49 protein-coding genes and 3 tRNA genes (2 of these 52 only partly in view) are annotated in these 56,952 nt (G+C 71.0%); 28 read left to right on the top strand and 24 right to left on the bottom strand.

Annotated features, from left to right (window positions below; translation table 11 throughout):
* From IEZ19_RS15235 to IEZ19_RS15195, 9 genes are all read left to right on the top strand, one after another.
* A protein-coding gene (locus tag IEZ19_RS15235) for a TIGR03364 family FAD-dependent oxidoreductase (protein ID WP_229840356.1) crosses the window boundary here: on the top strand, nt 1-977 show its 3' portion. Its footprint begins 109 nt before the window's first position; the window shows 977 of its 1,086 coding nt (coding positions 110-1,086); its start codon lies beyond the left edge, outside the window; its stop codon occupies nt 975-977.
* Between the two features lie 41 nt (nt 978-1,018).
* Nucleotides 1,019-1,708, top strand: a complete 690-nt coding sequence (locus IEZ19_RS15230) for a phosphonatase-like hydrolase (RefSeq protein WP_229840348.1) — start codon at nt 1,019-1,021, stop codon at nt 1,706-1,708.
* 1 nt (nt 1,709) lies between these two features.
* Complete coding sequence (locus tag IEZ19_RS15225; RefSeq protein WP_189311718.1) at nt 1,710-2,756, top strand: ABC transporter ATP-binding protein; 1,047 nt, start codon at nt 1,710-1,712, stop codon at nt 2,754-2,756.
* Nucleotides 2,749-3,567, top strand: coding sequence for a 2-aminoethylphosphonate ABC transporter permease subunit (locus IEZ19_RS15220; RefSeq protein WP_189311717.1), 819 nt, complete (start codon nt 2,749-2,751; stop codon nt 3,565-3,567). The genes IEZ19_RS15225 and IEZ19_RS15220 overlap by 8 nt, the downstream gene beginning before the upstream one ends.
* Nucleotides 3,554-4,351, top strand: coding sequence for an ABC transporter permease (locus IEZ19_RS15215; RefSeq protein WP_189311716.1), 798 nt, complete (start codon nt 3,554-3,556; stop codon nt 4,349-4,351). The genes IEZ19_RS15220 and IEZ19_RS15215 overlap by 14 nt, the downstream gene beginning before the upstream one ends.
* A gap of 37 nt (nt 4,352-4,388) precedes the next feature.
* On the top strand, nt 4,389-5,444 hold the full coding sequence (locus tag IEZ19_RS15210; protein WP_189311715.1) for a 2-aminoethylphosphonate ABC transporter substrate-binding protein: 1,056 nt from the start codon (nt 4,389-4,391) through the stop codon (nt 5,442-5,444).
* 85 nt (nt 5,445-5,529) lie between these two features.
* Nucleotides 5,530-6,309: an HAD-IIA family hydrolase gene (locus IEZ19_RS15205; protein WP_189311714.1), complete on the top strand. Its 780-nt coding sequence runs from the start codon at nt 5,530-5,532 to the stop codon at nt 6,307-6,309.
* Between the two features lie 137 nt (nt 6,310-6,446).
* On the top strand, nt 6,447-6,998 hold the full coding sequence (locus IEZ19_RS15200; protein ID WP_189311713.1) for a hypothetical protein: 552 nt from the start codon (nt 6,447-6,449) through the stop codon (nt 6,996-6,998).
* Between the two features lie 14 nt (nt 6,999-7,012).
* Nucleotides 7,013-7,675 carry a class F sortase gene (locus tag IEZ19_RS15195; RefSeq protein WP_189311712.1) on the top strand — a complete coding sequence of 221 codons (663 nt, stop codon included), beginning with the start codon at nt 7,013-7,015 and terminating at the stop codon, nt 7,673-7,675.
* Nucleotides 7,676-7,938: 263 nt separating this feature from the next.
* Here the strand turns inward: IEZ19_RS15195 and IEZ19_RS15190 are convergent, their stop codons facing one another.
* Nucleotides 7,939-8,760, bottom strand: coding sequence for a GAF and ANTAR domain-containing protein (locus IEZ19_RS15190; RefSeq protein ID WP_308428968.1), 822 nt, complete (start codon nt 8,758-8,760; stop codon nt 7,939-7,941).
* 116 nt (nt 8,761-8,876) lie between these two features.
* On the opposite strand from IEZ19_RS15190, the gene IEZ19_RS15185 reads away from it, so the two are divergent.
* The gene (locus tag IEZ19_RS15185) at nt 8,877-9,899 is read left to right on the top strand and encodes a glycoside hydrolase family 6 protein (protein WP_189311711.1); all 1,023 of its coding nucleotides are present in this window, start codon (nt 8,877-8,879) and stop codon (nt 9,897-9,899) included.
* Nucleotides 9,900-10,238: 339 nt separating this feature from the next.
* Nucleotides 10,239-14,009 (top strand): S8 family serine peptidase, encoded by a 3,771-nt coding sequence (locus IEZ19_RS15180; protein ID WP_229840346.1) that lies wholly within the window; start codon nt 10,239-10,241, stop codon nt 14,007-14,009.
* 70 nt (nt 14,010-14,079) lie between these two features.
* Here the strand turns inward: IEZ19_RS15180 and glxA are convergent, their stop codons facing one another.
* From glxA to IEZ19_RS15160, 4 genes are all read right to left on the bottom strand, one after another.
* Nucleotides 14,080-16,017, bottom strand: coding sequence for a radical copper oxidase GlxA (glxA, locus tag IEZ19_RS15175; protein WP_189311710.1), 1,938 nt, complete (start codon nt 16,015-16,017; stop codon nt 14,080-14,082).
* Nucleotides 16,014-17,966: a glycosyltransferase family 2 protein gene (locus IEZ19_RS15170; protein WP_189311709.1), complete on the bottom strand. Its 1,953-nt coding sequence runs from the start codon at nt 17,964-17,966 to the stop codon at nt 16,014-16,016. Before IEZ19_RS15170 ends, glxA begins: the two co-directional genes overlap by 4 nt.
* Nucleotides 17,967-18,278: 312 nt before the next feature.
* Complete coding sequence (locus IEZ19_RS15165) at nt 18,279-19,007, bottom strand: FadR/GntR family transcriptional regulator (RefSeq protein WP_189311708.1); 729 nt, start codon at nt 19,005-19,007, stop codon at nt 18,279-18,281.
* A gap of 399 nt (nt 19,008-19,406) precedes the next feature.
* Nucleotides 19,407-19,480: transfer RNA gene (locus tag IEZ19_RS15160), tRNA-Lys, on the bottom strand.
* 186 nt (nt 19,481-19,666) lie between these two features.
* Between IEZ19_RS15160 and IEZ19_RS15155 the strand changes: the two genes are divergently transcribed.
* The 4 genes from IEZ19_RS15155 (at nt 19,667) to IEZ19_RS15140 (ending at nt 23,489) form a co-directional block, all read left to right on the top strand.
* Nucleotides 19,667-20,953, top strand: a complete 1,287-nt coding sequence (locus IEZ19_RS15155) for a peptidoglycan-binding protein (RefSeq protein WP_189311707.1) — start codon at nt 19,667-19,669, stop codon at nt 20,951-20,953.
* A gap of 42 nt (nt 20,954-20,995) precedes the next feature.
* Complete coding sequence (locus tag IEZ19_RS15150; RefSeq protein ID WP_189311706.1) at nt 20,996-22,120, top strand: SPFH domain-containing protein; 1,125 nt, start codon at nt 20,996-20,998, stop codon at nt 22,118-22,120.
* A gap of 126 nt (nt 22,121-22,246) precedes the next feature.
* On the top strand, nt 22,247-22,852 hold the full coding sequence (locus IEZ19_RS15145) for a lytic polysaccharide monooxygenase auxiliary activity family 9 protein (RefSeq protein WP_189311705.1): 606 nt from the start codon (nt 22,247-22,249) through the stop codon (nt 22,850-22,852).
* 175 nt (nt 22,853-23,027) lie between these two features.
* Nucleotides 23,028-23,489: a DUF3592 domain-containing protein gene (locus IEZ19_RS15140; protein ID WP_189311704.1), complete on the top strand. Its 462-nt coding sequence runs from the start codon at nt 23,028-23,030 to the stop codon at nt 23,487-23,489.
* Between the two features lie 111 nt (nt 23,490-23,600).
* Here IEZ19_RS15140 and IEZ19_RS15135 read toward each other — a convergent pair.
* The 7 genes from IEZ19_RS15135 to IEZ19_RS15105 form a co-directional block, all read right to left on the bottom strand.
* A tRNA-Lys gene (locus IEZ19_RS15135) sits at nt 23,601-23,674 on the bottom strand.
* A gap of 94 nt (nt 23,675-23,768) precedes the next feature.
* Entirely contained in the window at nt 23,769-24,527 is a 759-nt protein-coding gene (locus tag IEZ19_RS15130) for an IclR family transcriptional regulator (protein WP_189311703.1), read from the bottom strand.
* Between the two features lie 197 nt (nt 24,528-24,724).
* Nucleotides 24,725-25,546 carry an ectoine/hydroxyectoine ABC transporter ATP-binding protein EhuA gene (gene ehuA, locus IEZ19_RS15125; protein WP_189311702.1) on the bottom strand — a complete coding sequence of 274 codons (822 nt, stop codon included), beginning with the start codon at nt 25,544-25,546 and terminating at the stop codon, nt 24,725-24,727.
* Nucleotides 25,536-26,180 carry an ectoine/hydroxyectoine ABC transporter permease subunit EhuD gene (gene ehuD / locus IEZ19_RS15120; protein ID WP_189311701.1) on the bottom strand — a complete coding sequence of 215 codons (645 nt, stop codon included), beginning with the start codon at nt 26,178-26,180 and terminating at the stop codon, nt 25,536-25,538. The genes ehuA and ehuD overlap by 11 nt, the downstream gene beginning before the upstream one ends.
* Entirely contained in the window at nt 26,177-26,923 is a 747-nt protein-coding gene (gene ehuC, locus IEZ19_RS15115) for an ectoine/hydroxyectoine ABC transporter permease subunit EhuC (protein ID WP_189311700.1), read from the bottom strand. Before ehuC ends, ehuD begins: the two co-directional genes overlap by 4 nt.
* 15 nt (nt 26,924-26,938) lie before the next feature.
* Nucleotides 26,939-27,838, bottom strand: coding sequence for an ectoine/hydroxyectoine ABC transporter substrate-binding protein EhuB (ehuB, locus tag IEZ19_RS15110; RefSeq protein WP_189311699.1), 900 nt, complete (start codon nt 27,836-27,838; stop codon nt 26,939-26,941).
* Nucleotides 27,839-28,020: 182 nt separating this feature from the next.
* Nucleotides 28,021-28,971: a D-2-hydroxyacid dehydrogenase gene (locus tag IEZ19_RS15105; RefSeq protein WP_189311698.1), complete on the bottom strand. Its 951-nt coding sequence runs from the start codon at nt 28,969-28,971 to the stop codon at nt 28,021-28,023.
* 240 nt (nt 28,972-29,211) lie between these two features.
* On the opposite strand from IEZ19_RS15105, the gene IEZ19_RS15100 reads away from it, so the two are divergent.
* Both IEZ19_RS15100 and IEZ19_RS15095 read left to right on the top strand, forming a co-directional pair.
* Nucleotides 29,212-29,925 carry a maleate cis-trans isomerase family protein gene (locus IEZ19_RS15100; RefSeq protein ID WP_189311697.1) on the top strand — a complete coding sequence of 238 codons (714 nt, stop codon included), beginning with the start codon at nt 29,212-29,214 and terminating at the stop codon, nt 29,923-29,925.
* A 260-nt stretch (nt 29,926-30,185) separates the two neighbouring features.
* On the top strand, nt 30,186-31,274 hold the full coding sequence (locus IEZ19_RS15095; protein ID WP_189311696.1) for an LLM class flavin-dependent oxidoreductase: 1,089 nt from the start codon (nt 30,186-30,188) through the stop codon (nt 31,272-31,274).
* Here IEZ19_RS15095 and IEZ19_RS15090 read toward each other — a convergent pair.
* Nucleotides 31,253-33,049, bottom strand: coding sequence for a putative bifunctional diguanylate cyclase/phosphodiesterase (locus tag IEZ19_RS15090; RefSeq protein WP_189311695.1), 1,797 nt, complete (start codon nt 33,047-33,049; stop codon nt 31,253-31,255). The two genes, IEZ19_RS15095 and IEZ19_RS15090, sit on opposite strands and share 22 nt — an antisense overlap.
* 361 nt (nt 33,050-33,410) lie before the next feature.
* Here IEZ19_RS15090 and IEZ19_RS15085 point away from each other — a divergent pair, with 361 nt between their 5' ends.
* Entirely contained in the window at nt 33,411-34,625 is a 1,215-nt protein-coding gene (locus IEZ19_RS15085) for a M6 family metalloprotease domain-containing protein (protein ID WP_229840355.1), read from the top strand.
* 243 nt (nt 34,626-34,868) lie between these two features.
* Here IEZ19_RS15085 and IEZ19_RS15080 read toward each other — a convergent pair.
* The 7 genes from IEZ19_RS15080 to IEZ19_RS15050 form a co-directional block, all read right to left on the bottom strand.
* Nucleotides 34,869-34,942 (bottom strand) — tRNA-Lys (locus tag IEZ19_RS15080).
* Nucleotides 34,933-35,487, bottom strand: coding sequence for a bifunctional DNA primase/polymerase (locus tag IEZ19_RS15075; RefSeq protein WP_189311693.1), 555 nt, complete (start codon nt 35,485-35,487; stop codon nt 34,933-34,935). The genes IEZ19_RS15080 and IEZ19_RS15075 overlap by 10 nt, the downstream gene beginning before the upstream one ends.
* Nucleotides 35,488-35,613: 126 nt before the next feature.
* Nucleotides 35,614-35,985 carry a DUF8844 domain-containing protein gene (locus tag IEZ19_RS15070; protein WP_189311692.1) on the bottom strand — a complete coding sequence of 124 codons (372 nt, stop codon included), beginning with the start codon at nt 35,983-35,985 and terminating at the stop codon, nt 35,614-35,616.
* Nucleotides 35,986-36,243: 258 nt separating this feature from the next.
* The gene (locus IEZ19_RS15065) at nt 36,244-37,581 is read right to left on the bottom strand and encodes an AAA domain-containing protein (protein WP_189311691.1); all 1,338 of its coding nucleotides are present in this window, start codon (nt 37,579-37,581) and stop codon (nt 36,244-36,246) included.
* Entirely contained in the window at nt 37,578-39,164 is a 1,587-nt protein-coding gene (locus IEZ19_RS15060) for a hypothetical protein (RefSeq protein ID WP_189311690.1), read from the bottom strand. The genes IEZ19_RS15065 and IEZ19_RS15060 overlap by 4 nt, the downstream gene beginning before the upstream one ends.
* Nucleotides 39,155-40,387 carry a hypothetical protein gene (locus tag IEZ19_RS15055; protein WP_373296976.1) on the bottom strand — a complete coding sequence of 411 codons (1,233 nt, stop codon included), beginning with the start codon at nt 40,385-40,387 and terminating at the stop codon, nt 39,155-39,157. The genes IEZ19_RS15060 and IEZ19_RS15055 overlap by 10 nt, the downstream gene beginning before the upstream one ends.
* Nucleotides 40,284-41,237, bottom strand: a complete 954-nt coding sequence (locus IEZ19_RS15050; protein ID WP_189311865.1) for a phosphatase PAP2 family protein — start codon at nt 41,235-41,237, stop codon at nt 40,284-40,286. Before IEZ19_RS15050 ends, IEZ19_RS15055 begins: the two co-directional genes overlap by 104 nt.
* 211 nt (nt 41,238-41,448) lie before the next feature.
* Between IEZ19_RS15050 and IEZ19_RS15045 the strand changes: the two genes are divergently transcribed.
* Nucleotides 41,449-42,051, top strand: a complete 603-nt coding sequence (locus tag IEZ19_RS15045) for a histidine phosphatase family protein (protein ID WP_189311689.1) — start codon at nt 41,449-41,451, stop codon at nt 42,049-42,051.
* Between the two features lie 53 nt (nt 42,052-42,104).
* Here IEZ19_RS15045 and IEZ19_RS15040 read toward each other — a convergent pair whose 3' ends face one another.
* The gene (locus tag IEZ19_RS15040) at nt 42,105-43,562 is read right to left on the bottom strand and encodes an NsdA family TPR-like regulatory protein (RefSeq protein WP_189311688.1); all 1,458 of its coding nucleotides are present in this window, start codon (nt 43,560-43,562) and stop codon (nt 42,105-42,107) included.
* Between the two features lie 271 nt (nt 43,563-43,833).
* Here IEZ19_RS15040 and IEZ19_RS15035 point away from each other — a divergent pair, with 271 nt between their 5' ends.
* Nucleotides 43,834-44,226, top strand: coding sequence for a hypothetical protein (locus tag IEZ19_RS15035; RefSeq protein WP_189311687.1), 393 nt, complete (start codon nt 43,834-43,836; stop codon nt 44,224-44,226).
* A gap of 85 nt (nt 44,227-44,311) precedes the next feature.
* Nucleotides 44,312-45,181, top strand: coding sequence for a spermidine synthase (locus tag IEZ19_RS15030; protein ID WP_189311686.1), 870 nt, complete (start codon nt 44,312-44,314; stop codon nt 45,179-45,181).
* A gap of 116 nt (nt 45,182-45,297) precedes the next feature.
* Here IEZ19_RS15030 and IEZ19_RS15025 read toward each other — a convergent pair whose 3' ends face one another.
* A complete protein-coding gene (locus tag IEZ19_RS15025; protein WP_189311685.1) occupies nt 45,298-45,816 on the bottom strand; it encodes a hypothetical protein in 519 nt (172 codons plus the stop codon).
* Nucleotides 45,817-45,915: 99 nt separating this feature from the next.
* On the opposite strand from IEZ19_RS15025, the gene IEZ19_RS15020 reads away from it, so the two are divergent.
* From IEZ19_RS15020 to IEZ19_RS15010, 3 genes are all read left to right on the top strand, one after another.
* Entirely contained in the window at nt 45,916-46,623 is a 708-nt protein-coding gene (locus tag IEZ19_RS15020; RefSeq protein WP_189311684.1) for a response regulator transcription factor, read from the top strand.
* Complete coding sequence (locus tag IEZ19_RS15015; RefSeq protein ID WP_189311683.1) at nt 46,620-48,023, top strand: sensor histidine kinase; 1,404 nt, start codon at nt 46,620-46,622, stop codon at nt 48,021-48,023. Before IEZ19_RS15020 ends, IEZ19_RS15015 begins: the two co-directional genes overlap by 4 nt.
* Nucleotides 48,024-48,133: 110 nt before the next feature.
* Complete coding sequence (locus tag IEZ19_RS15010) at nt 48,134-49,594, top strand: glycoside hydrolase family 18 protein (protein WP_189311682.1); 1,461 nt, start codon at nt 48,134-48,136, stop codon at nt 49,592-49,594.
* Nucleotides 49,595-49,729: 135 nt separating this feature from the next.
* Here the strand turns inward: IEZ19_RS15010 and IEZ19_RS15005 are convergent, their stop codons facing one another.
* Nucleotides 49,730-51,163, bottom strand: a complete 1,434-nt coding sequence (locus IEZ19_RS15005) for a beta-glucosidase (protein WP_189311681.1) — start codon at nt 51,161-51,163, stop codon at nt 49,730-49,732.
* Nucleotides 51,164-51,336: 173 nt separating this feature from the next.
* Nucleotides 51,337-52,377 (bottom strand): LacI family DNA-binding transcriptional regulator, encoded by a 1,041-nt coding sequence (locus tag IEZ19_RS15000; protein WP_189311680.1) that lies wholly within the window; start codon nt 52,375-52,377, stop codon nt 51,337-51,339.
* A 516-nt stretch (nt 52,378-52,893) separates the two neighbouring features.
* Here IEZ19_RS15000 and IEZ19_RS14995 point away from each other — a divergent pair.
* The 4 genes from IEZ19_RS14995 to IEZ19_RS14980 form a co-directional block, all read left to right on the top strand.
* On the top strand, nt 52,894-54,213 hold the full coding sequence (locus IEZ19_RS14995) for an ABC transporter substrate-binding protein (protein WP_189311679.1): 1,320 nt from the start codon (nt 52,894-52,896) through the stop codon (nt 54,211-54,213).
* A gap of 334 nt (nt 54,214-54,547) precedes the next feature.
* A complete protein-coding gene (locus IEZ19_RS14990) occupies nt 54,548-55,540 on the top strand; it encodes a carbohydrate ABC transporter permease (protein ID WP_189311678.1) in 993 nt (330 codons plus the stop codon).
* 14 nt (nt 55,541-55,554) lie between these two features.
* The gene (locus tag IEZ19_RS14985) at nt 55,555-56,472 is read left to right on the top strand and encodes a carbohydrate ABC transporter permease (RefSeq protein WP_189311677.1); all 918 of its coding nucleotides are present in this window, start codon (nt 55,555-55,557) and stop codon (nt 56,470-56,472) included.
* Nucleotides 56,473-56,630: 158 nt separating this feature from the next.
* A protein-coding gene (locus IEZ19_RS14980; RefSeq protein ID WP_189311676.1) for a GH1 family beta-glucosidase crosses the window boundary here: on the top strand, nt 56,631-56,952 show its 5' end (the start). 1,136 nt of this gene lie beyond the right edge of the window; only the first 322 of its 1,458 coding nucleotides appear in the window; its start codon is at nt 56,631-56,633; its stop codon lies beyond the right edge, outside the window.

Here is a 56,952-nt window from a genome sequence, read left to right as displayed (position 1 = left end):
GGCGCGCGGGCGGGGAGGAACTCGAAACCGCCCTGCGCGCACGAGAGTTGTGGGAGCGGATCGGGGAGCGGGTGCCCGCGCTGGGCTTCCGCGCCAACGGCTCGCTCACCCCCGTGCGCGGCGCCCTCGAACGTGCGGTCGCCGAGGCCGCCGTGGCCCGCCCGGACGCCGCCGCCCGCGGCTACAAACTGCTGACCCCCGGCGAGGCACGCGCCCTCAACCCCGCCCTCCGGGGCGACTTCGACGCGGCCCTGTACTGCGAGCGCGACGCCGCCGTCGAGCCCCGCACCGCCCAGCTCGCCCTGCGCGCCGAGCTGCTGAAGTCCCCGAACTACACCTTCCTGCCCGGCCGCGAGGTGCGTGAGGTGGTCGGCGCCGGGACCGTCCGCGACGACCACGGCGACGTGTACCACGCCGACGCCGTCGTCCTGTGCACCGGCGCCTGGCTCGGCGGGCTCGTGCGCGAACTCGCCGGACCCGAGTTGCCCGTGCGCCGCGTACGGCTGCAGATGATGCAGACCGACCCGCTGGGCGAACCGCTCACCACCTCGGTCGCCGACGCGGACAGCTTCCGCTACTACCCCGCGTACGCCTCCGAGGCCCTGGACGCGCTCAACTCCGGGCAGCCGCAGGCCGAGACGGCCGCCGCGCACCGCATGCAGCTGCTCATGGTGCAGCGCGCCGACGGCGGCCTGACGATCGGCGACACCCACGAGTACGAGCACCCCTTCGCCTTCGACACCCTCGAGGACCCCTACGACCACCTCACCGAGGTCGTCGAGTCCCTCCTGGGCCGCCCGCTGCCCAGGATCCGGCGCCGCTGGGCCGGGGTGTACGCGCAGTGCACCGACCCGGCCCGGGTGGTGCACCGGCAGCGGGTGGCCGACGGGGTGTGGCTGGTGACGGGACCCGGCGGGCGCGGAATGACCTGCTCGCCCGCCATCGCCGAGACGACCGCCGACGAACTGGGCTGGTGACCACCATGACCCCCACGACCCCCACGAATCCGGTGACCCCCATGACCTCCGACATCCGTCTCGTCGTCCTCGACATGGCCGGCACGACCGTCGCCGACGGCGGTCTCGTCGAGCGCGCCTTCGCCACCGCCGTGCAGACGCTGGGCGTGGAGCCCGGCTCGCCGCGGTTCGAGGAGCAACTCGCCTACGTCCGCGCCACCATGGGCGAGTCCAAGATCTCCGTCTTCCGGCATCTGTTCGGCGAGGAGGACCTGGCCCAGCGTGGCAACTCCGCCTTCGAGGAGGCGTACGGCGCGCTCGTCGACGGCGGTCTGATCGAGCCGATCCCGGGCGCCCGCGAGGCCGTCGAGAAGCTGCGGGGCAGCGGCCGTACCGTCGTCCTGACCACCGGATTCTCCCGCGTCACCCAGGACGCGATCCTCGACGCCCTCGGCTGGCGCGACCTCGCGGACCTCACCCTGTCCCCGGCCGACGCCGGCGGGCGCGGGCGGCCGTACCCGGACATGGCGCTCACGGCGTTCGTGCGCACCGGGGCGGCCGACGACGTACGGCAGGTCGCGGTCGTCGGTGACACCTCGTACGACATGCGCAGCGGCGTACGCGCCGGGGCCGGTGTGGTGGCCGGAGTGCTCACCGGGGCGCACGGCGACGCCGATCTGCGCGCGGCCGGCGCCACCCATGTCCTCGGTTCTGTCGCCGAACTGCCCGAGCTGCTCGAGGGAACCGGCTGAGATGGGCATCCGCTTCGACTCTGTCACGGTCGCCTACGGCAACACCGTCGTCCTCGACGCCCTCGACCTCACCGTCGAACCCGGCGAGGTGATGGCGCTGCTCGGGCCGTCCGGCTCCGGCAAGACCACCGCGCTGCGGGCGGTCGCCGGGTTCGTACGGCCCGCGTCGGGGCGGGTGTTCCTCGGCGACCGTGACGTGACCGACCTGCCGCCGTATCGGCGGGGCATCGGGATGGTCGTCCAGCAGTACGCCCTCTTCCCGCACATGCGGGTCGAGGACAACGTCGCCTTCGGACTCAAGGCGCGCAAGGTCGCGCGGGGCGAGATACGGCAGCGGGTCGCCGAGGCGCTGGATATGACCGGGATGGCGGCGTACGCGCGGCGGCATCCACGGGAGTTGTCCGGTGGGCAGCAGCAACGGGTCGCCATCGCACGGGCGCTCGCCGTACGCCCTGATGTGCTGCTCCTCGACGAGCCCCTGTCCGCGCTCGACGCCCGGCTGCGGTCCGGGATGCTCGCCGAACTCGCCCGGCTGCACCGGGAGCTGCCCGATGTCTCGATCCTCTACGTCACCCATGACCAGGTGGAGGCGCTGACCCTGGCGGACCGGATCGCCGTGATGGACCGTGCGCGACTGCAGGCCTGCGGCACGCCGCAGGAGCTGTACCGGGCCCCGGCCAATGAGTTCACCGCGTCCTTCGTCGGCAACGCCAACCTCCTTCCCGTGACCGTCGGTTCCGGCGGTGTCGTCTTCGGCGGCATCGAGCTGAAGATGGACACCGCCGGGGCGGTCGCGGGCGCGGGCGCCACCCTGTGCATACGCCCGCACCTCATCGGGCTCGGCGACGGCCCCAACCGGCTCACCGGCACGGTCGGCGACATCCAGTGGCGAGGCGCCACCCACCGGCTCTCCGTCGAGGTGGCCGGACATGTGGTGACGGCGGATGTGCGTGAACTGACGGACCCGCCGGCGAACGGGGCGGAGGTCACCCTGCACTTCGCACCCGGCGACGCAAGTCTGCTCCCCGCCGGAGTCGGCCATGACTAGGCGCCTGGCGTGGGCCCTGCCCCCAGTGGCCCTCCTCGCCCTCTTCTTCCTCTACCCCCTCGTCCTCGTCGGCCGGCAGTCCATCCACCCCGACACGGGTGGCACCTCCCTCCAGCCGTACGCCGACGTCTTCGCCTCGGCCGCCTTCCGTGAAGCCCTGTGGACCACCGTCTGGCTGGCCCTCGCCGCCACCGTCGGGTGTCTGGTGCTCGGGTTCGTGCTCGCGCTCGTCATCGCCTTCGTACCGTTTCCCGGGGCGAAGGCCGTCGCCCGGTTCGTGGACGTCTTCCTGTCCTTCCCGTCCTTCCTCATCACGCTCGCCCTCCTCTTCATCTACGGCACCGTCGGCATGGCCAACGGGCTGTGGACCGACGTCACCGGCGCCGCCGAGGGGCCCTTCCGGTTTCTCACCACGCCCTGGGGGGTGCTGCTGGCCGAGGTCACCTACTTCACGCCCTTCGTGATGCGGCCGCTGCTCGCCGCGTTCTCGCAGCTCGACACCGCGCAGCTGGAGGCGGCGAGTTCGCTCGGCGCCCGGGCCCCGCGCATCGTGCGGCAGGTGATCCTGCCGGAGGCGCTGCCCGCGCTGGCGGCCGGCGGCAGCCTCGTGCTGGTGCTGTGCCTCAACGAGTTCGGCATCGTGCTGTTCACCGGCGCCAAGGGGGTCACGACCCTGCCGATGCTCGTCTACAGCAAGGCGATCCTCGAGTCCGACTATCCGGGCGCCTGCGTGGTTGCCGTCGTCAACGTCCTGATCTCCGTGGGGCTGTACGGCCTCTACCGGGTGGTGAGCCGTCGTGCTGGTGCATAGCCGTACCGGGAAGTGGGCCGTCTGGCTGGTCTTCCTCGTCCTGTTCCTTCCCCTCTTCGCGCTGCCCCTCCTCGTCATCCTGGCCGCCTCCTTCGCCGGCCACTGGTCGAGCGTGCTGCCCTCCGGGTTCACCACCGCCCACTACACCGCCGCCACCCGCGGCGAGGCCCTCCAGGCGCTCACCACCAGCCTGGTCACCGCCGTCACGGCCAGCCTCCTCGCGCTCGCCGTCGGCACCTGGGCCGCGCTCGCCGCGCACGCCGCCCCGAAGCCGGTACGGCGTGTGCTCGACACCCTGTTCGTCCTGCCGGTCGCCGTGCCCTCGGTGGTCGTCGGCCTGGCCGTCCTGGTCGCCTTCTCGCAGCCGCCGCTGCTGCTCAACGGCACCCGGTGGATCGTGATCGTCGCCCACACGGTGCTGGTGACCGCCTTCGCCCATCAGTCGGTCTCAGCGGCGATCACCCGCCTCGACCCTGCCTACGAGCAGGCCGCCGCCTCCCTCGGCGCCCGGCCCTCGTACGTCCTGTGGCGGGTGCGGCTACCGCTCCTGCTGCCCTCCCTGTCCGCCGCAGCCGGCCTCTGCTTCGCCCTGTCCATGGGCGAGTTGAGCGCCACGATGATGCTCTATCCGCCCGACTGGACCCCGCTGCCCGTCCTGATCTACGCGGCCACCGACCGGGGCGCCTTGTTCGCGGGCTCCGCCGTCGCCGTGGTGCTGATGACGGCGACACTGATCGTCCTGCTCGCCGTCTCCCGCGTGCGCACCAAAGCCTCGTACCGCTGACCCCAAGCCCCGCCCCGTGCAAGGAGTTCACCCCGTCATGCCCAGAAACAGCCTGAAGATCGCCATCGCCGTCTGTCTCCTCGTGAGCCCGCTGGCCACCGCCTGCTCCAGCGGTTCCGCCGACTCCGACGCCAAGGAGGTCACCGTCTACAGCGCGGACGGCCTCAAGGGCGAGAACGGCGACGGCTGGTACGACCAGGTCTTCAAGGACTTCGAGAAGAAGACCGGTATCAAGGTCAAGTACGTCGAGGGCGGCTCCGGTGAGGTGGTGCAGCGCGCCCTGCGCGAGAAGAGCAACCCGCAGGCCGACGTGCTTGTCAGCCTCCCGCCGTTCATCCAGCAGGCCGACACCAAGGGGCTGCTGCAGAAGTACGCCCCCGAGGGCTCGGACCAGGTCAACGGCGCCGACAAGGCGGCCGACGGCACCTGGACCTCCGTCGTCAACAACTACTTCGGGTTCGTCTACAACAAGAAGGAGCTGAAGCAGGCCCCCACCACCTGGGACGAGCTGCTCGACGCCAAGTACAAGGAGAAGCTCCAGTACTCCACGCCCGGCGTCGCCGGCGACGGAACGGCCGTCCTCATCAAGGCGATCCACGACTTCGGCGGCAAGGACGCGGCCCTCGACTACCTGAAGAAGCTCCAGGCCAACAACGTCGGCCCGTCCTCCTCCACCGGCAAGCTCGCCCCCAAGGTCGACAAGGGCGAACTCCTCGTCGCCAACGGCGACGTCCAGATGAACTACGCCCAGTCCAAGGACATGCCCAACCTCGGCATCTGGTTCCCGGCGGCAAAGGGCGGCAAGCCCACCACCTTCGCCCTGCCGTACGCGGCCGGACTGGTCACCAAGGCCCCGCACAGCGAGAACGGCAAGAAGCTCCTCGACTACATGCTCTCGCAGCAGGCCCAGCAGCAGGTCAGCGAGATCGGCGGCGGCTTCAGCGCCCGTCAGGACATCAAGGCCACCGACGACAACGCCATCGCCCTCACCAAGCTGATGGACGGCGTCGAGGTCTTCGAGCCGGACTGGAACGACATCGACGAGAACCTCACGTCGTACATCGAGGACTGGAAGTCCGCCACCGGCAGCTGACCGAGGGCCGGGCGGCGCGTTCCCCAAGATCCGCGCTGCATCTAGGCTGGACTCACGCAGTTCCGCGTACGGCAGGAGACGGCAGATGTCTGAACGCAAGCCCATCGAGTCATGGCTCACCGACATGGACGGTGTGCTCATCCACGAGGGCGTTCCCATCCCCGGCGCCGACGCGTTCCTCAAGAGACTGCGTGAGTCCGGCCGCCCCTTCCTCGTCCTCACCAACAACTCCATCTACACCCCGCGCGACCTGCACGCGCGGCTGAGCCATATGGGTCTGGACGTGCCGGTCGAGAACATCTGGACCTCGGCCCTGGCCACCGCCAAGTTCCTGGACGACCAGCGCCCCGGCGGCAGCGCCTACGTCATCGGCGAGGCGGGCCTGACGACCGCGCTGCACGACATCGGCTACATCCTCACCGACCACGAGCCCGACTACGTCGTCCTCGGCGAGACGCGCACGTATTCCTTCGAGGCCATGACCAAGGCCGTACGGCTCATCCAGGGCGGCGCCCGCTTCATCGCCACCAACCCGGACGAGACCGGCCCGTCCACCGAGGGCCCGCTGCCCGCCACCGGTGCCGTCGCCGCGCTGATCACCAAGGCCACCAGCAAGAAGCCGTACTTCGCGGGCAAGCCGAACCCGCTGATGATGCGCACAGGCCTGAACGCGATCGGTGCCCATTCCGAGACCAGTGCGATGATCGGCGACCGCATGGACACCGACATCCTGGCCGGCATGGAGGCCGGGATGCAGACGTTCCTCGTGTTCACCGGCCTGACCCGGCCCGGGCAGGTGGAGGACTTCCCGTACAAGCCGTCCCAGGTCGTCGACTCCATCGCGGACCTCGTCGACCGCATCTGAGCAGGCAGGCCCCGCCGCCGACGGCCACCGAAGATCACGACCGAAACCCGTCACCACCCGTTCGGAGCAGCGGAACGCCCCTCGAGGATGCGGGAGCGTGAGCGGCGGGGGAGCCTCCAGATATCTGGAGGTTCACGATGGGCTCACTACGCCTCACACTCTGTACCGGAATCCTCGCCGCCGCCGCGCTCGTCCCGACGGCGCACGCGGCGGACGGAGGCGGTGTCCAGGTCACCCCGTCGTCCGCCGCCCCCGGCGGCGACATCGCGCTCCGCGTGAGCGGCTGCGCCACGCGGACGGCCACGGCGGTCTCCGACGCGTTCGTCTCGGACGCCGCCCTCTCGGGCACCGACGGCACCCTCAGCGGCGACGGCCGGATCCGCAGCACGGCCACCCCCGGCGTCTACGACGTGCGGATCACCTGCGGTGACACACAGGTCAAGAGCACGGTCACGGTCTCCGGCACCGGGCTCACCCCGGACGCCCTGTCCCCCCTGTCACCCTTGTCCACGCCTGTCGCCCCGGTGCCCGCGGGCGGCGGCGGCACCGCCGCGCACTTCGCCTCCGTCGACGTCCGCTCCGAAGGACCCGGCGCCACACAGGGCGTCGTCGGGCTCGTGCTGGCAGGACTCGCCGCGCTCGCCGTCGGGCTCCTGCCCCGGGCCCGCCGCAGCTGTGGCAAGGACTGAGGGCACGGCACGCGATGTCCGACGGTGATCGCTCCGGCGCCGGGCGGCTGACGACCTGCGTGGCCTGGGCCATGCTGCTGCTCGGGCTGTGGCTGTGGGGCCGCGAGGTGACCGGCGTACGGTTCGGAACCGGGCCCACGTCCGGTGACGTGGCCGCGGTGGGACGGCCCGCCGACGCGGAACTGCCGCCCCCGGCCAAACCGTTGGCGGACGCCGCCCTGCCGCAGCGCATCGACATCCCCGAACTCGGCGTGCAGGCACCGGTCGTGGGCCGCGGACTCGACACGCAGGGCGCGGTGGACCCGCCGCCGCTCTCCCAGCCCGACGTGGTCGGCTGGTACCGGGCGGGGACCACGCCCGGTGCCGCCGGAACCGCGGTGATGGTGGGACACGTCGACACCGAGACCAAGCCGGCCGTCTTCTACAAACTCAGCACCATGGAGCCCGGCGAGTCGGTCCGGGTGGTCCGCTCCGACGGCAAGGTCGCCGAGTTCACCGTGGACGACGTCCGGGTCCTGCCCCGCGACGACTTCGACGCCGAGCAGGCCTACGGCACAGGCCAGTCGGGCCGCGCCGAACTCCGCCTGATCACCTGCGGCGGCACCTTCGACCGGGAGAGCCGCACCTACTCGGCGAACGTGGTGGTGTCGGCGTATCTGACGGGCGCCCGCGCCTGAGATCACCCCCACCTGGCCCGGCCGGCGACACGCTCCCCCCGAAGTCGCCGGCCGGGCTGGTCCTCGACCGCGCGCGCTCGGGTTGCGGGAGTAACCCGGCGATCGGCGCGGGAGGCCTGGAGGCCACGGTGTGTCAACAGCCGGCCGGGGGCTGGGGCCGTCTGGGAAGACTCTAGAGCGTCAGGGCCGCTCGGGCCTAGAGGATGGTGACGTCAAGTCCCGCGTCGGTCGCGCTCCGTCATCTCCGCAGGTGGTCCACGGCTCTACGTGGGTCCCTTGCCCGCCCCACCGGCCTCGCGGCGCAACTCCGTGTCGTCCGCGGTCCGGTCGAGGACCGCTCGCACGACCAGATCGAGCGGCGCCCGCCTTCGCCGTGCGTACTGACGCAGCGCGGCGAAGGCGTCGTCGGCGGTGGTGTGCCAGCGCTCGGCGAGCATGCCCTTGGCCTGCTCGATGCGCACCCGGCTGGACAGCGCCTCCTGCAACTGCCTGGCCAGCGTGCGGTGTTCGGCGTACGCCCGCTGGTTGTGCAGCCCGAGCGCCGCCGCGTCCGCCAGCGCCTGGGCCAGCGGCAGCGCCGCGTCGCCCGCTCCGCCGCCGTCCGGCACGAACACATTGAGCGCGCCGAGCAGGGTCCCGTGCCGGCGCAGCGGGACCGCGTACGTCGTCGCGATGCCGTGGGCCAGCGCCCGCTCGGTGAAGTGGGGCCAGCGGCCGTCCTCGTGGGCCGCCCGGACGGACACCGGCGGCACCGGTCTGCCCGAGCCGTAACTGTCCGGACAGGGCCCGCCGCCGTGCTGCGCCGCCAGCAGCTCCAGTGCGACCTCCTCCCGGCGCGAGCCGGCCGCCAGCGTCACCGCCCGCCCGGCGCCGATCAGCATCACTCCGGCGGCCCGCGCGGACAGCAGCTCCACGCAGTGGTCCGCGAGGCGTTGCAGATACAGCCCCCTGTCGAAGCCCTCGGTGAGGGTGTCCGCCGCTTCCACCAGGGCCGCTGCCAGCCGGATCTCCCGGTCGGTGTGGTGCATGACCGCGTACTCCCCTTCACCGTCCGCCGCCGCGTCGAGGCTCCCGTAGGCGCGCACCTACCCATGTGCGCAGGGCTGTAACAGCTCTCCGACAAGGCCCGTGCGACCTCGTGACCGCCGCGGCGGGTATGTCACGATTGGCACTTGGCGGAGTGCACCCGGGGGGGAGTTGGATGTACGTCAGCAGGGGGGCCTTGTCTCCGGCACGGGCGACCGCGGTGGTGCTGGGGGCGGCACTGCTGGTCGCCGGTTGTTCCTCCGCGGGCGACGGGGACAAGCCGGACGACGCGGGCGCGAAGATCACTCAACAGCCCAAGGGCGCCGACCCGTTCTGGGTGAACCCGGACGGCACCGCGGCCCGGCAGGTCGCCACTTATACGAAGAGCGGGGCGAAGTCCGACGCCGAGCAGATCAGAAAGATCGCCGAGCAGCCGACGGGGGAGTGGATCGGGCCGGAGAACCCGGAGCAGGAGGCGCGCGGCTTCACCGAGGCCGCCAAGAGGTCCGACCGGACGGCGCTGCTCGTCCTCTACAACATCCCGCACCGCGACTGCGGCCAGTACTCGCAGGGCGGCGCGGCCGACGGCAACGCCTACCGCGCCTGGATCGACGGGGTCGCCCGGGGCATCGGCGACCGTCCGGCGCTGGTCGTCCTCGAACCGGACGCCGTACTGCACCTGGTGAACGGCTGCACCTCGGACGAGTTCCACGAGGAGCGCTACGACCTCCTCAAGGGCGCGATCGCCAAGCTGAAGTCCCTGAAGAGCACGAAGGTGTACCTGGACGCGGGCAACGTCGGCTGGGGCCATCCCGACCAGATCTTCGAACCGCTCCAGTGGGCGGGCGTGGACCAGGCCGACGGCTTCGCGGTCAACGTCTCGAACTTCTACTCCACCCAGGACTCCATCGCCTACGGCAAGCAGCTCTCGTCGAAGGTGGGCGGCAGACACTTCGTGATCGACACGAGCCGTAACGGCAACGGCCCCTACACGGAGGGCAATCCGGACGAACGCTGGTGCAACCCCCCGGGCCGGGCGCTCGGCGAGGCTCCGACAGCGAAGACGGCGGACCCGCTGGTGGACGCGTACCTGTGGGTCAAACGCCCGGGTGAGTCGGACGGCGAGTGCAAGGGCGGTCCGAAGGCGGGGGAGTGGTGGCCGGCCTACGCCCTCGACCTGGCGAAGGAATCCGACTGACGGCAGGCCCCGCAGCCCCGCACCCCAGTACTCCGGACGCCTGACGGCCACGGTGGTGGACACCGGGTCCTCGACGCGAGCGGCTCACACGTCGCGGTCGGGGTCCGGCGGTTGACCCCCCGCCGTCGATGCCCGGAGGCGTTGCCTACCGCCGCGTAGCGAACTTTTCGCTGTTCTTTGCCTTCCGCCCGCGGACGGGAAACGCAGCAGATCGCGTGCCTTGCGCCGACCCGATCGCCGCCCCGCTGCGGTGCTTTGGCGCTGCCCGGTGATCAACGCCCCCTGTTCTCCATTGATCGAAGCTGATCGAATTCGGCGACCAAGCCTCAAGGAGGAACGGTGGATCACCCCTCTGCCCGAAGAACGGGCCTGGTGGCACTCGGCGCTTCAGCCGCCGTACTGGCCGCGCTCGTGCCGACGGCCGCCCAGGCCGACGCGCACCCTTCCCGGCTCGCCGCACCGACTGCGTCAGCACGGCCGTCGAGCACGGTCGTCACCCTCATCACCGGCGACAAGGTGACCGTCACCAAGGGAGCCGGTGGGCGGCCCGGCACCGTGAGCGTCCAACGTCCGCCGGGGGCCACCGGATCGGTGCGCACCTCCACCGAGGGAGGGGACACCTACGTCTATCCCGACGATGCCATGGCCTATGTCGCCTCGGGGCTCCTCGACAAGCGGCTCTTCGACGTCACCCAGCTCGTGGCCCAGGGCTACGACAACGCGCACGCCGCAGGACTGCCCCTGATCGTCTCCCACCGCAAGGAGTCCGCGGCACTCCGCCGCGACCAGGCGGCCGCCCTGCCGGGGGTGAAGGTGAACCGGGCACTGCCCTCCGTGGGCGGCGAGGCGGTCACCGCCGATCGGTCCAGGGCGCGCGGTCTGTGGTCCGCCCTCACCGCAGGGACCGGGGCCCCGTCCGGCACGGCGGCGGCCGCCAGGAGCGACGCCCCGGCCTTCGCGGACGGCGTCGCGAAGATCTGGCTGGACGGCAAGGCCCGGGCCACGCTCGCGGACTCCACCGCCCAGATCGGTGCCCCGCAGGTGTGGAACGAGGGCACCACCGGCGCCGGCGTCAAGGTGGCCGTCCTGGACACCGGCGTCGACACCCGCCACCCCGACCTGGCGGACCGCGTCACCGACACGCAGAGCTTCGTCCCCGACAGCGACGTCGAGGACCGCCACGGCCACGGCACCCACACCGCCTCGACCGTCGCCGGCACGGGCGCCGCCTCCGACGGCAAGGAGAAGGGCGTCGCCCCCGGCGCCGACCTGGCCATCGGCAAGGTCCTCGACGACAACGGCAACGGACGGGACTCCTGGGTCATCGCGGGCATGGAGTGGGCGGCCCGGACCGAGCACGCCAAGATCATCAGTATGAGCCTGGGCGACCCCGCACGTCGCGACGGCACCGACCCGATGAGCCAGAGCCTGAACGCGCTCAGCGCGGAGACCGGGGCCCTGTTCGTCGTCGCCGCCGGCAACTCCTACCAGAGCCCCTACGCGGTCGGCTCCCCCGGTGCCGCCGACGCGGCCCTGACCGTCGCCGCGGTCGACTCCTCCGACCAAGTGGCCTACTTCTCCAGCGCCGGGCCCCGCGAGGGCGACGACGCCCTCAAGCCGGACATCTCCGCCCCCGGCGTGGACATCCTCGCCGCCCGCTCGCAGTACTCGGCGGAAGGTGAGGGCTACTACACGACGATGAGCGGCACCTCCATGGCGACCCCGCACGTCGCCGGCGCCGCCGCCCTGCTGGCGCAGCAGCACCCCGACTGGACGGGGCAGCAGCTCAAGGACGCTCTGATGAGCACCAGCAAGCCGACCCCCGACTTCACCGCCTACCAGGCGGGGTCGGGCCGCGTCGACGCCGCCGCCGCGGTCCACGCGACGGTGACGGCCACCGGCTCGGTCTTCGGCGGCCTGGTCCAGTGGCCGCACGACGACACCGCCCCGATCGACCGCCGCATCACCTACACCAACTCGGGCGACTCACCGGTGACTTTGGACCTGGCGGTGGACGCGGGCACGTCGCCGGCCGGCCTGTTCTCCCTCCCCGAGGGCCAGAAGCAGGTCACGGTCCCCGCGCACGGCAGCGCCTCGGTGACGGTGGTCGTCTCCCCCGCAGGCATGGCCTCCGGCACCTGGACCGGGCAGGTCCTCGCCCGCGACGCCGCGGGCACGCCCGTCGCGCATACCGCCGCGGCCGTCAGCATCGAGCCCGAGCGATACGGCCTCACCCTCACCGCCAAGGACCGTGCGGGCCGGCCGATGGCGGGCCTCGTCTCGCTGCACCGCGCGTCGGACGGCTCCGTGACGTACTACCAGATCCCGGACAGCGGCTCGCTGACGGTCCGCCTGGCACCCGACACCTACTCCGCGATGATGTTCGCCGAGGTGCAGGGGACACACGGCCCGCACTCCCTGGGCGCGGCCCTGCTGGGCGACCCCGAGGTGAAGCTGACGGCCGATACCACCGTCGCCTTCGACGCCTCCAGGGCCCGCCAGGTGCGCGTCCTGACGCCGAAGCCGAGCGTCGCGTCGCAGACCCGGATCGAGTACTACCGCTCGTTCACCGAGCCCCGGCCCGCGCCGGACAACCGGGCCCTGGTGGAGAACATCCTGCTCGACCCCGCCTACGACAGCGTCTGGGCACAGCCGTCGGACAGCGAAGTGACCAGCGGCAGCTTCGTGTTCACCACCCGGATCCGCGCCGAGCAGGCCCCGCTCACGCTGTCCTACGCCGGCACGGATCTCGACGACGTCCTGGTCCAGCCGGGCGCCTCTCCGCTGCCCGGCTCGGTCGCGAAGACGCCCGGGGTGTTCGCGGGCGACGGCGCGGCCGGCGACTACGCGGGCGTCGTCGCCCGCGGCGCGATCGCCGTGGTGCGGCGCAGCGACACGGTGTCCCCGGCCGAGCAGTCCGCGGCCGCGCACGGCGCCGGCGTCCGGCTGCTGCTCGTCGTCAACGACGGCGTGGGGCGCCTGGAGAGCTGGTACGGCGCCGAGGACGGAGCGACCGCCGGACCGGTGCCCGTCGCCTCGGTGACCGCCGACGAGGGCGAAGCGCTCATCAAGGCGATCGCCGCCGCCCGCGGCCATCAGGTGACGATCAAGGTGGAGTCCCACCCCGCACCCTCCTACGTGTACGACCTGAACCGCTACCAGGTGGGCGCCGTCGGCGCCGATCAGACCCTGCGGGCCGACGACCGGAACCTGGCCCGGATCGACCTGACCTTCGGGCAGCGCCCGGGGTCCGACGCCACCGAGGCGCGGGCGGACATCCCGCCCTACCTCACCGGCCCAGGCTGGACCCTGGCCCCCGAACCCGTCGCCCCCGGGCGGCGCACCGACTGGGTCTCCACCGACGGCGGCGTCAAGTGGCAGCAGTCGGCACAGATCCGCGGCTGGACCGATTCCCAGCAGGACCCGGTCGCGTACCAGCCCGGCAGCACGCAGCAGGACACCTGGTTCGCGCCCGTCCTGCGCCCGCGCATGCTCGGCACGAACCTTCCCGTGCGCAACGGGGACTTCATGTTCATGTCCGTCCCCGGCTGGGGCGACGCCGGTACCGCGCACGCCGGGTACGCGCCGTACGGCAACGGGCTGACCCAGCAGGTGTCGCTCTACCAGGGCGACAGGCTGCTCGGCCAGGCCGACTACCCGTCCGTCTACGGCGGGAACCTGTCGCCGGAGCGGCTGCCCTACCGGCTGGTCGCGGACACCAGGGGAGACCCGGTGTTCAGCCCCTACAGCACGAGCACGCACACCGAGTGGGGCTTCTTCTCCGCGGAGGCGGACAACAAGACTCTGCCGCTGGTGCAGCTCGACTACGGCGTCGACCTCGATGCGGCCGGGAAGGCCGGCCGCCGGTCGGACCTCACGGTCACCCCTTCGGTCACGGGCGACGCGCAGATCTCCTCCGTCGAGGTGGAGGTCTCCTATGACGACGGTGCGACCTGGCACCGTCTCGACGCCCGCAAGCGGAACGGCGCCTGGCGCGGAACCCTGAACGCGCCGGGCACGGCCTCGTTCGTCTCGCTGCGTACGACCGCGAAGGACGATGTGGGGGACTCCGTCACGCAGTCGGTCGTCCGGGCGTTCGGCCTGAGGTGACCCGCGGTTGCGCCGCGGACCCCGCCCCGGGGTCCGCGGCGCAACCGGCGCATCGACGGGTCACGACGTCCTAAGGAATCCTCACCCACCGTGCCTTCGACGGCGTCCCCTGGTCGTCGTCCACGAACAGCATGTACCACCCCGACTGCACCAGATTCCGGTCCTCCGGCACCGTCACCGTGATCTTGTCCCCGGACGTCTTGAAGTCCAGGGCGACGGAGCGCTGATCGACGTCCGTCACATGCGTGGACGCGCTCGGTCGAATCAACCGCACCTTCTTGATCGTGGCAGCGTGCCGGGACGAGAACGTCCCTGACGCACCCCGGGCGATCGACTCCGGCCCGCCGGACAACGACGGCTGAGTACCTCGGTAGAGATACGGCGGCGTGTAGATCTCTATCCGCTGCTCGAACTTCCCCGGCTTCGTGTTCGCCTTGTCCGCATACAGCGAGTCCGAGCCGAAGAACATCACGCGCCCGTCCGGCAGAAGGATCGACCCGGAGTGGTAGTTCCGGCCGACCAGCGGGTCGGCGACCTGCGTGAAGCTGTTGCTGTCGGGGTGGTACAGCCGTGCCTGCAGGATGTTGGAGTCGCCGCGCCCCCGGTAGTCCCGCGAACCGCCCGACACGAGCACCGTGTCGTCGGGCAGGATCGACGACTGCGGATACCGCGTGCCCTTCTCCAGCGACGGCCCGTCCACGAACTTCGGCCGGGCCGCCTTGAGATCGATCAGCCGCGTCTTCTTGCTCGACAGCTCGGACTCACCGACGCCGCCCCCGCCGATCACCATGTACTTCTCGTCCTGTGCCGGCGGCAGCAGCACCGTCCCGGACGTCTCCATCATGTTCGCGTCGCTCAGCCCGGGCAGCTTGGTGAACTTGTTGGTGTCCACGTCCCAGATGCCGGGGTCGCGGCCCACGTTGTCCGGACCGTAGCCCGCGTTGGAGCCCGAGTAGAAGATCCTCCCGTTCTCCATCAGGAACAGTGCCGGGTAGGTCGGGAACTGCCGGATCTTCGGCGTGTACGTCCACTTCTTCGTCCCGGGATCGAAGACCTCGTTCTTGCCCGGCACCAACTGCCCGATGTCGTCCAGGCCCGAGACGCTGAGGATCTTCCCGTCCGACAGGGTCGTCAGCGTCGGATACCAGCGCGCCTCGTTCATCGGGTCGACCTTGATGTACTTCTCTGCGACCGGGTCGAACTCGTAGGCGTCCCGGATCCCCTGGAAGTCCTTCTTGTCGAGCGCGAGCTTCTGCGCGATGCCGTACGTGTTGCGCGCGTCGGCCCCGGAGAGGCCCTGCACGCGGTAGTTGTCCTGGGTGCCGGTCTCGTACTCGGCGCCGCTCTGCCGGGCCTCGACGTAGATACGGCCGAGACCGGGATCGTTGCGCAGGAACGCGCCGGTCCCCGGGTCGAAGACCTTCTTCGCGCGCGGCACCAGGACGGGGTCTTTCGACACGAAGGTCTTGCCGTTCTCCTTGCCGGTGAACGCCGTTCCCGCGGGCAGCGTGATCGGCTCGTCCGGGTTCTCGTTGTGCACCACCATCAGCCCGCCGGCCTTGGTGACGTCGCCCTTCAGCTTCTCGTACCGCTTCGTACCGCCCGCGATCAGCAGGTTGCCGTTGGCGAGTTGGGTGTGGCCGGTGCAGAACAGGTCGCTCGGCGTGGGCACCTTCTTGATCGTGCCCTTGACCGGGTCCCAGATCCGGGTGTCGAACTTCTTCGCGTCGAAGTTGTCCTGGTTGTTGCCCGAGCCCGCGATCAGCAGCACCTTGCCGGTGTGCAGGAGCGCCGCGTGGATGGTGTCCTGGCGGTACTCCTCCGGGAACTCGATGATGTCCCAATGGCCGTTCGCGGCCTTGTACTCGGACTTGTTGATCTTGTACTGGTGGTATTTTCCGGTCCCGAAGCGGTACAGCCACGGCCCGTTCATCCCGGCCAGCGCGAGTACCACCGCCGTGCCTATCGCGAGTCGGCGAACACGGCGGCGACCGGCACTGTCGTTCATTCCTTACGTCCCCCAAGTCCACCCATGGCGATCTGCATGGTCTGGTCGTTGCCCCCGTGCGAGGCGGCCCACTGCGGTCGCTGCTGCGGGGCGTGCGCCGCGTACGGCGCCGGCACCGCGTCCTGCGGCTCGGCCGGCAGCGCGGCGGCGGGCTTCTTCCGCTCCTGTCGCAGCGTGTACCGCCAGGCGAAGACGGGCGCGGCCGTGATGAGCATGGCGAAGGCGGCCCACGTGATCATCGCCGGGTGCGAGTGCCCGAAGACGAAACCGGCGGCGAGCGAGCCGCCGAAGACCAGGATGAAGAACCAGTGGATCCGGAACGTCCCGAACAGTGTGTCGGGGCTGGCCGACTCCCCCTTGGGCGTCACCACGAACTTGCTCTTGCGGCGCAGCACGGCGTCCATCAGCGAGCGGGCGTAGATCGGCGCCGACAGGGCGGACATCACCATGCCGGCGACGCCACCGGAGCCCTCCGGCTCGTGCGGGGAGACGTTGTGCCGGCGGTTCCAGACGTACAGGCCGATCTGGAGCGCGGAGGCGTTGCCGTAGAGCATCAGCCACACGGTCGGGTCGATGTTCACGCCCGATGCGCCGAGGCCCAGGAACAGCGCGCAACTGAGCGCCGCGAGGATCCAGTTGAGGGCGGACATCGGATAGAAGATGATCAACATCGTGTAGTTGAAGAGCTTGCCCGGCGGCAGCGAGAACAGGCCCTTCCAGTACTGCTTGAGGATCGTCTCGTACGTCCCCCGTGACCAGCGCAGCTGCTGGGTGAAGAAGTCCGTCCAGGCGCCCGGCCCCTCGCCGACGGCGAGCACGTCCGGGGTGTAGACCGACTTCCATTTCCGCCCTGTCGCCGGGTTCTTGGCGCGGTGCATCTCGAACCCGGTGGCCATGTCCTCGGTGATCGAGTCGTACAGGCCGCCGATCTGCTTGATCGCCCGGATGCGTACGGCGTTGGAGGTGCCGACGAACATCGGTGCGCCGTACCGGTTGCCCGCGCGCTGGATCAGCGCGTGGAAGAGGAACTGCTGCGACTCGGCGGCCTTGGTGACGAACGTGTCGTAGTTGCCGTACACCTGCGGGCCGATGACGAAGCCGACGTCCGGGTCGCGGAAGTAACCGAGCATCCGCTCCAGGTAGTTGGGCAGCGGCACATGGTCGGTGTCGACGGAGGCGAAGAAGTCGTAGGCGTCGCCGTGCGCCTCGAGCCACGCGTTGTAGTTGCCGTGCTTGGTCTTTGCGCGGTGGGCGCCCTTGGGCCGGTTCCACCGCTCGACGCCCTTGCGGGTGAAGTGGTGCACGCCGAGCCGGGCGCAGACCTCCTTGACCGCCGGGTCGTCGCCCTCGTCGAGCAGCCAGACGTGCAACAGGCCCCGGTGGCGCAGCCGCACGGCCGCCTCCAGGGTCTTGGTCACCATCTCCAGCGGCTCCTTGCCGGGCACGAAGGAGGTGAGGAAGGCGACGCGCGTGCCGGTCTCCGGGACCACCGGGACCGGGTCGCGGGCGACCAGCGTGGCGTGCGCGTTCGACAGCACGTTCATACAGCGGAAGAACTCGATCAGACCGATCGAGACCAGCATCACGATGTCGAGCGCGGGCAGGAAGTCGTAGGCGGGGTAGTCGCGTTCGGTCCAGTGCTCGGGCTGGAGCAGCCAGGCCAGCAGGACCAGCGACAGCAGTGGTGCCGCGCCCAGCATCAGCGCGGCCCGTATGCGGTGCGGTTCCTGCGACAGCAGCGAGCGGTACTGCACCGTGTACGGCTTGTCCGGGGCGGGCTGGGTGAGGGGACCTGCCAGCCGGCTGTAGTGCTCGTAGTCGTATCTCGGCAGATTCTTCTTGATCCGGCGGAACGTCCCCGTGTTCCCGGTCCGGTGCGAAGGCACCCTGAGCTGTGTGGTCTGTGACGGGTCGAAGTCCTGCCGGGCGCCGTTCGGCGTCGACGTCATGAGTCATCCCCCTGCACGCAGGTCACCGCGTGTCTGTCGGTTCCTTCCGCCCGCTCAGGTGCCCCTCGGCCTTCACAGACGTGTCAGTGGTGGGCCGCAGTCACCACACCTTCCACCCCTTATAGACATGGGACGGCCCCCTTCCGGTTGCATGGTGCCCCCCTCGGCATCGTCTCTTGAACGGGGCCCCGTCTCCCCGCGGAGTCGGCAACCGGCTACCTATCTACCCCCCAAGTGCCGCGAATCCACAGCATCTTGAGCAACCAGGCTTCTACGGCATTCATCTTGATCGCAAGATGCGAAACGCGGTGGTTACCGGTCATACGCGCTCATTGTGGCGCGTGTGGGGTCCTGTGGATCCGTGGTGTCGACCGGCGCCAGGCGGGCACGGACGTGGCCGAAGTGGTCTCTTATGGCCTCCTCCGCGCGTATGGAATCGCCGGACCGGACCGCGTCCAGGATCTCCCGGTGCTGCCGGCAGGTGACCCAGGGGTCGTGCGGTACGACCACCAGGTCCCGCTGCACGCGGTGGAAGGCGTCCCAGAACGCCTCCAGGACCTCGCTCAGCAGAGCGTTGTCCAGCCCCCGGTAGAGGGTGGCGTGAAACGCGCGGTCGGTCTCGGCGAGGCCGGCACCTTGCTCGGCCTGCCGATCCATACGGTCGACGAGCGCCGTCAGTTCACTCAGGTCCCGTTCCGGCAGCCGCCCGGCCAGTCGGGAGACCAGTCCCGTCTCCACCGCCTCGCGCAGTTCGAGCAACTGGAGCAGGGAGTCCTCGCCGCGGTAGTGCCCGGCGACCGTGCGGAAGGCGAGGCCCTCGATCATCGGGGCGAGGGACATCGGGCCGACATACGTGCCGAAGCCGTGCCGGATCTCCACGATGCCCATCGCCTGGAGGGCCTTCAGCGCCTCGCGCACCGAGTTCCGGCTGGCGCCCAGGAAGCGCATCAGCTCGGGCTCGGTCGGCAGCGGCGCCCCGGAGGGCAGTCGCCGGTCGACGATGAGCTTCTTGATCCGCTCCTGCAGGTCACGGGCAGCCATGGCCAGAGGGTATCCGGCCATTCGGGGGGAGGACCTGGTTCCGGTCAAGCGGGATTCCGGACATACGCACCCGCTCCCGCGAGAGGTTTTTCGTGGTCCGGCCTCATGACTCCGGTCACCGCGGCCCCGGCCGGAGGGGTGTGGGTGGCGAAGCCCCCATGACGCGCGGCGAAGCCGCGCAAGAACAACGATGGCGAGGTTGGTTCGCGGTGTTCGCGAACGTGCCTCGCCGTCGTCATCGTGCGCCGCCGCTCGAACCCCGCGGACCTCACGGCTTACGGTCAGCGGGGTGTGGGGGTGCGGGTGGCGAAGCCCCCGCAACGCGCGGCGAAGTGGTCCAAAGACAACGATGGCGAGGAGGTTCGCGGTGTTCGCGAACATGCCTCGCCATCGCCATCGTGCGCCGCCAGGGACTCGAACCCCGGACCCGCTGATTAAGAGTCAGCTGCTCTAACCAACTGAGCTAGCGGCGCCTGCTGGCAGCGAGAACTCTACCGGACCCCGGAGCGTGCTCCGGACCGCCGGTCACCGGGGCGAGGCCCGCGCGACGCGCGCCGTACATCATTCGGACCGTCAGCATGCGCGTCGGGACGACAGTTGACAAACTGACCAATGTGCACAGACACGAACATTTCAACACGGAATGTGAGAGGGGTCTCATGGCGGCTCCGGTCTTCGAGGAATTCGATCCTGCGAGCGACTGCGACTGCCCCGGATGCGCTCACTGGCGGCAGGTGAGCCCGCGCTCACTGCCGGGCCGGTTCGGCGGTCACCCGGCCGCCCGCCATGCCCTGGTCGTGGCCGCCGCCACGTCCGCCGCCCTCGGAGCGGGCCACACGGGCACCGCCCTGGCGGCCGCCCCGCTCGCCTCTCACCGCCCGGCCGTCCCGGTGGACCCCGAGCCCGACACCCCTCAGGGCACCAAGGCCCCGCTGCACGGCGTCGGCGGCAAGCCCGGCACCCCGGCCACGCTGCCCGCGACCACCCGCGCGGAGATCATCAACCGGGCCAAGACCTGGATCACCGCCAAGGTGCCGTACAGCGTGTCCAAGTACTGGTCCGACGGGTACCGGCAGGACTGCTCGGGCTTCGTCTCGATGGCCTGGGGCCTGCCCGGCAACGAGTGGACGGGGAGCCTCGGTCAGTTCGGCGTGAAGATCAAGAAGGTGGACCTCCAACCGGGCGACATGCTCCTCTTCCACAACACCGCCGACCCGCAGAAGGGCTCGCACGTCGTCATCTTCGGCGGCTGGACCGACTACACGCACACCTACTACACCGCCTACGAGCAGACACCCCCGAAGGCACGGAAGCTGGCCACCCCTTACGCCTACTGGAGCCACTCCAGCAAGTACGTCCCCTACCGCTACAAGGGCGTGACGTCCGGCACCGCGGGTGCGCAGTCCGGCACGGGCACCAAGGCCGGCCCGTTCCCGGGTGCCTCGTACTTCGGTCCGGGGGCCAACAACAAGTACGTCACCCAGTTCGGTGAGATGCTCGTCGCGCGCGGTGCCGGGTCGTACTACACGCAGGGTCCCGGACCGCGCTGGTCGGAAGCGGACCGGCGGGCGACCCAGGCGTTCCAGAAGGCGCAGGGCTGGAGCGGCGCGGCCGCGGACGGACTGCCGGGGCCACGTACCTGGGAGCTGCTGGCCACCGGCAAGGGCAAGTCGATCCCGAAGGTGGGCGCACCCTCCTCGAACGGCGTCCCGGGCTACCCCGGCAAGAACATGTTCCGACCGGGCGCGGTCAACGACTACGTCAACCAGCTCGGCAAGCAGCTGGTGAAGAAGGGGTACGGCCGCTACTACACCACCGGTCCCGGACCGCGCTGGGGCGAGGCGGACCGGCGGGCCGTCGAGGCCTTCCAGCGCGCCCAGGGCTGGCGCGGTGGCGCGGCGGACGGCTATCCCGGTCCCGAGACCTGGCGGCGGCTGTTCTCCTGACCCGATTTCCTGACACATCTGGCGCGGAGGCTGGAGGCAGGTATGAGCACGACCACTTCACATATGCCCGAGTCCGAGGGGCCCACGGACGGCGGACCGGTGCGGCCCGCCCGGCTCATCCACAACGAGGTGACCACTGAGATCCCCGTCCATCTGCTGTTCCGCGACGACCCCGCCCCGGTGTCGGTGCCGCTCAAGCCGGCCGTGGTGGCGCGTCGACAGGGCACCGGGGAACAGCCGCGGCTGCGACGCCCCGCCCCGGTGCAGGCCCGGCCGGCCGCCGAGGTGGACCCCGAACTGGTGGAGCGGCCGGCGCGCGTGCTGCCCGGCGCGGCGGGCGTGCTCGCCGGAGTGAGCGGGGTTGCCGGGTGCCTGGCCACCTCGTGGTGGGCGGGAGTGCTGCCGCCGCTCGCGGTGGAGGCGATGCGCCTGCCGGCGACCGCGGGCGCCGGTCCGGGCCCGGCCCAGTGGGCGGCGTACGCCGGAGCCGGGGCGCTCGGCCTGTTCGGCTTCGGCGGACTGGCGCGCGGCGCGACCGGGCGGGCCTGGGTGCTCGGCCTGTTCGGCCGCTACCGGGGCACGGTCCGCCGCACCGGCCTGATGTGGGTCAACCCGCTGGTGCTGCGCCGCAGGGTCGACGTACGGCTGCGGCACTGGCGCAGCGAGCCGATGCCGGCGGCCGACGGCAATGGAGTCGCACTGCGGGTCGTGGTGCTCGTGGTGTGGCGGGTGCGGGACACGGCGCGGGCCGTGCTCGGGGTCGAGGACCACGAGAGGTATCTGCGCGAGTGCGTGGAGGCGGCGCTGGCCAGGGTGCCGGTGGAGATGCCGGGTGTGACACGGGGTTCGGCGCGGGCGGCACAGGATGCGCTGACCCGGCTGGTGGCGGTGGAGGCCGGGGCGGTCGGGCTCGAGGTGTTCTCGGTGCAGCCGGTCCGGGTGGAGTACGCCCCGGAGGTGGCCGCCGCGATGCACCGCCGCCGGATCGCCGCGCTCGACGCCCGGCAGCGGGCCAGCATGCTCACCTCGGTCGTGGACTCGGTGGAGGACACGGTGACCCGGCTGACGATGCGCGGCCTGGTCGAACTCGACGACTACGAGCGCAAGGTGCTGGTGCGGGACCTGACGGTCGCGTTCTGCTCGGGGAGGGCGCAGCCGGTGCCGTGAAAGGGGCGTCCATCGGCATGGACACGTCTTTGATATGGACACGGTCAACTAACGGCAATATTCTGGGACTTGGTCTAGACCTGCACAGCTCACTGAACTTCCCCCACGTTCTCCAGGAGCGGCAGCATGCGCACACAGGCCAAGTTGTCCGCCGCCGTGGTGGGTCTGGCCACCGTCGGAGCGTTGGTGCTCTCGTCCGGCGGTGCCAGCGGTCACGGCTACACCGATCTCCCCGTCAGCAGGCAGAAGCTCTGCCAGAACGGCACGGTGACGAACTGCGGTTCCATCCAGTGGGAGCCGCAGAGCGTCGAGGGCCCGAAGGGCTTCCCGGCGGCCGGTCCCGCCGACGGCCAGATCTGCAACGGCGGACACAGTGAGTTCGCCCAGCTCAGCTCGCCGACGGCGCCGTCCGGCGGCGCCTGGCCGACGACGAAGGTGACGGGCGGTCAGGGCTACACGTTCCGCTGGCAGTTCACGGCCATGCACGCGACGACCGACTTCAAGTACTACGTCACCAAGCCGGGCTGGAACCAGAACCACGCACTCGCCCGCTCGGACCTCAACACGACGCCGTTCCTCACGGTGCCGTACAACGGTCAGCGCCCGCCGTCCACGCTCTCGCACAGCGGCACGCTGCCCACCGGCCTCAGCGGCCATCACGTCATTCTCGCGGTCTGGACGATCGCCGACACGGGCAACGCGTTCTACGCCTGCTCCGACGTCACGTTCTGATCCCGGCCCGAGACGGCTCAGCGCGCGCCGGGGCGGCGGTGCCGGCGCGCGTTCCCGCTGATCGCACGCCGTTTTTTCTGAGCTTGGCTTGAGCGACCCGGTGGCACGCAGCGGGTACATACCCGACACGCCGGCCGCCAGGGGACCGGCGCAGCGGTCGGTCTCGGGGGATCTCATGGAAGCTCTGTTCTACGTCATACCCGTGCTCATGATCGCCGCCGCGGGGTACGGCATCTCCAGGGTCCTCGGCCGTTCCCGGCGGATCAGCGCCGCCTGGAACAGCGGGGTCACGGCACCGGGCCGCTGTCTGCGGACGTACACGACGACCAGCGGCGGCGGCGACTCGATGGTGCACACGACGATGCACCACGTCTACGAGTTCATCACCCACGACGGCCGTACCGTCCGCTTCGACGAGGAGAACGGCCCGGCGACCGTGCTCACGGGCGACATCGTCACCGTCCACTACGTGCCGCAGCACCCCGAGCACGCCACGGCGCACCGCCCGGCCCCCGGCAAGCTCGCGGCGGGCACCGGCTGCCTGGTGGGCTGCCTCGGCGTGTTCATCCTGGGCTGCCTGAGCTTCATGATCGCCGCCCATCTGATGATTTCGGCCGTCCAGGAGCGGATGCCGTAGCGCCGGGTGCCGGAGGCCCGGGGGTGTGGGTGGCGGAACCCCCTCGACGCGCGGCGAAGCCGTGCAAGAACAACGATGGCGAGGAGTGATCACTCCTCGCCATCGCTATCGTGCGCCGCCAGGGACTCGAACCCCGGACCCGCTGATTAAGAGTCAGCTGCTCTAACCAACTGAGCTAGCGGCGCATGACTCCCGCCGTCCGCTCTCGCGGTCGGCGACGAAGAAAATACTACCTGGTCCGGACGGGTGCTTCCGACCACGTTTCCGCTCGGGCGGGTCCTAGATCGCGAGCGACAGCAGCACCGGCGCCGCGTTCCGGTTCAGCGCGTCCGCGGCCTGTTTCAGCCGGTGTGCGTGCTCCACCGGGAGCGACAGCGCCAGACAGCCCACCGACGAGCCCGCCGTGATCGGCACCGCCGCGCACACCGTGCCGATCGCGTACTCCTGGAGGTCCAGGACGGGCACCGTCGGCGGCTGCGAGTCCAGGCGGGACAGCAGCAGCTTGTCGCTGGTGATGGTGTGCGAGGTGAGGCGGGCCATCTTGTGCCGGGAGAGGTGGTCGCGCCGGGCGTTGTGGTCGAGCTGGGTCAGCAGGCTCTTGCCGACCGCCGTGGCGTGCGCGGAGTAGCGGAAGTCGACCCACTCGTTGACCGCGGGCATGGCCGGGCCGTCGGCGTACTGGGTGACCTTGACCTCGCCGTCGACGTACCGGCTCAGATAGACCGCGGCGCCCACCGAGTCCCGCAGCCGCACGAGGGTGCGCTGGAGCTTCTCGGTGAGCGCCGCCTCCCGGTCGTGCGCGCAAACGAGACGGCGCAGGGCCTCCCCGGTGACGTACGCGCCGTCGGCGACCTGCTCGACGTACCCCTCACGACGCAGCATGCGCAGCAGGCCGGCCAGCCGCTCGGGGCCGAGGCCGGTGTGGCCGGCCAGCTCGGTGTCGGTGAGACCGGTGGCGTGCTCGGCCACGGTCTCGAGGACGCGCAGGGCGTCCTGTGCCGAGTGGTACGGGACGGTCGGCTCGTGCATCAGCGCCACGGTTGTCCCCCTGCGCTCGCTCTTCGGTCCGCAATCCGGTCGGCGAATTCCCCACCACGATAACGAACAAGACGCCGCAGCGGAGGTGCTGTTGGCGGGATTGCGACCTCCTCAACTGGGGCGCTGACCCGCTGGCATATGCCTGAGTCATGATCCGTCGCCGGGACCTCGGGTGTTCGCCCCTTCACTTCCTGCAGTCACAGGACGGCGCTGAGGAATTCCCGCGTCCGGTCCTGCTCGGGATCACTGAAGATCTTCTCCGGGGAACCCGACTCGATGATCCGGCCCGAGTCGAACATCAGGACCTGGTCGGAGATGTCCCGGGCGAAGTTCATCTCGTGCGTGACGACGAGCATCGTGATGTCCGTGGTGTGCGCGATCTCCCGCAGGAGGTCCAGCACACCTGCCACGAGTTCGGGGTCCAGGGCCGAGGTCACCTCGTCCAGCAGCAGGATCTCCGGCCGCATGGCGAGCGCGCGTGCGATCGCCACGCGCTGCTGCTGACCGCCGGAGAGCTGGGAGGGGTGCGCGTCGACCTTGTCGGAGAGCCCGACGAGATCGAGCAGCTCACGCGCCCGTTCCTCGGCCTCCTCGCGGCCGAGCCCGAGGACGTTGACAGGCGCCTCCGTGATGTTCTGCAGCACCTTCATGTTCGGGAACAGGTTGAACTGCTGGAACACCATCCCGATCTTCCTGCGGACCTCACGCAGGTGCTTCTCGTTCGCCGGCTTCAGATTCCCGTCCGCACCGCGCATGTGGGACAGCGGCTCACCGTTCACCCAGATCACCCCGTCGCTGACGCGCTCCAGCGTCATGAGCAGGCGCAGGATGGTCGTCTTGCCGGAGCCGCTCGGCCCGATCAGCGTCACGTGTTCACCACGCTGCACGCTGAAGTCCAGCCGGTCGAGTACGACGTGGTCGCCGAAGCGCTTGACCACGCGGTCGAAACGCACCAGGTCGGCCGGCGCGTCCGTCGCCGCGGCCGGGGAGGTCGTCTTCTGCAGGGGGTCAGTGGCCAAGGCGCTGCTCCAGCTTTCTCATGAGAAGCGAGGTCGGATAACTTGCCGCCAGGAAGATCAGACCCGCGAGGGTGAACGTCTCGGCGTACGTGAAGTGGTCCGCGCCGTACTCCCGGGCCTGGGCGACCATCTCCGTCACCGTGATGACGGCCAGGAACGGGGTCTCCTTGAACATGGAGATGGCGTAGTTGCCGAGCGCGGGCAGGACATTGCGCACGGCCTGCGGCAGGACCACCGCCTGCCAGGTGCGGCGCGGCGAGAGGGACAGGGCCCGGCAGGCCTCCCACTGGCCCTTCGGGACGGCGTCGATGCCCGCCCGGTAGACCTCCGACAGATAGGCGGCGTAGTGGATGCCGAGCACCGCGATGCCGATGGTCAGCGGCTTGACCGTGTTGAAGAAGGCGTAGGCCCCGACCAGTTGCACCAGCAGCGGCGTGGACCGGACGAACTCGGTGACCGCCCGGACCGGAACGGTGACCAGCCGGGTCGGCACCCGGCCCGCCATGGCGACGAGCAGTCCGAGCACGGCGGCCACCAGTGTGCCGAGGACCGTGGCCAGCAGGGTGGTGAGGAAGCCGTCCCACAGCAGCGGCAGCGAGTCGCGGACGGCGCCCCAGTCCCAGTCGTAGTTCACAGGGCACCTCCCGCCGTCACCTCGGGCTGCGCGGCCTGCTGCGAGGTGCGGCTGCGCAGCAGGCTGCGGGCGGGCGGGCGCTGGCCCAGCCGCGCCTTGGCGTGCCGCTCCAGCGCGTTCATCAGCAGGGTCAGTGCGTAGGCGAGCACGAAGTACAGCACCAGCAGGGTCAGATAGGCCCAGGTGCTCGCGCCCGTACGGTCACGCATCTGCTGGACCACCGTCGTCAGGTCGGCCGCCGAGATCAGCCACAGCAGCGGGGTGCACTTCAGCAGCTGGATCAGCAGGTTGGTGAACGACGGGATCATCTGCGCCCAGGCCTGCGGCAGGATCACCCGGCGCATGCGCTGCGCAGGCGTCATGTTCAGCGCGACGGCCGCCTCCCACTGCGGTTTCGGTACGGCGTTCAGCGCACCGCGTACCACTTCGGAGCCGTAGGCGCCGTAGTTCATGCCGAACGCCACCACGCCGCAGAACAACGGCGACAGCTGGTATCCGGCCAGCAGGGGAAACGCGTAGTAGAGCCAGAACAACTGGACGTACAGCGAGGTGCCGCGGAAGAACTCCACGACGACCCGTGACACCCCCCGCACGAGCACGGTCCTGCTGCGCGCCATGAAACCGAAGACGAACGACAGGGCGAGCGCGACGATCGAACCGAGGACCGTGGCCTCGAGCGTGACGCGCAGCCCCGACCACACCTGGGGCAGGTGGCCGAAGAAATAGGAGTAGAAGTCACCCATGGGCAGCCGCCCCCGTCAGGCCTTGCAGAGGTCGGCGGTCTTCAGGCTCGTCGGCGGAATGGTGTCCTTGCCGAAGCCGTACTGCCCGATGAGCTGCACGTACTGCGCCGGATCCGAGGTGATCCTCTTCAACTGTGCGTTGAAGGCGTCCCGCAGCTCCTCGCTGCCCTTGCGGAAGACGGCGCCGCCCGGGCTGTACTGCTTCTTGCCGTCCACCACCGGGACGAACGAGTCGGTGACCTCCACCTGCGGGTTGGTCTTGGCGAGCCAGCGCAGCGAGATCCCGGTCAGCACGAAGGCGTCGATCCGGCCGCCCTTGACCGCGTCCGCGCCGTCCTGCTGCTTCTGCAGCGTCTTGATGTCGCTCTCGGAGAACCCGGCGGCGGTGGCGTAGCTCTTCTCGACCGCGCCCGCCAGCACTCCGACGGTGGCTCCGGCCTTCTTCGCCGACGCCAGGTCGGTCAGGTTCTTCGGGTTGCCCTTCTTGACCATCATCGCGGTGGGCGAGATGAACTCGGGCTCCGAGAACAGCGCCTTCTCGCACCGCTCCGGGATGATGGCCATGCCGGCGCTGATCACGTCGTACTTGCCGGCCTGCAGACCGGGTATCAGGCCGTCGAACTCGGCGAACGTCGGGCGCAGTTCGTCGACGCCCAGGGCCTTGAAGATCGTCTGGTGCAGGGTGGGCGCCTCGCCCTCGAGCTTCCCGTTCTCCTCGTAGCCGTAGGGTGCCTCGTTCGCGTAGGCCACCCTCACAAAGCCCTGCTTCTTGAGCTGGTCCAGCTTCGAGGCCCCGCCGTCGCCGCTGGCCGTCTTGCTGCAGGCGGTCAGGAGTCCGGGGACGGTGAGCAGTCCGCCGACAGCGGCGCCTCTGGTGAGGAAGCCGCGGCGGGACAGGTTCGGAAACTCGGACATGGGTACTCAAACCTCCAGAAGAGCCTTGCCGGAGCAGGCCGTAGACCAGTGGTGGCGCCTGCCCGATCTCCCTGGGCTATGCGGACCCGCCTGGGGACGTGATGGAACCGTGCCCGCGTCGAGACTGTTTCGTTGCCGATCGGTCAGTGCTGGGGCGGCTGTTCCGAAATGCCCGCGGCGGGTCAGCGGCCGGGCACGTAACCGCGCTGCTTGTCCACCACGTTCAGCAGGGTCCGGCCGGCCGCCCAGCGCTCGTACAGCTCCACGAACTGCGCGCCCAGTTCGTCCCACCGGTTCACCGTGTCACCGGCCATGTGAGGGGAGACGACCAGACCGGGCAGCCCCCACAGCGGGCTGCCGGCGGGGAGCGGTTCGGCGGCGAACACGTCCAGGGCGGCGCCGGCGATCCAGCGCTTGGCCAGCGCCTCGGCGAGCGCTTCCTCGACGACCAGTGCGCCGTGGCCGACGTTGAGGAAGTGCGCCGACGGCTGCATCACACCGAAGCGGCGGGCGTCGAACATGCCATACGTCTGTCTCGTCAGCGGTGCCGCCGCGATCACCCAGTCCGCGCGTGACATCAACCGGTCCAGGTCGGCGGGGCCGTGGATGCCGGTGCGCGGGACGCGCCCGACGACGGCCGGGACCACGTCGAGCGCCTTGAGAGTGCGGGCGATCGTCCGTCCGACCGGCCCGGAGCCGACCACGCACGCGCGCGTCCCGGCCAGCGGCCGCGCCTCACGGTGCCGCCACATCCGCTTGCGCTGGAGGCCGAGGGTCCCCGGCAGATCCTTGGCCAGGGCGAGCACGAGTGAGGCGACGTACTCGGCGACGGGCCGCTCGAAGACCCCGCGGGCGTTGGTCACCACGGTGTCGGAGGCGACCAGTTCGGGACACAGCACATGCTCGACACCCACGCCGGCCGAGTGCACCCAACGCGGCCGCGGCCCGCCACCGGGCCATGCCTCGCGCACCGCGTACGAGGTCCGGTCCCAGACCAGCAGGACGTCGGCGGTCGGCAGCAGCGTCGCGAGGGTGTCCGCCCCCGCGTGTACGACACGAACACGCCCGGTCAGCCGCCCGAGCCGGGGGAGCGGCTCGGCGTCGAGCACGAGGAGCGTCGGGACGGCGGTCATCGGCAAGCCGTTCCTCGGAGCGGGACGGGGGCATCCGACATGCACGGACGGCTCACGCTCGCACTCGGACCGGGGCTCGTCAACAGGGGGCGTCGGACACGTGGGCCGTCACTCGTGGCCGTACCGGGGCTCGTCGGCACGGCGTTCCGTCGGCCGAGCGGGTGACCGCGTGGTCGGTGGGGCGTACGGCGGGTACCCCGGCGGTGGAGCCTTGTCGGGCGAGCAGCAGGAGGGTTGGACATGACCGCACTCGGATTCCTCTACCCGGGCCATGGCGCCGAGGACGACTACCCGCGTGCCGAGCAGCTTCTCGGCAGCGACATCCGGCTGGACGTGGTCCACACGGCCGGCGCGGAGGGGCCGCCCGGCGTGGACGCGCTGCGGGCGACCGGGACGCCCGAGCGGCTCGCGGCCGGCGTGGAAGGTCTGCGGCTGGCGGGCGTAGAGGCGGTGGTGTGGGCGTCCACCGGCGGCAGCTTCGTGTACGGCCCGCAGGGCGCCCACGACCAGGTGCGTGCCCTCGCCGTGACCGCGGGTATGCCGGCCTCCTCGACGTCCTTCGCGTTCGTGCACGCGGCACAGGAGATCGGGGCGCGGCGCGTGGCCGTCGCCGCTACCTACCCGGACGACGTGGCCGGACTCTTCGCCGACTTCCTGCGCGCCGGGGGCGTCGAGGTGACCGGCGTGCACGCTTCCGCAGCCGGCGACCTGGACGAGACCGCGCTGATCGCGCTGGCCCGGCAGGCGGACCGGCCCGACGCCGACGCCGTCCTTATCCCGGACACGGCTCTGCGCACGGTCGCCCACCTGCCCGCCCTGGAGCGCGCCCTGGCCAAGCCGGTCCTCACCGCGAACCAGGTCACGGCGTGGGAGGCCCTGCGCCTCACGGACCGCCGCGTGAACGCCCCGGCCCTGGGCGCCCTGTTCACCCGGGAACCCATCGTCCAGGTGTGAGGAGCAGGCGCGGCGCGAGGCAGACCGAGACATGTGAGCGACCGCCCGGGGACAAAGGGCTCCGGCGACTGGAGCGCACCTCGGGAGCAAAGGCACCGGCCCGGAACAGTGCGCCTGCTCGGAACAACGTGCGTGCTCGGAGCGACCGCCCGCCCGGAACAGTGCGCCCGCCCGCGGCGAGCGTGCCCGGGAATAAACCGGAGACCGCCTCCTGTTGATCGGCGGAGGCAACCGCACGGTCGAGCACAGGAGGCACCAGCGTGTCGGCAGATGAGATCCGGGGTACGACGCACGGCACCGCCCCTGTCCCCCTCTCGGTACTGGACCTCGTGACCGTCGGCGCGGGCAGCACCGCCACCGATGCCCTGCGCACCAGCGTCGAGCTGTCCCGGCTCGCCGAGGCGCGCGGCTTCCACCGGTACTGGGTCGCCGAGCACCACTCCATGCCCGGCGTCGCCTCCTCCTCGCCCGCGGTGATCCTGGCCCACCTCGCCGCCCGCACCGACCGGATCCGGCTCGGCTCGGGCGGCGTCATGCTGCCCAACCACGCGCCCCTCGTCATCGCCGAGCAGTTCGGCACCCTGGAGGCCATGGCGCCGGGCCGTATCGACCTCGGCCTCGGCCGCGCCCCGGGCACCGACGGAGCCACCGCCGCAGCGCTGCGCCGTACCGACACGCTCAACGAGGGCGCCGACGACTTCCCGCAGCAGCTCAGCGAGCTGACCCGGTTCCTGGATGACGACTTCCAGGACGGCCACCCCTACCGGCGCATCCACGCGATCCCCGGACCGGTGCAGGGCTCCTCGCCCGGCGGCGTGCAGTCCCCGCACCGCCCGCCGGTCTGGCTGCTCGGCTCCTCCGGCTTCAGCGCCCGCCTCGCCGCCCTGCTCGGCCTGCCCTTCGCCTTCGCGCACCACTTCTCCGCGCAGAACACGATCCCGGCGCTCGACCTGTACCGGGAGCTGTTCCGGCCGTCCGAGGTGCTCGACAAGCCGTACGCCCTCATCGGCGTCTCCGCCCTCGCCACGGACGACGAGCGGGAGGCGAGCCGGCAGGTGAAGGCGGCCGCGCTGAACATGATCAGGCTCCGCACCGGCCGCCCGGGGCTCTTCCCCGACCCGGACGAGGCCGAGAAGTACGAGTTCAGCCCGATGGAGGAGGACTTCGTCCGCTCCTGGACCGGCAACATCGTGCACGGCACCGCCGACGAGGTCCGCGCCGGACTCGATGCCCTGCAGCAGCGCACCGGCGCCGACGAGCTGATGCTCACCACCCACGCCCACAGCGGTGAACTACGGCTGCGCTCATACGAGTTGATCGCGGACGCCTACGGATTGCCCACCGCGTAGGACCGCTCGCCCAGCAGCTCGGAGATACGATCCGGCGGCACCGGACGGGAGTACAGCCACCCCTGCCCGGTGTCGCAGCCGATGTGCCGCAGCCGGGTCGCCTGCGCCGACGTCTCCACGCACTCGGCGGTGACGGTCAGGCCCAGCCGGTGCGCGAGCTGGATCATCGCCTCGACCACGACCTCGTCGGCCGGGTTCGGACGGTCGCCCGGGTCGTCGTACTGGAAGCCCCGCACGAACGAGCCGTCCAGCTTGAGGACCTTCACCGGCAGCCGGCTCAGATAGGCCAGGTTCGAGTAGCCCGTGCCGAAGTCGTCGATGGCGATGCGCACGCCCATGTCGCTGAGCGCCTGGAGGGCCTGCAGCGGACGGCCCGCCGATCCCATCACCGCGGACTCCGTCAACTCCAGTTGCAGCAGGTGCGGTTCCAGACCCGTCGTGGTCAGGGCCTCGGCCACGTCCGCCACCAGATCGGAGTCCCACACCTGGCGCACCGCCACGTTGACGCTCACGAAGATCGGCGGCTCGCCGGGATGGGCCAGCTGCCAACTGCGGGCCTGGCGGCAGGCGGTGGCCAGCGCCCAGCGGCCGAGGGGCACGATCGAACCGTCCTCCTCCGCCAGTCCGATGAACCGATTCGGCGTCAAGGTGCCGAACTGCGGGTGATGCCAGCGCACCAGCGCCTCGACACCGTGCAGCCTGCCGTCCTCCATACCGACCAACGGCTGGTAGTCCAGGACGAATTCACCCCGGTCGATGGCCGGGCGGAGCGTCGAGGACAGGGCCTGGCGGGTCATGCGGTGCGCGTTGCGCTCCGGGTCGAACAGGGTCCAGCGGGACTTGCCGTCGGCCTTCGCCCAGTACAGCGTGGTGTCGGCCGCCTGCATCAGACCGGTGGCCGTCGTCCCGGCCGCGTGCCGCTCGACCACACCGATCGACGCCGACAGCGACAGCCGCCGGCCCGCCAGGTCGAACGGGGCCTGCAGCGCCTCGAGCGCGGACTCGGCGAGGTCCGCGAGCTGTTCGGTGCCCGTCGAGTCCTCCACGAGCAGCGCGAACTCGTCGCCGCCCAGCCGCGCCACCAGGGGCGCGCCCGACCGCGCGAATCCCGCCTTGTCCGCGACCTGGGTCAGCCGCTCGGCCACGGCCGCCAGCAGCCGGTCGCCGACGCGGTGTCCGAGGGTGTCGTTGACCGCTTTGAAGCCGTCCAGGTCCAGATAGCACAGGCCGACGCGGCCGGTGCTGCCCTGTTCGTACGACTCCGCCTCCAGCGCGGCCGTCAGGCGCTCGAAGAACAGCGTGCGGTTGGGCAGCCGGGTCACCGGGTCGTGCATCTGCAAGTGCCGTAGTCTGGCCTGGAGTTCACGGCGGGCGCTGATGTCGGCGACCGAGAGCAGGACACCGGCCGGCGGCCCCGTCAGCGGCGCGGCCGTGAGCTGCGCCCACACCGAGCGGCCGTCGGTCTGCTTCAGCCGGCGTGTGCAGCGCAGCTTCGCCTGTCGGCCGCGCAGCACCTCGCGGTAGGCGTGCCAGGTGCGGGCGTCGGAGGCCAGGTCGACGAGGTCGGCGGCGAGGCGTCCGGTCAGCTCCGCGGGGTCGGCGCCGAGCAGCGCGCCGAACGCGTCGTTGGCGCTGACGACCAGACCCTCGCCGTCGACGACGGCCATGGCGAGGGGGGCGGTCGCGAAGGCATGGCGATAGACGTGATCACCCTCAGTGACGGCTGACCGGTCGAGGTCTGCCGCGGGCGTCGGCCCTTCGGACGTTCCGCTCACCGCTCGCTCCCGCAGTGCACTCGATCTGTGTCCGTGCCGGAAAGTGTGCCGATCATAGATGCTGGCCCGAAGGCCTTCCAGCCGATGTCCAGTGTCCCCGAAGCAGCGACCGTTCTGACAGATCGTTTCTGCCCGCGCCTGGACGGGTTCTTCAAGCCCTCGACCACTTGTGACGTTCCGTGAGTGATTCGGGATGTCGGCCATTCGAGGACCCATCGCGGTCCTCACCCTTCTGGGGCAGACAAACAGGGCAAACGGTAACGAACTGCCACAGGCTGGATGCGGTGTCCCAAGAACCGCTCCCGGAGGTCCTTCCGTGCCGCGTCCCCAGCTGCGCAGCACCGCCGCCGTGTTCACGACCATGTCGGCGCTCGCAGCGACCTCGATCCTGACCGGTCCGTCGGTCGCCGAGCCGTTCTCGACCGCGCCGTGCGCCCTCCATCGGACCCCGGCTCACCACTCCGAGGGCGTCGACACCTGGAACGCCGCCTACACCCGCCCGACCCGCGCCCTCGACGCCGTGATGGTGTTCCTCTCCTTCCCCGACTCCGCCCCGCGCGTCACGCCCGCCGAGCTCACCGCCGACCACTTCCCCGCCACCAGCCGCTTCTTCGAGCAGGCCTCGTACGGCAAGCTCAAGCTGCGCCCGCATCCGCTCAGCCACTGGATCCGCATGCCGCACTCGTCGACGTCGTACGCCATAAGACGGGACTGGAAGGCGGCGCAGCGGGCCGAGTATCTGCGCGACGCGTTCAGGGTGGCGGACCGGGAGGTCGACTTCTCGCGCTACGACATCGTCTACTTCGTGGCCGATCCGGACGCGCCCGGAGTGGACTCCGACGCGACGAAGGTGGTCAACCTGGAGACCCCGATGCACCTGGACGGCAAGGACGTCCGCCGGGTCGTCACGGTCTTCGAGAAGCACCCGCCGGACCGGCTGGTCCTCGCGCACGAGACGGGGCACGTCTTCGACCTGCCGGACCTCTACCACCGGCCGGTCGACGGGAAGGGTGACTGGGACACCTACGTCGGCGACTGGGACCTGATGGGCAGCCAGTTCGGAATGGCTCCGGATCTGTTCGCCTGGCACAAGTGGAAGCTGGGCTGGCTGGATCCCCGCCAGGTGGTGTGCGTACGGGGGGCCGCGCCGACGCGGCTGACCCTGGAGCCGCTGGCCGCGGGCGAGGAGACACCGACGGTGGGTGCCGCCGGAGCGCCGGCGTTCGGCCTGGGCCAGGGCGTGAAGCTGGCCGTCGTGCGCACCGGCGCCGACACCGCGCTCGCTTTCGAGGTGCGAGGAGCGGTCGGGAACAACCACGCGGAGTGCCGGCAGGGTGTGCTGGTGTACCGGGTGCGTAGCGGCACCGAGTCCGGCGGCGGTCCGATCGAGGTCGTGGACGCCCACCCGCACTCGGAGGCCTGTTGGGAGGGGTCGGTCTACCCTCCGCTCGCCGACGCCCCGGTCGCCCTCGGCGAGAGCTTCACGGTGCCGGGTGAAGGGGTGAAGGTGGAAGCGGAGTCCCGCACGGCCTCCGGCGCCTGGAACGTCAAGATCACCCCGGCGATCACCGGCTGACCCTGACCTCACAACTTACGGTAACCGGGGTGTGGGGGTAGGAGCGGTTCGCGTTGTCTGCGAACATGCCTTGTCATCGCTGTGGTGTGCCGCCACTCGAACCACGCTGACCTCACGGCTTACGGTCAGTGGGGTGTGGGGGTGTGGGTGGCGAAGCCCCCGCAACGCGCGGCGAAGCCGCGCAAGAACAACGATGGCGAGGAGGTTCGCGCTGTCCGCGAACATACCTCGCCATCGCCATCGTGCGCCGCCAGGGACTCGAACCCCGGACCCGCTGATTAAGAGTCAGCTGCTCTAACCAACTGAGCTAGCGGCGCCTGCTGACGTCGTAGACCTTAGCACCCTGATCGGTGGGAGGAAAAATCGATATCCGCACCGCTGAGCGGACCACGCGCACGGCCGCCCAGAGAAGGACCTCGGGGCCCGGCAGCCAGGGATGACGGGTGTCGGGGGCGACCAGCCAGCGGGAGCCGGAGAGGGGTGGGGAGCCGTCGCCGTGCGGGGCCGGGACGGTCACCGCGTCGCCCGAGCCGTGGCACAGCAGCGGCGGCACGTGGGAGCCCCACTCCTGCCAGTCGAGGAGCGACGGCAGCCGCTGGGCGGTGCCAGGTGCGGCGAACAGGAGCATGCGGCCCCGGTACACCGCGACCGGGCCCGATCCCGGCCCCTCGTCCCATAACCGGTCCAGCATCTGGCGTCCGAAGATCGCCGGTGTGTTCACCACATCGAAGGCGGAGCCGCAGGGTAGGACGACCGGGGCGTCCGGCCGCTCCTCCCAGAACGCGAGCGTGCTCCGCGGATACGTTCCTGCGGAGGCGAGCCAGGCGGCGCCGGCGGCGGTGACATTCCGTGTACTGCTCATGGCGTGTACATCTACCGTCCGTGAGCGCCGGTTCCCGAGAGTTGTGGAAAACCGGCACAGGAGGCGACGGAGGGGAGTATCTTGCCCGCAGTCGGCATATGCCCCCTGGCCGGTACAGAGCGGTCGCTACACAGGGTCGGCGGTGCCCCGGCCCTCGGCGCCGACGCCCCGCATCAGGTCCTGGCCGAACTCCACCATCTTCTTCGCGTAGTCCTCCGTCCACTCCGCGCGCTCCGCGATGTCCGCCGGAGTCAGCCGGTCGAAGCGGCGCGGGTCGGCGAGCTGGGCGGCGGCCATGGCCTGGTACTCCATGGCACGGTCGGTGGCCGCGCGGAACGCCTGGGTCAGCTCCGTCGCCCGGGCCAGTAGGGCGCGGGGGTCGTCGATCGACTCCAGGTCGAAGAAGTGCTCGGGGTCGGCGACGGCCTCCATGGGCTCGAAGAGCAGGGGCGCGGGGCGTAGCCGCGGTTCGTTCCGACGCGGCGTGGGCTCCGCCATGTCTTCTCCTCCTCGTACGGTTTCGATGGGCACCCCCAATGGGTGGGCCACCAACCATTGTCCCGCGCCCGCGCAAGGGGCCCTCGGTCGTGAATCAACCCCGCCGGCTCACGCGGTGTTCCGCCGGGTGGGCGAGGGCCGTGTGGTTCGCCTGCCAGCCGTCGGGGCTGTATCCGTTGGCCGCCCCCGGCGGGGTGCCGGACTCCGTCCGGTGGGTGGGCGGTGTGGGGCCTGGTGTTCGTCGATCAGCCGCGCAGCTCATGGCCGCAGGCTCACGCGGTGTTCCGCCAGGTGGGCGAGGACCGTGTGGTTCGCCTCCCAGCCGTCCGGGAACTTCACCACCGTTCCCAGCTGGACCGGTTCCGTGGACGGGTAGTCGTCCAGGAGGTCCGTAACGCCCGCTCGGCAGATCATGATGCACGCCTGGCGGTGGCGGGACGCCAGGACGCACAGGCGGCCCGTCTCCAGGTGGAACGCCGTGGCGTCGGGGCGGCCGGAGAGCGGGTGGAGGACCACCGTCACGTCGTACTCCCGGCCCTGGAGGCGGTTCGCCGTGTCGACCGTCACGTCCGCGGCGCCCAGCTCGGCCAGCGCCGAGCGGACCGCCGCCGCCTGGTCCCGGTGGGCGGTGCCCACCGCGATCCGGTCGGCGGTCAGCGGAGCCGGGTCAGGAGAGCGCTCGGAGACCGCCGCGCCGCCCCGGTCCAGCAGGCGCCGCACCACCGTCGCCACCGCGCGCACCGCCTCCGGGTCCGTGCGCGGGGTGTGCCGGGCGGGCAGCTCCAGCAGGCCCCAGCCCGACGACGCCGCCTCGTCGATGACCCGGTCGGGGCCGGAGCCGTCCGACGGCACGGCGAAGGTGAGCCGCCGGTCGCCGTGGTCCGTGCCGCTGCGGAAGGGGGTGTAGGGGTAGAAGGCGTCCGAGACCAGCGGGGCCGCCGACGCCGGGAGCCGCCACGACACCGGCAGCCGGTGCTGCGGGAGGTCCGGGTTGTGGGCCAGCAGGGTGGTCACCGCCGAGGCCGAGGGGTCGTACGACAGCCCCGCCCACTGCTCGCTGCCCACGATCGCGAACGGGTCCAGCTGCCCGGGGTCGCCCACGAACAGTGCGCGCTCGAACAGCCCGGCCACGGCGAGCAGGCTGTCCGAGCGCATCTGGTACGCCTCGTCGACGATCGCGTGCCGCCACGGCTCGTCCACCGTGACGTGCGCCCACTTCGCGGCGGTCGAGATCACGACCGGCAGGCCCGTGAGGTCCGCCGCCTTCGCCGACTTGCGCACCTGCGGCAGGTCGTCCAGCGCCGTGTCGTACGGGTCGGCGTCACTGCTGTGCAGCCGGCCGACCGGCAGCTCGGGGTTCTTCTCGGCGAGGCGGAGCACCAGGTCGTCGACCTGGGCGTTCGTCTGCGCCACCACCATCAGCGGGCGCCCGGCGTCGGCGAGTTCGAGCGCCGCGCGGACCACGAGCGTGGACTTTCCCGCGCCGGGCGGGGAGTCGACGACCACACCGCGGTGCGTGCCGTACAGGGTGTCGTGGAGGATCGCGTCGGTGGCCCGCGTGGCCGCCGTACCGGGGTCGAAGGCCGGCGCCGTCACAGGACGTCCTCCTCGGTCACGGTGTCGGGAGTCTCGGGTGCCGCCTCGCCCGGCGGGCCGCCGTGCGTCCACGGGGTCTCCTCCGGGTCGGGCAGCTTCGCACCGCCGCGCTGCTCGTGCTCGAACAGCGTGAAGCACAGCCGGTCGCCCGTCTCCGGCACCGATCCGGCCTCCGGCTCCTTGCCGCGGCCCATCTTGTCGAGGATCCGGAGCACGACCAGGCCCTCGCCCTCGTACCCGGCGAACTCCGCCGACTGCGGTTTGCCGCCCAGCGAGCGGTACACCTTCGCCCGCTCCCCGAGGTGCGGCCGGTCGTCCGTGCGGACGGTGACCAGCGGGCGCGGACTGGGCCGCTTGCCCTCGCTGTACGCCATCACCACGTCGACGACCTCGCCGGCGAACGCCTCTCCGGCCAGTCGCCGGCCCGCCATCACCAGCGGGTCGTCGAGCGCCTCCTGGGCCTCGAGCCGGGCCTGTTCGCGCTCGCGTGTGGCCAGCTTGTTCGCGGCGGTGACCGCGTCGTCCCGGCGCGGCTGCGGCGGCTCACCCGCGAGGACGCGGTCACGGTGACCGGTGAACGACCAGCGGTCGCGGGTCCAGCGCTCCTCGACATGCGCCCCCTCGGGCAGCGCCCGCAGCAGGTCGATGCCGGCCCAGACCTTCTCCCAGGTCGGCAGCGTGCGGCTGAGCACCAGGTCGTGGATCTGCCGCTCGGCGGCGGTGAGTTCACCGAGCCGGTCGTCCGCCTGCAGGCCGTCCTCGGCGGCGGCGAGCGCGGTGCGGGCCCGGTCGTAGCGCTCGATGGCGGGCGCGAGCAGCTTGTTGTCGAACGCCGGGTCGGTGGCCGGGCCCGCGGGCGGGCACACCAACTGGCCTTCCTCCCGCGCCAGTTCGGCACGCAGCGCCGCCTCGGCGCCGGTCTCGCCCGCGGGCGGGTCGATCCACGCGAGCAGCGCGCCCAGATGCTGGTCCTCCAGGCCGGACTGGCCGGTGGCCCAGTGCCGGGCCAGCAGCTCGGTCATGGCCAGGAGCAGCGAGGAGCCGGGCACCCGGGCCCGCTCCCCGAAGTGGGTCAGCCACCGGCCGAGCAGCGGCACCCGGGGAGGCGCCGGGTAGGGCGCCTCGGGGTCCTGCTCGACGGTGCGCCGGAACCGCATGGAGCGGCCGAGCAGCCGCACGAACTCGACGCCCGCGTGGCTCGGCACAATCAACTGGGGTGCGTCCGCGCACAGTTCCACCTCGACCTTGACCCGCTTGCCGGTCTCCGGGTCGGTCTCGGTGCGCTCGGCGGCCTCCACCGACTCCGCGTACGAGTCGACGTACGGCAGGACGACGTCGGACAGTTCGGCGAGGAATGCGAAGCGCAGGTCGCGGTCGCGCGGCTGCGGTACGACCAGCAGGCGCGGCGCGTCCCGGTCGGTGCCGGCCAGCGCGCCGAGCGGGGCACCGGCCTCACCGGCGGTGGTGAGCGGCACGAACACCAGGGGGCGGTCGGACAGCCGGCGGTGCCGCACGGTGGCTGCGGGACGGGCGCGGCCGGTGCTGACGGCCTCCAGCCGCGCGAGGGTGGCGATCAGCGACAAGGAGCCACCCCCACGCCGGTGGTGGCGAGGGTGATGTCCCGGCCGGCCGCGGCGAGGGCCTCGGCACGCAGCGCCGCGGCCCTGCGCAGGGCCGCCACCGCCGGGTCGTCCGGGTCGCCGCTCTCACCGCGGGCCGCCGACAGGACGTCGTCGACCGTGGTCAGGCCGCCCAGTTCGGCGCGGACCGGGCGGCCGAGGGCGGTCACCGCGCCGGCCGCGCGGGAGCGGTCCCGGCAGTGGAAGGCGAGTTCGCAGGCGGCCAGGCACTCGGGCGCGTACGCCGCCTGGACCGACTCGACCGCGGCCGTCAGCTCGGCGGGCGGCAGGTCCGGGGCGAAGCAGACGCCCTCCGGGAGGCTGTCGGCGATGTCCTGCACGCGCGTGAGGCGGGCGAGTTGACGGGCGGTGACCGCGCGCTGCTTGCGAATGTCGACCGCGGAGGCGGTGGGCAGGTTGGAGAAGTCCTTCGGGCAGACCAGCAGGACCCGGTGCCGCACGCGCGGGGCCGGCGTCTCCTCGTCGACGAGCCGGGCCGCGACCTCCTCCAGGGCCAGCACGTACACCGCCGCCTGCCGTGCCGCCGCGCCGACCTTCGCGGGGTCGGCCGAACCGTCCAGCATCGGGAAGGACTTGATCTCCACGACCGTCCAGCTGCCGTCCGGGTGTACGACCACCGCGTCCGGCTCCAGGAACGCGGGGGAGCCCGCGACGTCGAGGGCGAGCATCGGGTGATCGAGCAGCGTCCAGGTGCCGGGTGCCCCGGTGGCTTCGCGCAGCGCCAGCGCCGTACGGGCCGTGCGCACCTCGGGGCCGGTCGCGGACAGGTCCGGTACGGCGGCCTCGTGCGGCGGTTCGGCCGCCGGGTCGAGGCGCGCGTGCACCAGCCTCAGCAGCTCCGCGCCGCCGTCGGCCTTCACCTTCGCCTCGAAGGCGTTGCCCCGGGTGAGCGCGAACTGCGACTGGCCGAAAGCGGACGGCGAGCCGAGCGCGCCCGCCAGTGCGGCCTTGTCCACCCCGGCACCGTCCAGGATCGCGCGCCGGCGGCACCCCGGGTTCGAGGCGAGCGCCGCGAGGGCGCGCGCGTCCAGTGCCTTGGCCGGTACCTCGGGGCCGCGCAGCTCAGCGAGCCGCTGCCGGAGCCCCTTCTCCCGCGTCCGTGGACGAGGTGTCCGGCTCGGGTTCAGGGCCGAACCGCTCCTCGCGCTGCCGTGGAATTCGCTCACCCGTCGAAGTCTGGCATCCGCCACTGACAACCGAGGAACCCGTGCCTCCCGGGACCGGCGAGGCGGGCGTGCGGCGTGGGCTCAGGCGGGCCTTGAGCAGATTCACGGCGCGCGTCACGTACGGCCCGAGCAGGAAGCCGGCGCCCATCACGGCGGCACCCGCGACCGCGTCCAGGAGGTAGTGGTTGGCGGTGCCCATGACCACGGTCGCGGTCAGCAGCGGATAGGCCACGCCGAGAACCTTCGTCGCGCGCGTGCCGCCGTACCGCCACAGCATCACCCCGCACCACAGCGCCCACCCGCAGTGCAGGCTGGGCATGGCGGCGTACTGGTTCGTCATGCCGCCCAGGCCGCGCGGGGCGCTGGCCTGGCCGCCCCACCAGCCGTACGAGCTGTACTCGGCCATCGTGTCGACGAACCCGTGGCCCGGCGCGAGCAGCCGGGGCGGGCAGGTCGGCAGCAGGGTGAAGCCGATCAGACCGATGAACGTGGACGTCATCAGCCAGGTGCGGGCGGCGCGGTAGTGTGCGGTGCGGAACCGGAACAGCCAGACCAGGATCAGCGGTGTGACCAGGTAGTGCAGCGACGCGTACCAGAAGTCGGCCGGTACGCCGAGCCACGCCTGGCGCGTGAAGAGCCGGTTGAGCGGGTGCTCGGCGTCGATGTGCAGGAACTGCTCGATCCGCAGGATGGCCCGACCGTGGTCGACGGCGCTCGACACGTCGCCCCGGGCGAGCAGACGGCCGGCCGAGTAGCAGCCGTACACCAGCAGGATCAGCGGCAGCTCGGTCCACCAGCGCAGCCGGGTGCGCGGCGACACCTCGGTGCCCGGTGTCTCGGTCTGCGGCATCCGATCGCCCTCCCCCTTCTCCCCCGCGGCCTCCCGGCGGCCCATCCGGGACACTTTACGATGTGCGCATTCCGCCCACGCGGGGTGCTCCAGCCCTCAAAGACGCAGAGATCGCCCACCGGGTTGTCCAGGGACAGCGTGCGCGATGATGGAGCGACTTCGCCCCCGATTTCCCGGGGCTTCGACCCCTTCTCCACGAAAGGTCCCGTTCATGGCACCGCGCATCCTGCTGGCCCGGCACGGACAGACGGAGTGGTCGCTGTCCGGCAAGCACACCGGCAGGACCGACGTACCTCTCCTGGAGGAGGGCCGCCGGGGCGCCAAGCTGCTGGGCGAGCGGCTGCACCGGGCGCCGTTCGACGGGCTGCCCGGGGCCGAGGTGCGCACCAGCCCGCTGACACGCGCGCGTGCGACGTGCGAACTCGCCGGATTCGGGGAGCGGGCCACCGACTGGGACGCGCTCCTGGAGTGGGACTACGGCGCCTACGAGGGCATGACCCCGGCCGAGATCCAGGACATTCGTCCCGGCTGGCTGATCTGGCGCGACGGCGTCCCCGAGGGCGAGACCCTCACCGAGGTGACGGCGCGGGCGGACGAGGTGGTGGACTGGGTGCGTTCGGCCGACCGCGACGTCCTGGTCTTCGCGCACGGCCACATCCTGCGCTCCATAGCCGCCCGTTGGCTGGGCCGGCCCCTGGACTTCGCCGCCCGCATCCGCCTCAACCCGACGTCCCTGTCGATCCTCGGCTGGGCCTACGGCGAACCGGCTATCGAGAGCTGGAACGACTTGGGGCATTTGCATCTGGCCGGGTAGGGGGACGCGCCCGGCCCGGCGGGGTGGCCTTCACGCGTGCGTGGAGCCGGTGTTCACACCGCGCGTGGGAGCGTCGCGTGGCGTTCCAGGAATTCCGACACCCCAGAGGCCTGGCGGTGGGGCAGCAGGACCCGGGCCGTGGCCGCCAGCATCGTCTGGATGCGGGACGACTGCACCTGGCCGAGCAGGTCGAGGACCCGCATGCCGGCCAGCGCCGCCTCGTCGGGGTGCCCCCCGCGCGCGAGGTCGTCGGCGAGTTCTGCGGTGTACAGCGCGATGTTGCGGGTGAAGTGCGGATCCTGGAGCTGGGCGGCCCGGCGTGCGTGGCGGGCCGCGCGGGGCCAGTCGCCCAGCGTCGACCAGCACTGCGCCTCCAGCCCCTCCAGTTCGGCCTCGCCGTAGAAGCTCATCCACTCCGGATCGTCGTCCGAGCGGCCCCGCTCGAAGAGGGCCTGCGCGCGGGCCAGTGCCCGTTCACAGCCGGTGCGGTCGGCGAGCCCCGCCCAGCCGCCCGCCTCGCGCAGCGCGAGCAGCGACATCAGGCGCGCGGAGCCCAGCTCGCGGCCCACCCGCTGCGCGGCCTGCGCCGCCCGTACGGCCTCCCGCGGCCGGCCGGCGTCACGCGCGAGGAACGCCGTGTTGCAGAAGGCGTGCGCCTCCAGCCCAGGGTCCCCGGTCATCCGGGCGGTGGCCAGCGCCTCCGCGTAGTGCGAGCGGGCGTCGTCGAAGCGGCCGGAGTCGTGGGCCAGCCAGCCCACCGAGATGGCGAGTTCACCGGCGCCCGAGTGCAGCCGGTCGGCGGTCGTCTGCCGGGTCGCGCCGGCGTCCAGCAGCTCGTAGGCGGCGCGCAGTGGAGCCGCCGCGCGCCGGTACAGGCCGTCCGCGCCGTGCCGGTCGTCGAGCAGCCGGATCCGGCGGACGGCCTCCTCGAGGGCGGCCGCCTCCCCGCTGCCCGCGCGGCGGAGGGGGCGGTCGGCCGCCGCGGCGTCGATGGTGAGCCCGAACGGACCCAGCGCGGCGGCCACCGTGGCGCCCCCGCCGGTCATGAATGCGCGACGCAGCACGTCGCTCTCCTCGTGGTTCTCGTGGTTCTGGTGGTGCTCGTGCGTGTCGTACGGATCCTGCGTGTCATACGGCTCGAAGGCCCCCGGCGTCTCGCCCGTGACGAACACGGGGCTCATGATGCTCGAGGGGGGCGCATCCCCGGCCGGGCGCGCCGCACGTCCGCGTACGGACGAGCGGGGCGCGAAGCCGAGGTCGGCGAGCGTGCGGCCTGGGAACATGTGCAGGAACACCCGCTCGTACGCGTAGTTCGGGCAGCGGATCTCACCCGCTTCCACCCGGCCCACGTAGCGCGCGTCACAGCTGACCCGCTCACCGATCTCGCGGGCGGCACGTCGTACCAGCGCGGCGAACTCGGCCGGCGAGTGCCGGCCGCGCAGCTGCCGGAAAGCGACGTTCGGCCGTGGTGGCCGGTCGGGCTGTGACGAGGTCACCGTTGACGACGCCATGGCCGGGTCCTCTCGTGCGAACCGTCGAACCATGCCGGACCGTGGGCGGGAGCGGACCGACTCATCCGCGTGACGCCCTGATTCCGGCGGGCAAGAACGTACATGCTGTGACGGACTCTTCACGCAGTGTTTAGCTACAAACCGGATATCTCATTCGTGATCTGCCATGAACTGCCATCCTTTGCGGCGTACTTGCGCCGTAGCCGTTGACGCCGTCGTCGCGTTGAACCGTGTGGACCGCAAAGGGCTGCGTGGTGTGGTGGAGGTCGGGATGGAGACCAGCCAGAGCAACGATCCTTGTACGTCGCCGGGGGACGCCTGCGACCTCGTGACCGTGCCGGCCCGGCAGGGGCTGGAGGCGGTCGACATCCTCCGGCGCGGCGCCGGGGAGGCGGTGGGCCCCGTCCTGCACGACGACGGGCACGACACCCTCGGCTTCCTCGTACCGCGGGGCACGGCCGCCGCCTGGGACGTCCCCGGCAGCACCTGCACCTGCACCGGCACGGACGGCCGCGGCCTGCGCCTGGCCCCGGATCCCCCCGTGGAGGGCTCGGACTGGCTGGTGCCCCCCGGCAACGCCGACCTCGCCACCGACCCGGCGGTCCTGCGCCGCGCCCTGGGAGAGGCGGCCAGAATGATCAAGGCGGCGGACAGCTGCTGCTGAGTCTGCCGCCCGGGCGGGGGCGGGAAGGCTGCCGCCTGCCCGGGCGCGGTCGCCGGGACCGTTCGGCGCCTGCGAAAATGAGCGAATGGGCAGGTCCAGGAATTCGCGGCGCAGAGACGTCGGCGCCGAAGCCGTCACGCAGGCCGTCGACGGCGGGCTCGCGCAGCTCATTCCGGACCCTGACCGCTCCCGCGCGTGGACGCTGCTGATCGACGGGGCGCCGCAGTCGCACGTCGATCTCGACGACCCCGCGTACCTCTCCTTCGAGTACCAGCGGCGCCTCGGTCATGTCATCGATCTCGTCGCCCCGCCCGGACGCCCCCTGCAGGCCGTGCACCTCGGCGGCGGCGCCTTCACTCTCGCCCGGTACGTCGCCGCCACCCGCCCCCGCTCCACCCAGCAGGTCGTCGAGCGCGACGCTGCCCTCGTCCAACTGGTGCGCCGCGAACTGCCGTTGGATCCCGCCGCCCGGATACGCGTACGGTCCGTGGACGCGCGTGCGGGGCTGGCCAAGGTGCCCGACGGGTGGGCCGACCTCGTGATCGCCGACGTCTTCAGCGGCGCCCGCACCCCCGCCCACCTCACGTCGACCGAGTTCCTCGACGAGGTCCGCCGGGCCCTCAACCCCACCGGTGTGTACGCCGCCAACCTCGCCGACGGCCCGCCGCTCGCCCATCTGCGCGGCCAGATCGCCACCGCCGCCACCCGTTTCTCGGACCTCGCGCTGGTCGCCGACCCGGCCGTGCTGCGCGGCAAACGGTTCGGCAACGCGGTCCTGGCCGCCGCCGGCCGCCCGCTGCCGATCGCCGAACTCACCCGCCGCGCCGCTTCCGACCCGCACCCCGCCCGCCTCGAACACGGCAAGCACCTCACGGACTTCACCGGTGGCGCCGCCCCCGTGACGGACGCGGCGGCCGTCGCCTCACCGGCCCCGCCACCGTCCGTGTTCCACTGACCCGGACGCCCCCGCCGGGAGCCAACCTCCGTGCGGGCGACGGCGATCGGCAACACCGGCCGGCTTGGCGCCACCGCGGTCGGCCGGCCCCGCGGTGCGCTGCCGGCCGGCGACGGTCAGTACGTGCCGACCTCCACACGCGGCGGTCCGTCGTGCCAGGTGCAGAACACCGACACCCGGTCGGCATCCTTGGCGAACTCCACCCGGATCCACGTCTCCGTCTTCCAGACCTGCATCGACCAGCCGGTCCCGGGCGTCGCCGAGACGAGCGTCGCGTCCGTCGTCCCGAGGTCGAACACCGCCCGCCCGCCGTCGGTGTCGTACGCCTTGATCTGCCCGGAGGCGGTGGGTGACGGCGACGCGGACGGGCTCGCCGGCGGCTTGCGCGAGGGAGTGGGCGTGCGGGTCGGGGACGGTGTGCGCGGCGCGCTGTGCGAAGGGGAGGGAGGCCGTGACGTGGCGGACGCCGGCGGCTTCGCGCCCTGCGTGGTCGCGTCGGCCGCCGTGATGGGCAGGGCGCGCGGCGGGTCGTACGCCGTCCCCGCCATCACCGTGTGGACGCCCCACCACGACAGCGTGACCGCCGCGCCCGTGGCGAGCGACCAAGCCAGCACGTGTACGAGTCCTCGGAGCATCGCGGGTCATACTGCCTCACGCGTCCCACAGGGCGCAGCCGGACCGAGTTGTCCACAGGTGCCGGACCGGTGTCCTGCGTATGGCGTACGGTGCGGCGCATGGCAAGTGTGCTTGTGGTCGAGGACGACCAGTTCGTACGCTCGGCGCTCATCCGGCATCTGACCGAAGCCTCGCACACCGTGCGCAGCGTCGGTACGGCACTGGAGGCGCTGCGCGAGGTCGCCCACATCCGTTTCGACGTGGTCATCCTGGACCTCGGACTGCCCGACCTGGACGGCTCCGAGGCGCTGAAGATGCTGCGCGGCATCACCGACGTGCCCGTCATCATCGCCACCGCCCGGGACGACGAGACGGAGGTCGTGCGCCTGCTGAACGCGGGGGCGGACGACTACCTCACCAAGCCCTTCTCGGTCGAGCACCTCTCGGCCCGCATCGCCGCCGTCCTGCGCCGCGCCCGAGCCACCGCCGCGGACGTCCCGCCACAGGCCGTCATCCGCGTCGGCGGCCTCATCGTCGACCCGCTGCGCCGCCAGGCCGAACTCGACGGCGTACGGCTCGACCTCACCCGCCGCGAGTTCGACCTGCTCGCCTTCCTGGCCGGCCGGCCCGGTGTGGTCGTGGCCCGCAGGGAACTGCTCGCCGAGGTCTGGCAGCAGGCGTACGGCGACGACCAGACCATCGACGTCCATCTGTCCTGGCTGCGCCGCAAGCTCGGCGAGACCGCCGCCCGGCCGCGCTATCTGCACACGCTGCGCGGCGTCGGCGTGAAGCTGGAGCCGCCCGGGGGAGCGGAGCCGCCGCGATGAGGTGGGCACTGGTCAAGGTCTGTCTGGCGGTCACCACGATGGTCGTCGTCGCCTTCGCCGTGCCCCTCGGCCTGGTCATCAAGGAGATGGCCCGCGACCGTGCCTTCTCCAACGCGGAGCGTGAGGCCGCGGCGGTCGCCCCGGCGCTGTCCATCACCACCGACCGCGACAAGCTGGAGCGGGTGGTCGCCTCCGCGGGCTCCGACTCCGGAATGGCCGTGCACATACCGGCCGTCGACGGTGCCGCCGCCGTCGACCTCGGCCGGCAGCGCGCCGCCGACCGCGACATCGCGACCGTACGGAAGCTGGGCCGCGCCTCCACCACGGAGGTGCCCGGCGGCTCCACGCTGCTCCAGCCGGTCGCGCTCGGCTCCGGCGCCATCGCGGTCGTCGAGGTGTACGTCCCCGAGGCCGAGGTCAGCAACGGCGTGGGCACGGCCTGGGCGGTGCTCGCGGCGGTCGGCGTCGCGCTGATCGTCGGCTCCGTCGCGGTCGCCGACCGGCTGGGTGTGCGGATGGTGCAGCCCGCGCAGCGACTCGTCGAGGGCGCGCACGAGCTGGGGGAGGGGAAGCTGGGGGCGCGGGTGCCCGAGGAGGGGCCGAACGAACTGCGGCTGGCCGCCGTCGCGTTCAACTCCATGGCCGACCAGGTCGTCCAACTGCTCGCAAATGAAAGAGAGTTGGCGGCAGATCTGTCTCACCGGCTGCGCACCCCGCTGACCGTGCTGCGCCTCAACGCGGCCTCCCTCGGCGACGGTCCGGCCGCCGACCAGACCCGGACGGCGGTCGCGCAGCTGGAGCGCGAGGTCGACACCATCATCCGTACGGCCCGGGAGGCCAAGCCGCAGACGGCCGCCGTCGGACCGGGCGCCGGGTGCGACGCGGCCGAGGTCGTCCGGGAGCGCATGGGCTTCTGGTCGGCGCTCGCCGAGGACGAGGGCCGCAAGTGGCGGGTGGCCGGCGTGGACCGGCCGGTGCGCATACCCGTGGCCCGTGCCGACCTGGCCGCCGCGCTCGACGCGCTGCTCGGCAACGTCTTCCGGCACACCGCCGAGGGCACGGCCTTCGCCCTCGACGTGCACAACGGCGAGGACGCGGTGATCGTCCTCGTCTCGGACGCGGGTCCCGGCATACCCGACCCGGCCGCTGCGATGGCGCGCGGCCGCGGCTCCGGTCGCGACGGCTCGACGGGGCTCGGCCTGGACATCGTGCGCCGGCTCGCCGAGTCGACCGGTGGGGACGTACGGATCGGGTCCTCGGTGCTCGGCGGCACCGAGGTGCGCGTCTGGATCCAGCTGGACGGCCGCGAGCCGGTGCGCAGGGGGCATCGGGGAGCCGTGCGACGCCGCCGTACGGGCAAATTGGTCTCTACCTTTAACCGTTCCCGATCCCTTCCTTAAGCGCACCCTAAGAACCCCAACGGCCGCCCCTATCAAGACGTTTGTCCGATTCCCGGTCGCTAGCGTGCTGCCGCACCCCACCCCCGCGAGCAGCGAAGGCAGGCACGCGCATGACCACGCACCGGCGCAGGATCAGCGGCAGGAACAAGGCGATAGGCGGCCTGGTCGCCGCTGCCGTGGTCGGTGGCGGCGCGATCCTGCTCACCGGCACCGCGCAGGCGGCGGGCATCGGCGCGGCGTACACGAAGACCAGCGACTGGTCGACGGGCTACACCGCGCAGTACGTCGTCACGAACAACAGCGGTCAGCGGGAGGCGGACTGGACGCTGGAGTTCGACCTGCCGGCGGACGCGAAGCTCGGCTCGCTGTGGAACGGCGAGTCGAGCGTGCGCGGGCAGCACGTCACGGTGAAGCCGCCGAAGTGGGACACCGACGGCCTGGCCGCGGGCGAGTCGGTCACGGTCGGCTTCGTGGTGAGCGGCAGCGGCGACCCGGCGTCCTGTCTCATCGACAACGCGAAGTGCTCCGCGGACGGCGGCGCGACGCCGGAGCCGAGCGGCCGCCCGACCCAGTCGCCGAGCCCCACCCCGACCCCCACGCCCACGAAGCCGGCGACCCCGACACCCACTCCCACCCCCACGCCGACCCCCTCCGGAAGCACCGGCACGGGCACACCCACCGGCGCGGGCTTCGCGCCGTACGTCGACACGTCGCTCTACCCGGCGTTCGACCTGCTCGCGAGCGCCGACGCGACCGGCGTCAAGAACTACGACCTCGCCTTCATCACCGACGGCGGCGGCTGCACGCCCAAGTGGGGCGGCGTCAGCGACCTGAACAGCGACGGTGTGGCGGCCCAGATCGGCGCCCTGCGTGCCAAGGGCGGCGACGTGCGGGTCTCCTTCGGCGGCGCGTCCGGCTCCGAACTCGCGACGACGTGCTCCTCGGCGGACGCACTGGCGGCGGCGTACGGCAAGGCCGTGGACGCGTACAAGCTCACCAAGGTGGACTTCGACGTGGAGGGCGGAGCGCTGCCGGACACGGCGGCCAACACCCGCCGCGCCCAGGCCATCGCCAAGCTCCAGCAGCAGCACCCGGACCTGGACGTCGCCTTCACGCTCCCCGTGATGCCCGAGGGCCTCACCCAGGACGGCGTGAACCTGCTCTCCAACGCCGAGTCCAACGGCGTGCGGATCAACACCGTCGACATCATGGCGATGGATTACGGCGCCTCGTACAGCGGCGACATGGGCACGTACGCCGAGCAGGCCGCCACCGCCACGCAGGCGCAGGTCAAGAGCGTGTTGGGCCTGTCGGACGCCATGGCCTGGAAGACGGTGGCGATCACCCCGATGATCGGCGTGAACGACGTCTCCGCGGAGGTCTTCAAGGTCGACGACGCCACGCAGCTGGTGAACTTCGCCAAGTCCAAGGGCCTCGGCCGGCTGTCGATGTGGTCGGCGACCCGCGACAAGCAGTGCGCGGGCGGCACCAAGCCCACCGCCGACCCCACGTGCAGCTCCGTCACCCAGGACGCGTTCGCCTTCTCGAAGGCGTTCAAGGCATACAACTGAGCCATTTCCGAAACGGGGAGCGCCCGCCCCGGCCGGACTTCCCCCCCACCTCCGGCCGGGGCGCGCGGCGTCCCCTACCTCGTCGCGCGCCCCGTCCCCCGGAGTCCCCCCCGGCTCGACCCCCGGTTTTCCCGGCTACGCCTCCTCGAGCGGCGGCAGGGTGCTCGTGCGGGCCGCCTTCCCGTACCAGCGGGCGCTCGACTTCGGGGTGCGGGTCAGGGTCGCGTAGTCGACGTAGACCGCGCCGAAGCGCTTGTCGTAGCCGTAGGCCCACTCGAAGTTGTCCATCAGGGACCACAGGTAGTAGCCGCGCACGTCCGCGCCGTCCGCGATGGCCCGGCGGACCGCCGAGAGGTGGCCGTGCAGATAGGCGATGCGCTCCGGGTCGTGCACGTTGCCGTCCGGGTCGGGCTTGTCGTCGTAGGCCGCGCCGTTCTCGGTGATGTACAGGGGCAGGCCCGGGGCCTCCCGGGCGTACCGCATGATCAGGTCGTGCAGGCCCGTCGGGTCGATCGTCCAGCCCATCTCCGTGCGCTCGCCCGGCGTCTGGTGGAAGGCGATGTCGTCCGCGGCCGGCCAGGGGGAGTACTCGCTCGCCCCGTGCCCGTCGGCCCGCTCGACCGAGGAGGCCGTCTCGGCGTCGATCGCCGACACCAGCGCCGGCGTGTAGTAGTTGAGGCCCAGCGCGTCCAGCGGCTGGTGGATCGCGCGCAGATCGCCGTCGAGGACGTACGACCAGTCCGTGACCGACGACGTCGCCGCGAACAGTGTCTCCGGGTACGCCCCGTGCAGCATCGGACCGTGGAAGACGCCGTTGGCCAGGTCGTCGATGCGCCGGCCCGCCTCGAGGTCCGCGGGGCTCTGCGACACCGTGCGCACCACCGAGGAGTTGAGGCTCACCGCGACCGAGTTGCGGGACGGCATCACCGAGCGAAGGGCCGTGGTGCCCAGACCGTGCGCCAGGTTGAGGTGGTGCGCGGCGCGCAGCGATGCGAGCGGGTCCGTACGGCCGGGGGCGTGCACCCCGGAGCCGTAGCCCAGGAACGCGCTGCACCACGGTTCGTTGAGCGTGATCCACTGCTCGACGCGATCGCCGAGCGCCTCCCCGACCAGCTGCGCGTACTCGGCGAAACGGTACGCCGTGTCCCGCTCCGGCCAGCCGCCCGCGTCCTCCAGCTCCTGCGGCAGGTCCCAGTGGTAGAGCGTGACCGCCGTCTTGATGCCGTGCTCGAGCAGCTCGTCCACCAGCCGCCGGTAGAAGTCCAGGCCCAGCTGCACGGCCGGTCCCCGGCCCGTCGGCTGCACCCGCGACCAGGAGATCGAGAACCGGTACGCGGTCAGGCCCAGCTCCGCCATCAGCGCCACGTCGTCGCGGTAGCGGTGGTAGTGGTCGACAGCGATGTCACCGGTCTCGCCGCCCGCGGTCCTGCCCGGCGTATGGCTGAAGGTGTCCCAGATCGACGGGGTGCGCCCGTCCTCCCGCACCGCCCCCTCGATCTGGTACGCGGAGGTCGCGGCGCCCCAGAGGAAGGCCGGAGGAAAGGTCACGGGGGTGACGGAGTCAGGCATGGAAGCGCTCCCAGAGTCGACAGCCGGCACTCATCATGCATGGGAGCGCTCCCAATTTGAAGGGGGGAGCGGCAACGAAACCCGGTCCGCCGTCCCGCCTCCCTGCGCACGCGGCCGGTGCCGTTCCTCGGCCGGGGATTCAGCCCTGGGCCCACTCGGGCACGGAGATCCGCTCAGGTCGACGCCCGTACCACCAACTGTGTCGGCAGGACCACCTCACGGCGGCCCTTGCCCTGCTGGGCGAGCTCGTCGAGCAGAAGAGCGGCCATGGTGCGGCCCATCTCCTCGATCGGTTGCTGGACGCTGGTGAGCGGTGGATCGATGTGCCGTGCCACGATCGAGTCGTCGAAGCCGATGACGGCGACGTCCTCGGGCACTTGCCGTCCCGATGCGCGTAGCTCCAGGACGGCGCCCGAGGCCGTCACGTCGGACGCGGCGAAGACGGCGTCGAGGTCGGGGCGTCTGCGCAGGAGTTCACGCATGGCGGTGCGGCCGCCCTCCTCGGTGAAGTCGCCGTGCACGATCAGCTGTTCGTCGGTGCTGACATCCGCGTTCTCCAGCGCCTCCCGGTATCCGCTCAGGCGGGCGCGGGTGACGTCCATGTTCAGCGGACCCGTGATGGTGGCGATGACCCGGCGGCCTCTTTCGAGCAGATGCTGGACCGCGCCCCTGGCGCCGCCGTAGTTGTCCGCCCGGACATGGCCGAGGGGTTCATGCTCGCTGCGCTGCCCGGCCAGGACGGTCGGTACGCCGAGGTCGTCGAGCAGATCGGGGAGTGTGTCGTCGCGGTGGACCGCCACCATCAGCACACCGTCGACCCGCGCCGAAAGGTAGGAGGCGAGCCGGGCCTGCTCCCCGTCGTTGCGCGCCAGCACCAGCAGCAACTGCATGCCGACCGCGGTGAGTTCCGCTGATACGCCCCTGATGATCCCGGAGAAGTACGGCTCGGAAAAGAGCCGGTCCTCCCCCTCGGGGATGACGAGGGCCACGGAGTCGGTACGACGGGTGACCAGCGTACGGGCGGCCCGGTTGGGGACGTAACCGAGCTCGGCGATCGCCTGTTCCACGGCCGCTCGGGAACGGGAGCTCACGTTGGGTGAGCCGTTGATCACCCTGGAGACCGTGCCGCGGCCGACGCCGGCGCGTGCCGCCACGGCGTTCAGCGTGGGACGCCGACCCGGCGCAGGTGCGGGCGGCTGTGCGGCAGAAGTCATTCGTTCACCTTCCGGTGTTTCCGTGGGCCGATTTCATTGTCACCCATAAAAAACCCGGCCATCGGCCCGGTGCTGCGGCCGCGGACCGCTCTTGTGGTCGGCACTCCGCCGTGACCAGCATGAATCCCTGCGCGAGGGCGACGAACGACGGGGCTGTGGAACGGCGTTGGCTGACACGCTCACGTGACGCGGAGGACACGTTCGGGCAACAACACCGTTTTCAAGTCTTGACACCTGACTCCGCAGGAAGGAGTCTTCCCAACATGCCGCGTGGGAGCGGTCCCACGGCCAGCCGGGGAGCACTCCGGCGAGGTCCGACAAATTCATGGCCGTTCCCTCTGCTTTGCATGGCATAGCCGTTGACCAGCACCTTTGCACCGTACGCCCGGTGCTGTGGGCTGGCCGCTGCTGGAACCGAGAGGGCAGGTTCTGGACCGTCGAGCTGGGCGGTCCGACCCGGAAGGCCTCGTTCCCCTTGGAACAAGGACGTTCCCCACTGGAACAAGGAGTAGTGGAATGCGCATCATCCGCCCCGGCGGCGCTCGTGGCCACAGAGCAGCGGCCCTGACCACCACCGTACTGACGGCTTCGGCTCTGCTGCTCACGGGCTGCAGCGACGACGGCGACTCGAAGGCCTCGAACTCCGACGGGAACATCACTCTCAAGGTGGAGGACTACGGGCAGTTCGGTTACAAGGAAGCCGGCCTGTTCGCCAAGTACCACGAACTGCACCCGAACATCACGGTGAAGGAAGAGACCACCGCGAACGAACAGGACTACTACCCGAAGCTGCTGCAGCAGCTGAATTCGGGGAGCGGTCTCGGGGACGTCACGGGCATCGAGGTCGGCCGTATCAAGGAGATCGTCGACACTCAGGCGGACAAGTTCACCGACCTGAGCAGCTCGATCAACGTGAACGACTGGGTGCCGTGGAAGGAGAAGCAGGCCACCACGAAGGACGGGGCGGTCATCGGTGCCGGAACCGACATCGGCCCGATGTCGCTGTGCTACCGCAAGGACCTGTTCCAGCAGGCGGGTCTGCCGACGGACCGCGAAGCGGTCGCCAAGGCGGTTGCCGGTGGCTGGGAGGACTACCTCAAGCTCGGTGAGCAGTACAAGAAGAAGGCGCCCTCCGGGACCTACTTCATGGACTCGGCGAGTGCCATGTACAACGCGGTGGTCAGCTCGGACGCGAAGCAGTACTACGACGCCGACGGCAATCCGGTCTACAAGGACAGCGCCGCTGTGAAGCAGGGCTGGGATCTTGCCGCCGAGGCCGCCTCGAAGAAGCTGAGCCAGGGCCTGCCGCAGTTCACCGACCCGTGGAACGCCGCGCTGCGCAAGGGCACCGTGGCCACGGTGGCGTGCCCCGCGTGGATGGCCAACCAGATCTCCAACAACGCCGGTGACTCCTTCAAGGGCAAGTGGGACATCTCCCGCGCTCCGGGTTCGACCGCTGCCAACTGGGGTGGCTCCTTCCTGGCCGTCCCCAAGAGCGGTGCGCACACCAAGGAGGCCATCGAGCTGGCCAAGTGGCTGACGGCCCCCGAGCAGCAGGCCGCCGTCTTCAAGGCCGCCGGCATCTTCCCGTCGAACCAGGGCGCCTATGAGCTCGCTGACGTGAAGAGCGCGAAGCTTCCCTACTTCAACGACGCCCCGATCGGTCAGATCTACGCCGGGGAGGCCAAGACCATCCCCCAGGCTGTGCTCGGCCCGAAGGACGGCGTGATCAAGGACTCGATCTCCACGCAGATCAACAACATGGAGCAGCGAGGCACCAAGCCGGACGACGCTTGGAAGGCCGCGACCGAAACGATCGACAAGGCGATCGGCTGACGCCACGCCCCGTGCGGGCGGCCCTGGTGGCCGCCCGCATTGGCCGGTGCAGTAGCCCGCTCCGGCGGTACATCGACGCGGTGTGAGGCGTCGCGGAACCGGCCCGATACTCAACTCTGTTCAAGTGGTAGGGCCTTCGAGTGGACAGAGCCATTCCCCCGCGGCAGCGACCGAAGTCCGCGGGCCATGGTTCCCACCACCGCAGCCTTCGGCCGCAGTCGGCGACGCCCCCACAGGGGCGTGCCGGTACGGAGCGGCGGGACCGTGCACGGCCCCCCGCGGACCCGCCACTCGGCCCTCACCCGGCCGAGAAACTCAGGGAAGGACTCCCTCCGTGGCAACGACAATTCCCACACGGGGCGCCCACACTCCGCCACCCGGCGATGCCTCGTCGAGCGACGACAAACGGCGCACTTGGCGCAGGCGCCTGTGGCGTTTCGACGACCTCGCTTCTCCTTACGCCTACATAGCGCCTTTCTTCCTTGTCTTCGGCGCCTTTGGGCTCTACCCGCTCCTTTACACAGGGTGGATCGCCCTGCACCGGGTGGAGTTGACGAGCCTCGACCAGTCCCAGTGGGTCGGCTGGGACAACTTCGCCAAGATCCTCCAGGACTCCGAGTTCTGGACCGCGGTGAGCAACACCTTCGTGATCGGTGTCATCTCGACCGTCCCGCAGCTCCTCGTGGCGCTGGGCCTTGCCCACCTGCTCAATTACAAGCTGCGTGCCAGCACGTTCTGGCGGACGGTGATCCTCACTCCCTACGCGACTTCGGTGGCGACCGCAGCCCTCGTCTTCGCCCTGGTCTTCCGCGCCGACGGCGGCCTGATCAACTGGGTGCTGCACTTCGTCGGCTTCCACAACATCGACTGGGGCAATGGTGAGTGGACGTCCAAGATCGCCATCTCGGTCATCGTGATCTGGCGCTGGACCGGCTACAACACCCTGATCTACCTGGCGGCCATGCAGGCCGTGCCGACCGATCTGTACGAAGCGGCCGCGATCGACGGGGCGAACCGGTGGCAGCAGTTCCGGAAGGTGACGATCCCCTCGCTTCGGCCCACCATCTTGTTCACGATCATCATCTCGACCATCGGCTCCATGCAGCTGTTCGGTGAGCCCTTGCTGTTGCAGGGTGGCACGCTCGGTGCCATCGGAGGCAACGAGCACCAGTACGAGACTCTCAGCATCTATCTGTACAACTACGGCTGGAAGCTGGGGCATCTGGGTCCGGCCGCGGCCGTGGCCTGGGCCATGCTCGTCCTGCTGCTGCTCATCGCCCTGATCAACTGGATCGTCGGCCGGTTCCTGCACAAGAGCGCGGCCTGACGGGAGCGATATCCATGACCACAACCACTCCTGCCAACACCACGCCGGGCACGGTTCCGGCACCGCTTTCCACCCGGGGCAGCGGAACCGGGCGTCTCAAGCTGGGGGCCGGCCAGCAGCTCAAGGGAGGCCCGTTCACCTACGCCGCCCTGATCATCGTCGGTCTGGGCTCGATCTTCCCGCTGTACTGGACGCTGGTGGCCGCCTCGCACGATCAGCAGCGGGTCCTCGACACTCCGCCACCGCTCGTGCCGGGCGGCAGACTGTTCAGCAACCTTCAGTCGGCCTGGGAGCAGGCCCACCTGGGCAAGGCCATCGTCAACAGCATCGTCGTCGCCGGCTCCATCACCGTGGCGACGCTGTTCTTCTGCACCCTGGCGGGCTACGCCTTCGCCAAGATGCGCTTCCGCGGCCGGGGGATTCTGATGACCGCGGTCATCGCCACGCTGACGATCCCGCCGCAGCTCAGCGTGGTCCCGCTGTTCATGCTGATGTCGGACATCGGCTGGGGCGGAAAGCTGGAGTCGGTGATCTTCCCGACCCTGGTCGGTGCCTTCGGTGTTTTCTTCATGCGCCAGTACCTCCTCGAGGCACTGCCGTACGAACTGATCGAGGCGGCCAAGGTGGACGGGGCGAACAACTTCCGCGTCGTGTGGAGCGTGGTTCTGCCTGTTGCCCGGCCCGCGATGATGGTCCTCGGCATGCTCACCTTCGTACAGGCGTGGAACGACTTCTTCTGGCCGTTCCTGGCCCTGAACCAGGACAACCCAACCCTCCAGGTGGCGCTCGGCCAGCTGAGCGCCTCCTACACCCCCGACCAGAGCATCGTCATGGCCGGAGCGCTGATCAGCACCGTGCCGCTACTGCTGGTCTTCGTGATCTTCGGTAAGCAGATCGTCGGGGGCATCATGTCGGGCGCGGTCAAGGGCTGACTCCCGAGCCCGCGCCACGCTGCCGCTCGGGTACAGCCGTGCCGACCGTTCGGTACGGCTTGCCCGACGCGGACCATACGGGACCGGATCCCATACTCACCGCCTGTTCAGCGGACCGCCGTACCACCGTTTCAACCGCATTCTGGGAGCGCTCTCACATGACCGCCGTACGACCCGAGACCACTGGCCGACCGGCCCTGGACTCCACCTTCCCGCCCGGTTTCGTCTGGGGCGCGGCCACCGCCGCGTACCAGGTCGAGGGCGCCGCCGCCGAGGACGGACGCACACCGTCCATCTGGGACACCTTCAGCCGCACGCCGGGGAAGGTGCGCAACGGTGACACGGGTGACATCGCAGCGGACCACTACCACCGGTACCGCGACGACGTGGCGCTGATGAAGGACCTGGGCCTGACCGCCTACCGCTTCTCCATTTCCTGGTCGCGCGTTCAGCCGACCGGCCGCGGGCCCGTCGTCGAGC

The organism is Streptomyces brasiliensis, from assembly GCF_014647875.1.
GTDB lineage: Bacteria > Actinomycetota > Actinomycetes > Streptomycetales > Streptomycetaceae > Streptomyces > Streptomyces brasiliensis.
The sequence above is the reverse complement of the archived record's forward strand: the minus strand, read 5'-3'. Positions and strand labels throughout refer to the sequence as shown.

What these genes read in the sequence shown, in the direction of transcription:
- IEZ19_RS15230 (WP_229840348.1), top strand. Translation starts at nt 1,019, where the DNA reads ATGACCTCCGACATCCGTCTCGTCGTCCTCGACATGGCCGGCACGACC.
- IEZ19_RS15225 (WP_189311718.1), top strand. Translation starts at nt 1,710, where the DNA reads ATGGGCATCCGCTTCGACTCTGTCACGGTCGCCTACGGCAACACCGTC.
- IEZ19_RS15220 (WP_189311717.1), top strand. Translation starts at nt 2,749, where the DNA reads ATGACTAGGCGCCTGGCGTGGGCCCTGCCCCCAGTGGCCCTCCTCGCC.
- IEZ19_RS15210 (WP_189311715.1), top strand. Translation starts at nt 4,389, where the DNA reads ATGCCCAGAAACAGCCTGAAGATCGCCATCGCCGTCTGTCTCCTCGTG.
- IEZ19_RS15205 (WP_189311714.1), top strand. Translation starts at nt 5,530, where the DNA reads ATGTCTGAACGCAAGCCCATCGAGTCATGGCTCACCGACATGGACGGT.
- IEZ19_RS15200 (WP_189311713.1), top strand. Translation starts at nt 6,447, where the DNA reads ATGGGCTCACTACGCCTCACACTCTGTACCGGAATCCTCGCCGCCGCC.
- IEZ19_RS15195 (WP_189311712.1), top strand. Translation starts at nt 7,013, where the DNA reads ATGTCCGACGGTGATCGCTCCGGCGCCGGGCGGCTGACGACCTGCGTG.
- IEZ19_RS15185 (WP_189311711.1), top strand. Translation starts at nt 8,877, where the DNA reads ATGTACGTCAGCAGGGGGGCCTTGTCTCCGGCACGGGCGACCGCGGTG.
- glxA (WP_189311710.1), bottom strand. Translation starts at nt 16,017, where the DNA reads ATGAACGACAGTGCCGGTCGCCGCCGTGTTCGCCGACTCGCGATAGGC.
- IEZ19_RS15170 (WP_189311709.1), bottom strand. Translation starts at nt 17,966, where the DNA reads ATGACGTCGACGCCGAACGGCGCCCGGCAGGACTTCGACCCGTCACAG.
- IEZ19_RS15165 (WP_189311708.1), bottom strand. Translation starts at nt 19,007, where the DNA reads ATGGCTGCCCGTGACCTGCAGGAGCGGATCAAGAAGCTCATCGTCGAC.
- IEZ19_RS15155 (WP_189311707.1), top strand. Translation starts at nt 19,667, where the DNA reads ATGGCGGCTCCGGTCTTCGAGGAATTCGATCCTGCGAGCGACTGCGAC.
- IEZ19_RS15150 (WP_189311706.1), top strand. Translation starts at nt 20,996, where the DNA reads ATGAGCACGACCACTTCACATATGCCCGAGTCCGAGGGGCCCACGGAC.
- IEZ19_RS15145 (WP_189311705.1), top strand. Translation starts at nt 22,247, where the DNA reads ATGCGCACACAGGCCAAGTTGTCCGCCGCCGTGGTGGGTCTGGCCACC.
- IEZ19_RS15140 (WP_189311704.1), top strand. Translation starts at nt 23,028, where the DNA reads ATGGAAGCTCTGTTCTACGTCATACCCGTGCTCATGATCGCCGCCGCG.
- ehuC (WP_189311700.1), bottom strand. Translation starts at nt 26,923, where the DNA reads ATGGGTGACTTCTACTCCTATTTCTTCGGCCACCTGCCCCAGGTGTGG.
- ehuB (WP_189311699.1), bottom strand. Translation starts at nt 27,838, where the DNA reads ATGTCCGAGTTTCCGAACCTGTCCCGCCGCGGCTTCCTCACCAGAGGC.
- IEZ19_RS15105 (WP_189311698.1), bottom strand. Translation starts at nt 28,971, where the DNA reads ATGACCGCCGTCCCGACGCTCCTCGTGCTCGACGCCGAGCCGCTCCCC.
- IEZ19_RS15100 (WP_189311697.1), top strand. Translation starts at nt 29,212, where the DNA reads ATGACCGCACTCGGATTCCTCTACCCGGGCCATGGCGCCGAGGACGAC.
- IEZ19_RS15085 (WP_229840355.1), top strand. Translation starts at nt 33,411, where the DNA reads ATGTCGGCGCTCGCAGCGACCTCGATCCTGACCGGTCCGTCGGTCGCC.
- IEZ19_RS15075 (WP_189311693.1), bottom strand. Translation starts at nt 35,487, where the DNA reads ATGAGCAGTACACGGAATGTCACCGCCGCCGGCGCCGCCTGGCTCGCC.
- IEZ19_RS15070 (WP_189311692.1), bottom strand. Translation starts at nt 35,985, where the DNA reads ATGGCGGAGCCCACGCCGCGTCGGAACGAACCGCGGCTACGCCCCGCG.
- IEZ19_RS15050 (WP_189311865.1), bottom strand. Translation starts at nt 41,237, where the DNA reads ATGCCGCAGACCGAGACACCGGGCACCGAGGTGTCGCCGCGCACCCGG.
- IEZ19_RS15045 (WP_189311689.1), top strand. Translation starts at nt 41,449, where the DNA reads ATGGCACCGCGCATCCTGCTGGCCCGGCACGGACAGACGGAGTGGTCG.
- IEZ19_RS15040 (WP_189311688.1), bottom strand. Translation starts at nt 43,562, where the DNA reads ATGGCGTCGTCAACGGTGACCTCGTCACAGCCCGACCGGCCACCACGG.
- IEZ19_RS15035 (WP_189311687.1), top strand. Translation starts at nt 43,834, where the DNA reads ATGGAGACCAGCCAGAGCAACGATCCTTGTACGTCGCCGGGGGACGCC.
- IEZ19_RS15030 (WP_189311686.1), top strand. Translation starts at nt 44,312, where the DNA reads ATGGGCAGGTCCAGGAATTCGCGGCGCAGAGACGTCGGCGCCGAAGCC.
- IEZ19_RS15025 (WP_189311685.1), bottom strand. Translation starts at nt 45,816, where the DNA reads ATGCTCCGAGGACTCGTACACGTGCTGGCTTGGTCGCTCGCCACGGGC.
- IEZ19_RS15020 (WP_189311684.1), top strand. Translation starts at nt 45,916, where the DNA reads ATGGCAAGTGTGCTTGTGGTCGAGGACGACCAGTTCGTACGCTCGGCG.
- IEZ19_RS15015 (WP_189311683.1), top strand. Translation starts at nt 46,620, where the DNA reads ATGAGGTGGGCACTGGTCAAGGTCTGTCTGGCGGTCACCACGATGGTC.
- IEZ19_RS15010 (WP_189311682.1), top strand. Translation starts at nt 48,134, where the DNA reads ATGACCACGCACCGGCGCAGGATCAGCGGCAGGAACAAGGCGATAGGC.
- IEZ19_RS15005 (WP_189311681.1), bottom strand. Translation starts at nt 51,163, where the DNA reads ATGCCTGACTCCGTCACCCCCGTGACCTTTCCTCCGGCCTTCCTCTGG.
- IEZ19_RS15000 (WP_189311680.1), bottom strand. Translation starts at nt 52,377, where the DNA reads ATGACTTCTGCCGCACAGCCGCCCGCACCTGCGCCGGGTCGGCGTCCC.
- IEZ19_RS14995 (WP_189311679.1), top strand. Translation starts at nt 52,894, where the DNA reads ATGCGCATCATCCGCCCCGGCGGCGCTCGTGGCCACAGAGCAGCGGCC.
- IEZ19_RS14985 (WP_189311677.1), top strand. Translation starts at nt 55,555, where the DNA reads ATGACCACAACCACTCCTGCCAACACCACGCCGGGCACGGTTCCGGCA.